Origin of the sequence: Blastococcus sp. KM273128 (assembly GCF_021698975.1) — a bacterium.
GTDB lineage: Bacteria > Actinomycetota > Actinomycetes > Mycobacteriales > Geodermatophilaceae > Blastococcus.
Map to the genome: position 1 here is coordinate 1 of NZ_SSXA01000041.1, position 53020 is coordinate 53020.

Below are 53020 nucleotides of genomic sequence, written 5' to 3' on the forward strand. Positions count from 1 at the left end.
GCCCACTGGCCGTCGGTCAGCGAGCTGTCATACCGGGAAGAAGCCGCAGACCGCGGCTGGCATGTACAGACACACATCCACCCGGACCATCACCGACGCGCCATCGGCCACCAGCCGCCACGCCGCTGGCCCGAGCGCCAGCCGTCACGCCGTCACCCTCCGCTCAACGCCGGTTACCCAACACCCTCTCAGGGCTGCACGGACGGGGAGCCGTCGGCCCGGGCGCGCGGCCCCGGCCCGTCCCCGGCAGGCTGGCGGTGGTGGCCGGCCGGCGGCCACCACCGCGCCGAGGAGGTACCGCGTGTCCCGCCCCCCGTTCCCGCCGTTCACCCTGGAGACCGCCCGGCAGAAGGTCCGCGCCGCGGAGGACGCCTGGAACTCCCGCGATCCCGTGCGGGTGGCCGAGGCCTACACCGAGGACACGGTCTGGCGGAACCGCGCGGAGTTCCTGCGGGGCCGGGACGAGGTGGTGGGGTTCCTGACCCGCAAGTGGCGGCGGGAGCAGGACTACGCGCTGCGCAAGGAGCTGTGGGCCTTCACCGACGACCGCATCGCCGTCCGGTTCCAGTACGAGTGGCACGACGACGAGGGCGGCACCTGGCGCTCCTACGGCAACGAGAACTGGGAGTTCGCCGAGAACGGCCTCATGCGCCGCCGGGAGGCCAGCATCAACGACGTGCCGATCGCCGCGGAGGAGCGGTGGATCCTCGGCCCGCGGGAGGACGGCGACACCACCCCGCTGCCGTTGCGCTGAGCCGGCGTCGGGGCTCGGTCGTCATCTCGTAGCGCCCGCGCCGCGGGCATCCGACCAGGGCCGACCCTGAGCGCCGAACCAGGGGCGGTTCCGGGTGTCACCGGATGTCCGTGGCGCGGTGCGGGCGGCACGCTCGTGGCATGACGAACTCGGTTCCTCTCCCGCCTCCCGCTGACGCCCCCGGCGAGACCCGGCAGCCGCCGCCCGCCGGGCGGCCGGAGCTCCGTCGCAGCACCACCGACCGGATGGCCGGTGGCGTCTGCGGCGGCCTCGCCGACTACAGCGGCATCGACACCGTGCTGTGGCGCGTCGGCTTCGTCGGCCTGACCGTCGCCGGTGGTGCCGGCGTCCTGGTGTACCTGCTGCTCTGGGTGCTGATGCCCGCCGGGCCGGCCCGCGCCGACGAGACCCCGAGCCCGCTGGAGCGGCTGGTCCAGCGCCTGCACGAGGCCCTCACCGGGCGCCGGGCAGCACCGCCGCGGTGAGCCCGGCGGCGACCCCGGCGGTGGTCTCCACGCCGGCGGCCCTCGCGGCGGACGACACGGGGACCGGCGCCGGCCCCGGACCGGCGCCGGTCCGCGAGGATGGGCTGCCCACGGCACCGACGAGCGATGGAGCACCGACGTGACCTCTTCCCCCGCACCCCAGCCGGCCCCGGTCGTCGTCCCGCAGTTCTTCGTGCGGCAGCGGGTCACGATGATGGTCAACCGCTACGAGGTGCTGGCTGCCAACCCCGACGGCAGCGCGGGCCGGCTGCTCGCCCTCGCCGAGCAGAAGCGGATGAAGCTGCGCGAGGAGGTCGTCTTCTTCGCCGACGCGGGGAAGAGCCGGCGGGCGTTCTCGTTCAAGGCCCGGCAGCGCCTCGACGTCGGCGCCGAGCACGACGTCCTCGACGAGCACGGCCAGCCGATCGGCTACTTCCGCAAGGCCTTCGGTGCCAGCCTGCTGCGCTCCACCTGGCACCTCTCCGCGCCGGGGGTGGAGGCGGTCGGTCGGGAGCGCAACCCGTTCATCGCGGTGCTGCGCCGGGTGTGGAACTTCATCCCGTTCCTGGACGCCGTCCCGGTGCCCTTCCTCTTCCACTTCGACTTCACCGACAGCCGGTCCGGTGCCCCCGTGATGAGCAGCCAGAAGCGGATCGGGCTGCGCGACCACTACACGGTGACCGTCCCCGACCCGAACCTGGACTTCCGGGTGGCGGCGGCGATGGCGGTGGCCCTGGACGCGCTGCAGAGCCGCTGAGCCGTCGCGGGGCCCGTCCGGGGTCTTCTGCGCGCTCTCGCGGTCCTGCAGGGCTCCCGGAGCGCGAGGAACACCTGCGAAGGCGCACGCCAGGGGCGCCCGGGAAGGAGGTGCCGCCCGCCGGTGTTGCGACAGGCAACCGACGCGAAAGGCCGTACCCCGCATGAGCACCACCCTGTCCGTCCTCGACCTGGCACCCATCCCCCGCGGGGAGACCGCGAGCAGCGCCATCGCCGCCAGCGTCGCCCTCGCCCAGCGCGCGGAGGAGCACGGCTACGCGCGGGTCTGGTACGCCGAGCACCACAACATGCCCACGATCGCGTCGTCGGCCACCAGCGTCCTCATCGCGCACGTCGGCGCGCAGACCCGCAGCATCCGGCTGGGCGCCGGCGGCATCATGCTGCCCAACCACTCGCCGCTGACGATCGCCGAGCAGTTCGGCACGCTCGACGCGATGTACCCGGGCCGCATCGACCTGGGCCTGGGCCGCGCGCCCGGGAGCGACCAGAACACCATGTACGCGCTGCGCCGCGACCCGCGCTCGGCCGACACCTTCCCGCAGGACGTCCTCGAGCTCCAGGCCTACCTCGCCGGTGAGACGCGGGTGCCCGGCGTCGACGCGATCCCCGGCAAGGGCTCGCGCGTGCCGCTGTACGTCCTGGGCTCCTCGATGTTCGGTGCCACGCTCGCCGCCGCCCTCGGCCTGCCCTACGCGTTCGCCTCGCACTTCGCGCCGGCCATGCTGGAGCCCGCCGTCGCCGCCTACCGGCGGGAGTTCAAGCCCTCCGAGCAGCTCGCCGAGCCCTACGTCATCGCCGGCGTCAACGTGGTCGCCGCCGACAGCACGGCCGCCGCGCAGGAGCAGCTGCAGGCGGTGCGCCGGAACCTGGCCGTCGGCCTGTTCGGCCGCGGCCGGGCGCTCACCGACGAGCAGGCCGACCAGCTGCTCGCCCAGGGCGCCGGTCAGCACGTCGGCACGATGCTCACCCACACCGCCGTCGGCACCCCGGACGAGGTGCGCGAGCACCTCGAGGGGTTCACGAAGCTCGCCGACGCCGACGAGCTGATCGTCGCCCACCAGTCGGGGTCCCTCGAGGGGCGGCTGCGGTCGGTGGAGCTGGTGGCCGGGGCGATGCGCCCGCGCGCGCTGTGACGCGACCGTGTTTCGGCCCCCGGGGCGGCACGGGTAGGCGACGGCGGTGACGTACTCGATCGTGGCCCGCGACCCCGAGACGGGGGAGATGGGCGTCGCCACGCAGTCCCAGGCCTTCGCGGTCGGCAACAGCGTCCCCTTCGCCCTCCCCGGGCACGGCGTCATCGCCACGCAGTCGATGGCCGAGCCGATGTACGGCGCCGTCGGCCTGGACCTGCTCCGCGGCGGGTTCACCGCCCAGGAGGTGCTGACGGCGCTCAGCAGCGTCGACCCGCAGCCCGAGCGGCGGCAGGTCGCCGTGCTGGGGCTGGCCGGCGACTTCGCCGTCTACACGGGCACGAGCTGCGTGGACGCCGCCGGGCACCTCATCGGCGACACCTGCGTCGCGCTGGCCAACATGGCCAGCTCCCCGGCGGTGTGGGAGGCGATGGTGGAGCGGTTCGAGGGCTCCTCCGGCCCGCTCGCCCAGCGGTTGCTCAACTCCCTGGTGGCGGGGGAGGAGGCCGGCGGTGACTTCCGGGGGCGCCGGTCGGCAGCGATCATGGTCGTCCGGGCGACCACCACCGGCCGCCCCTGGCACGACATGGTGGTCGACCTGCGGGTCGACGACTCCCCGGACCCGCTCGGTGTCCTGGCCGACCTCACCGTGACCCGCGCCCGCTACCAGGACGTCGTCCGCGCATTCCAGCAGGCCATCGACGGCGACCCGGTCTCCGCCGACCGCGAGCTGGAGCTGCTCCGGCCGATGGACCCGGTCAGCGAACCGGACCAGCTGATGTGGCGGGCCGTCGTCGCGGCGCTCGCCGGGCGGGAGGACGACGCCCGCGCGATGCTCGTCGACCTGGCGGCCACCGCGCCGCAGTTCATCGAGGCCGCCAGCCGTTTCGGCAAGGCCGGGCTCATGCCGGCCGACGTCGTCGACCGGATCGTCCCGCCGGTGCCGCCCAGCTGACGGCGGCCTCCCCCCGGCGGGGGAGGGCGGACGTGACCTGCGTTTCAGACGGTCCCGTACCGTGCCGATGGTGCGGCCATGGGACAGCGGCGCACCTCGGATGTGCGGCAGCAGGGCGTGCACCCGGCGATGCGCCGGGTGCGGGTGACCGGCGCTGTCGCGACGGCCGCCTGGCCGGCCGGTGTAGCGCTGGCCGGGCTCCCGGGTGTCCCCGGCGTGCTGGGTGGAGTGGTGGAGCTGGTGCCGCTCGCCGCGCTGACGCTCGTCCTCGTGCTGCGCGCCGTCGCCGTCCCAGCCGGACGTCGCGCGTGGTGGTGCCTCGCCGGCGCCGTGGGCGCCTACCTGCTCGGCGCCGTGGGGCTCGACGTGCACCGGCACGTGATGGGCCTGGTGGAACGACCGTGGTGGGCCGACGCCCTTCAGCTGGGCTTCTACCCGCTGGCCTTCCTTGCCCTCGTGTTGATGGTCCGCGGCCGGATGCACCGGCTGACGGTGAGCCTCTGGCTCGACTGCCTGGTCACCGGGCTGACCGCCGGGGCCGTGGTCGCCGCCCTCGTGCTCGGCGACCTTCTGCGGACCGCCGCCGGCGGGGACAGCGCCGCGCTCGTCGGCGCCGCCTACCCGGTGGGCGACCTGCTGCTGCTGGGCCTGCTGGCCGCCGGTCTGGTCGTCGTCGGCCGGCGTGGTGGGGCGGACTGGTGGTGGCTCGTCACCGGCCTGGTGCTGTTCGTCGGCGGGGACACGGTCTACGCGCTCCAGGTGGCCGCCGGCACTTTCGAGTCGGGCGGGGTGCTGGACCTCGTGTGGGGGATGGCCTTCTTCTGTCTCGGCCTCTCCGCGTGCCATGCGCCGGCGAGCGACCTCACCGGCTCGGCCGAGCGTCGTGACCCGCTGCTCGTGCCGGCGGTGTGCACTCTCACGGCGGTCGTGTTGCTCGTGCACGGCTACTTCCGCGGCGGCGACCCCGTCGCAGGAGCGCTGGCCTGCGGTGCGGTCCTCGCGGCCCTGGCCCGCACCGCGCTCACCGTCCGGGCCGTCAGCGCGCTGGCCGACAGCCGCCGGCAGGCGCGCACCGACGAGCTGACCGGGCTGCCCAACCGCCGCTCGGTGTTCGAGGCCCTCGACGGCGCCGACGACCGGCTGCTGGCCGGCGAGGAGGTGGCCGTCCTCGTGCTCGACCTCGACCGGTTCAAGGAGATCAACGACTCGCTGGGCCACGGGACCGGCGACGCGCTGCTGCGCGAGGTCGCCACGCGGCTGCGGTCCCAGGTGCGCGAGGGCGACGTGCTGGCCCGGCTGGGCGGGGACGAGTTCGTCGTCCTGGCCCGGGACCTCGATGCCGACGGCGCCCGCGCCCTGGCCGACCGGCTGCGCACCCACCTGCGGCGCCCGTTCCTCCTGGGCGGGATGGAGCTCGCCGTCGACGCCGCCGTCGGTGCCGCCATCGGTCCCGAGCACTCGGCCAACGCCGTCGAGCTGCTGCAGCTGGCCGACCTGGCGATGTACTCGGCCAAGTCGGCCCGGCTGGGCGCCGCCGTCTACGACGAGGACCGCGACGGCCACGGCCGGCACCGGCTGGAGGAGGTCGCGGCGCTGCGACGGGCCCTCGAGAACGGTGAGCTGGTGCTGCACTACCAGCCGAAGCTGGACCTCCCGACGGGCACCGTGGCCGGCGTCGAGGCGCTCGCGCGCTGGCAGCACCCCGAGCGTGGCCTGCTCTACCCCGACGCCTTCATCGACCTCGCGGAGTCGGCCGGCCTGATGGCGCAGCTGACCACCCGGGTGATCGACGTGGCGCTGGCCCAGTGCCGCCGCTGGGTCGACCAGGGGCGCGCGCTCACCATGGCGGTCAACGTGAGCCCCTCCAACCTGGTGGACCAGGGCTTCCCAGACGACGTCGCCCGCTTGCTGGCCGCGCACGGGCTGCCCGCCTCGAGCCTGGTGCTCGAGGTCACCGAGAGCCTGCTGATGGCCGACCGGGAGCGCGCCGTCGGGGTGCTCACCCGGCTCCGTGATGCCGGCGTCGGCGTGGCGATCGACGACTACGGCACCGGGCACTCCAGCCTGGCCTACCTCGCCGCGCTGCCCGTCACCGAGCTGAAGCTGGACCGCACCTTCACCGCGGCCCTGACCGGCAGCGCCCGGGCGGCGTCGATCGTCACCTCCACCCTCCAGCTGGCCCACGCGCTGGACCTGGTGCTGGTGGCCGAGGGGGCCGAGGACGCGGCGACGGTCGCGGCGCTGGCCGAGCTGGGCTGCGACGTCGTCCAGGGGTACCACCTGAGCCGGCCGCTTCCGCCGGAGCAGCTGGAGGTCTGGCTGCACGAGCGGGCGCAGGCCCCCGTCACCAGCCCGGGGTGAGCCCCTCCTCCAGCCAGCTCTCGTACTCCGCCCCGGTCATCGGCCGGGCCGCCGCCAGCGCCTCCTCCAGCACCGGGACGGCGACGGCGGCGGGGGCCGCGACGCCTACCCGGACGTCCGTCCCGTAGCGCGTGAGTTCCTGCCACCCGTCGGTTTCGCGGAGCCACACGCCGTCGCGGACGGACCGGCAGGCGATCACCGGCTGGTCGCCGTCCGGGGTGCGGAGGGAGGGGACGGCGCAGGGATCGGCGGCAGCCGGGTCCACCGGGTCGTCGCGGAACAGCCACAGCTGCGGGCCGGCGCCGTCGACGGGGGAGAGGCGGGTCCAGACGAGCGCGCTACCGGTGGCCTGCGGCAGTCGAGCCCGGTACCCACCCGGCTCGCTGGTCCACGGGCGCTCGGTCGTGCCCACCTCGGTGCGGATCCGCTCGGCGCGGACGTCCTGCAGGACCGCCCGGCCCCAGCCGAACCCGACGGCGGCGGTGCTCACGACGAGGAGCACCGCGGTGGCGGTGCGGACACGGCCCGGCCACTGCAGCCCGGCCACCGCGGCGAACGGCAGGCCGGCGGCGGCGTACCACAGCAGGACCGGGAGGTCCGGGGCGCGCTCCAGGCGGACCACCACCCCCGCGAGGACGACGACGATCGCCGTGGACACGACTGCCAGCACGGCGCCGCGCAGCGCCGACCCCGGCCGGCCGTAGCCGCCGGGCCCGGCCAGGCGGTCGAGGGCGACGGCGGCTGCGGCCACCAGCGCGACGATGCCGCCGAGGGCGGCGAGGACGGCGGCCGCGCCGCCGAAGAGCGAGGCCGCCAGTACCGGTGCGCCGACGACGGCCGCCAGGACGCCGAGCCCGCCGGCGAGCAGGACGTGCACCAGCTGCTGCACCGCCGACGGCGCCGCCGGGCCGTCCGGCGCGGGGATCTCCGGGGCCGGGCTGGGCAGCACGGACGGCAGTGTGGCACCCCGTGGAGCGGACCGGGATGCACGACGGGCGGGCACCCGGGGTGGGTGCCCGCCCGTCGAGGGGTGTCGTCCGCTAGCTCTTCGGCCGCGCGCCGGCGCGGAGGGCGCCGAGCAGGTCGTGGTTGAGCCGGGAGATCGTCTCCATCGAGATGCCCTTCGGGCAGGAGGCGGAGCACTCGCCGATGTTGGTGCAGCCGCCGAAGCCCTCGCGGTCCTGCTGCGCCACCATGTTGACCACGCGGTCGTTGCGCTCGGGCTGGCCCTGGGGGAGCAGCCCCAGGTGCGTCACCTTAGCGGCGGTGAACAGCATCGAGGAGGCGTTCGGGCAGGCCGCCACGCAGGCGCCGCAGCCGATGCAGGTCGCGGCGTCGAACGCGGCGTCCGAGTCGGCCTTGGGCACCGGCGTCGCGTGCGCCTCCGGCGCGGTCCCGGTCGGCACGCTGATGTAGCCGCCGGCCTGGATGATCCGGTCGAAGGCCCGCCGGTCGACCGCGAGGTCCTTGATGATCGGGAACGCGGTGGCCCGCCACGGCTCGATGTCGATCGTGTCGCCGTCGGCGAAGGACCGCATGTGCAGCTGGCAGGTCGTCGTCTGCTGCGGGCCGTGCGCCTGGCCGTTGATCATGACGCCGCACATGCCGCAGATGCCCTCGCGGCAGTCGTGGTCGAAGGCGACCGGGTCGTCGCCCTGCAGGATCAGCTGCTCGTTGAGCACGTCGAGCATCTCGAGGAACGACATGTCGGGGGAGATGTCGGTGATCTTGTAGGTCACCATCTTGCCCTTGACGGTCGGCCCCTGCTGGCGCCAGATGCGCAGCGTCAGGTTCATCCCGCGCTTCTCGGCCGCGGGGTTGCCGACGCTGGAGCGCATCGCGCCTTCGTGTGTGGCTGTCACTTGTAGCTCCGCTGGGCGAGGTGGACGTACTCGTACTCGAGGGCTTCCCGGTGCAGCACCGGGGGCTGGCCCTCCGGCGTCCACTCCCAGGCCGCCACGTAGGCGAAGTTCTCGTCGTCGCGCAGCGCCTCGCCCTCGGGGGTCTGGCTCTCCGCGCGGAAGTGCCCGCCGCAGCTCTCGCGGCGGTGCAGGGCGTCGATGCACATCAGCTCGGCGAGCTCGATGAAGTCGGCGACCCGGCCGGCGTGCTCCAGCGTCTGGTTGAACGAGTGCCAGTCGCCGGTCACCTTCAGGTTGCTCCAGAACTCCTGGCGGATCTCCTGGATGCGGTCGATGGCCTTGCGCAGGCCCTCGTCCGTGCGCTCCATGCCGCAGAGGTCCCACATCAGCTGGCCGACCTCGCGGTGGAAGGACGCCGGGGTGCGGTTGCCGTTGATGCTGAGCAGCTTCTGCACCTGCTCCTGCACACCGGTGAGCGCCTCGACCGCGGCCGGGTGGCTCTCGTCGACCTTCTCGAACGGGCCGTCGGCCAGGTAGCTGCTGATCGTCGACGGGAGCACGAAGTAGCCGTCGGCCAGGCCCTGCATCAGGGCGCTGGCGCCGAGCCGGTTGGCGCCGTGGTCGGAGAAGTTGGCCTCACCGATCACGAACATGCCCGGGATGGTCGACTGCAGGTCGTAGTCGACCCACAGGCCGCCCATCGTGTAGTGCACCGCGGGGTAGATCCGCATCGGCACCTGGTAGGGGTCCTCGCCCGTGATCTGGGCGTACATGTCGAACAGGTTGCCGTACTTGGCCTCGACGGCCGGGCGGCCCATGCGCTCGATCGCCTCGGCGAAGTCCAGGTACACGCCCAGCCCGCCGGGGCCCACCCCGCGGCCCTCGTCGCACACGTTCTTCGCCTGGCGCGAGGCGATGTCGCGGGGCACCAGGTTGCCGAACGAGGGGTAGATCCGCTCGAGGTAGTAGTCCCGCTCGTCCTCGGGGATTTCCCGCGGGTCGCGGGTGTCGCCGCGCTCCTTGGGCACCCACACGCGGCCGTCGTTGCGCAGCGACTCCGACATCAGGGTCAGCTTCGACTGGTAGTCGCCCTTGACCGGGATGCAGGTGGGGTGGATCTGGGTGTAGCAGGGGTTGGCGAAGTACGCGCCCCGCTTGTGCGCCCGCCAGATCGCCGTGGCGTTGGAGCCCTTGGCGTTCGTGGAGAGGTAGAAGACGTTGCCGTAGCCGCCGGTGGCGATGACGACGGCGTCGGCGAAGTGGGTGCTGATCTCGCCGCTGACCAGGTCGCGGGCGACGATGCCGCGGGCGCGGCCGTCGACGACGATCAGGTCGAGCATCTCGGTGCGGGCGTGCTGCTCGACGCTGCCGGCCGCGATCTGCCGCTCGAGGGCCTGGTAGGCGCCGTAGAGCAGCTGCTGGCCCGTCTGGCCGCGGGCGTAGAAGGTGCGGGAGACCTGCGTGCCACCGAAGGAGCGGTTGTCGAGCAGGCCGCCGTACTCGCGGGCGAAGGGCACGCCCTGCGCGACGCACTGGTCGATGATGTTGACGCTGACCTCGGCGAGGCGGTGCACGTTGTTCTCGCGCGAGCGGAAGTCACCGCCCTTGACCGTGTCGTAGAACAGCCGGTGCACGCTGTCGCCGTCGTTGCGGTAGTTCTTGGCGGCGTTGATGCCGCCCTGCGCGGCGACGCTGTGCGCGCGGCGCGGGCTGTCCTGGTACCAGAACGACTTCACCTTGTAGCCGGCCTCGCCCAGCGTGGCGGCGGCGGAGCCGCCGGCCAGGCCGGTGCCGACGACGATCACCGTCAGCTTGCGGCGGTTGGCCGGGTTGACCAGGCGGCCGCGGAACTTGCGCTCGCTCCAGCGCTCGCCGATCGGGACGTCGGTGGGGGCCGCGGTGTCGGCGATCGGCTCGCCGACGGAGAAAAGCTCGAGAGGCATCGGGGGAGCTCCTTAGTCGATGAGCCCGAAGAGGACGGAGAAGGGCACGAGCAGGAAGCCGATGGTCAGCGCCGTCGCGAACACGACGGCGAAGGCGCTGACGGTCTTCTCGCGACGCCGGTTGCTCTGCCCCAGGGTCTGCGTGGCGCTCCAGATGCCGTGCCGCAGGTGCATGCCCAGGAGGATCACCGAGATGGCGTAGAAGATCGTGACGAAGGGGTTCTGGAAGCTGGCGACCAGCCGCTCGTACGGCGTGCTGTCGAAGCCCTCCGCGTTCACCGTGCCGGTGGTCAGGTCGAGGATGTGGTAGATGATGAAGGCGCCGATGATCACGCCGCCCCAGCGCATGGTGCGCGAGGCGTAGCTCTGCGCGGTGGGCTTCTTGGTGACGTAGCCCTGGGGGCGGGCCCGCTTGGCCTGGCGCCACAGCGAGACGGCGGCCCAGAAGTGCGCCACCACCGCGACGAGCAGCACGATGCGGATGACCCAGAGCGTCGTCTGCCCCGGCAGTGCCGGGTTGCCGACCGTCCGGATCCAGCCCGAGTACGAGTTGAACGACTCGGCGCCCGAGAAGGCCTTCAGGTTCCCGATCACGTGCGCGATCAGGTACAGCACCATGATGATGCCGCTGATGGCCATCACGGCCTTCTTGAAGACCGAGTTGGTCTTCGCAACCTTGGGGGTCCTGCGCTGCGCGTGCTCCACCGTCACCACAAGTCCCCACGCTAGGACTACACGTCGCTCGCCACCAACCAAACACGAGGTGACACACCTCATGTAAGGGGACCCTCACCAGGGCGTCGGCCACCGCGGTCGAGGGACCGCGGGCCGGCCGGTGGTCACGCCGGCCCGCGAAGGGCAGGCTGTGCGCGTGCCCACCCCCACTCGCGGCTTCCTCGGCCGCCGTCGCGAGCGTGACCCGCGGCTGCCCCCCGGCCAGTACGACGTCGGTGCCGACTGGCCCGTGCTGACCGCGGAGCCCACCCCGCGCATCTCCCCGGAGACCTGGAGCATCACCGTCGACGGCCAGGTCGAGCAGCCCACCACCTGGTCGTGGGACGAGGTCCACCGGCTGCCCCCGTCGGAGTACCGCGGTGACATCCACTGCGTCACCACGTGGTCGAAGTTCGACACCCGCTTCTCCGGCGTCTCCGTCGACACGCTGCTGGCGGCCGCCCGGCCGACCGCCGAGGGGCAGTTCGTCATGGCGACGTCGAAGACCGGCTACACCACCAACCTGCCGCTCGCCGACGTGACCGGCGGGAAGGCCTGGCTGGTCTGGGACTTCGACGGCCGCCCGCTCACCCCCGAGCACGGCGGGCCCGTCCGCCTGCTGGTGCCGCACCTGTACTTCTGGAAGAGCGCCAAGTGGATCAGCAAGCTCACCCTGCTCCGGCGCGACCAGCCCGGCTTCTGGGAGCAGAACGGCTACCACGACCGGGGCGACCCGTGGCGCCAGCAGCGCTACCAAGGTGATTGAAAGAGGACCCCGGCGCCCCCCACCGCTCGCGAGCTCGCGGCGGGGCCCTGCGCCGGGGCCGACCGGCATCCCACCACTGGGGGCGGGCGTGCCGGATGCGCCCGCGGGTGGCTGGACGACGGCGACGGTGGCCGGCGTCCGTCGTCCGGTGCCCCGCTCGGTGCAGCTGCGGCTGGACGTCGCCGACCGGGTCGACCACCTGCCCGGCCAGCACTACGTGGTGCGGCTGACCGCCCCGGACGGCTACACCGCCCAGCGGTCGTACTCGGTGGCCTCGGCGCCCGGCGACCCGCTGGTCGAGCTGTTCGTCGAGCGGCTGGACGACGGCGAGGTCTCCACCCACCTCGCCGACGTCGTCGAGCCCGGTGACGTCCTCGAGGTCCGCGGGCCGATCGGCGGCTGGTTCGTGTGGGACACCGAGAGCCCGGCGCTGCTGGTCGCCGGGGGGAGCGGCGTGGTGCCGTTCGTGTCGATGCTGCGCACCGCGCGGGCGCTGGGGCGCGCCGACCTGCTCCGCACCGCGGTGAGCGTGCGGACGGCGGAGCTGCTGCCCTACGCCGACGAGCTGCTCGCCGCCGGCGCCCTGGTCGTGACCACCCGCGAACCCCGCGGCATCCGGCCCGCCGGGCGGCTCACCGCCGTCGACCTGGTGCCGCTGTGGGAGCCCGGCCAGACCGCCTACGTCTGCGGCTCGGCGTCCTTCGCCGGGGCGGCCACCCAGCTGCTGGAGACCCTGGGCACCCCGGCGGCCGACATCCGCGTGGAGCAGTTCGGCCCGAGCGGCTGAGGGCCCCGGGGCCCTCAGCCGCCCGGGGCGTCAGCCCGCCGCGATCGGGTTGCCCGGGGTGAAAAGCCACCGCTGGAAGAGCTCGTCCAGCTGCTGCCCCGACACCTTCTCCGCGAGCGCGATGAACTCCTCGGTGGTGACGGTGCCGCCGGCCTGCGTCGCCACCCACTGCTCGACGATCGCGAAGAAGGTCTCGTCGCCCACCTCGTCCCGCAGCGCCTGGAGGGTCATGGCGCCGCGGTAGTAGACCGCGATGTCGAACAGGTTCTCGGTGGCCGGCCCCGGGTCCCCGATGGTGAGGTCCCAGAACTCCGGCGGCACGGCCGCGGCGATGGCGTCGAACGTCTCCTGCGTCGTGGCGAGCCCCTCGCGCTCGAGCCAGAGCCACTCGGCGTAGGTGGCGAAGCCCTCGTTGAGCCAGATGTGCCGCCACTCGTCGATGCGCAGCAGGTCGCCGATCCACTGGTGCGCCAGCTCGTGCACCACCACGAGGTCCCCGCTCACCGGGTCCGTGAAGAACACCGACGCGTAGATGGACCGGGTCTGGGTCTCCAGCGCGAACTGGAACTCCGGGTGGTCGTCCACGATCCCGCCGCCGGCCCGGAACGGGTAGGGGCGGCCGAAGGTCTCGGCGAGGAAGCCGATGATCTCCGGCTGCCGGGCCAGCGACGCCTCGGCGACCTCTCCGGCGGAGGGCCCCTCGGTCTCCGGGTCGAGGTCCAGGGTGAACAGGTCGGGGTCGAGCGCGTCCCAGAAGCGGATGCCGTCGGCCCGGTACTCCCGCAGGTCGAACTCACCGATCGCGAGCGTCACCAGGTACGTGGCCATGGGCTCCTGCGCACGCCACTCCCAGGTGGTCCAGCCGTGCGCCGTCCGGCTGCCGCGGAGCACGCCGTTGGACACGGCCTCCAGCCCCTCGGGCACCGTCGCCCGCACGTCCACCGAGGCGGCGTCGCGGGGGTGGTCGTTGGCGGGGAACCAGGTGGCCGCGCCGTCGGGCTGGCCGGCGACGATGGCGCCGTCGTCGGTGTGCATGAAACCGGAGGTCCCGAGCGCGTCCTCGATGGTCTGCGGGACGCCGCCGTAGCTGATCGTGGCGGCGAACCGCTGCCCGGCGCGCAGGGCCTTCGGCATCGTGATCACGAGCTCGCCGCCCTCGCGCACCCAGGACGCCTCGGCGGAGCCCACCCGCACCGAGCGGACCTCCATGCCCGTCAGGTCGAGGTTGAAGCCGGAGAGGTCCTGGAGCGCCCGCGCGGTGATCGTCGCGACGCCGTCGAGGACGTCGGTGGCCGGGTCGTAGCGGACGTCGAGGTCGTAGTGCAGGACGTCGTAGCCGCCGTTGCCGTCGAGCGGGAAGTAGGGGTCACCGATGCCCGGTGCACCCGGTGCGGGCCCCTCGTCGGCGACCGCGAGGCCCGGGCTCAGCCCTAGCACCACCACGGTCGTCGCGGTCAGCAGCGAGAGTTTCCGGGACATGGCCGCTCCTCCGAGCCGTCGCGCCGTCAGCCGCGCGGGGGACGGCGAAGGTAATGGCCCGGGACGGTCCGGTCGCTCCCCGGCCCCGCGGCCTCGGAGCCGCGCCGCGTGGGGCCACGCGATGGACACGCGTCGTCGCCGGCTGCGACCGCCGGCGTCAGATCCAGCCCCGCCGGCGGGCCTCGGTGACGGCGGCGTGCCGGTTCGGCGCGCCGAGCTTGGCCGCCGCGGCCGACAGGTGGTTGCGGACGGTTCCGGGGGAGAGGTGGGCCCGCGCGGCGATCTCCTCCACCGGCGCCCCGCCGGCGGCGAGCTCCAGGATGTCGGCCTCCCGCGGCGTCAGCGGGCTGTCCCCGGCGCTGATCGCCTCGGCGGCCAGCTCCGGGTCGACGTAGCGTCCGCCACCGTGCACGGTGCGGACGACGGAGGTGAGCACCGCCGCGTTCACCGTCTTGGGCAGGAACCCGCGGACACCGGCCTCCAGCGCCCGCTTCAGGTGGCCCGGGCGGCCGTGGCCGGTGACGATCACCAGCCCGCAACCGGGGGCGACGCCGGCGAGCTCGGCGGCCAGGGAGATGCCGTCGCGGTCGGGCAGCTGGAGGTCGAGGACGGCGACGTCCGGCGCGTGCGCCCGGGCCATGGCCAGCGCCTCCGCGGCCGAGGCGGCCTCGGCGACCACGGCGAGGTCGTCCTCCAGCGCCAGCAGCGCGGCCAGCGCCGAGCGGATCAGGTTCTCGTCGTCGGCCAGCAGCACCCGGATCACCGCGCGACCTCCGCGACCGCCCGCGGCAGGGTCGCCGCCAGCAGGAACCGGCCGTCCGCCGCCTGCGCGCGCAGCCGGCCGTCGAGCCCGGCCAGCCGCTCGGCCAGCCCGGTGAGGCCGTTGCCCCAGCCGCGGTCGCCGTCGCCGGCGCCGTCGTTGACCACGGACAGCTGCACCTCCTCCGGCGCGACGGACAGGGCGATCGTGCACTCGGTGGCGCGGCTGTGCCGCAGCACGTTGGTCACCGCCTCCCGCACCACCCAGCCGAACGCCGTCTGCACCTGCTCGGGCAGCGCGGCGCCGGCGTCCTCACCGGTGACGGTGCAGGCGACCCCGGCCGCCCGCAGCACCGAGCGGGCGCCGGCCAGCTCGCCGGCGAGGTCGACCGACCGGTAGCCGCGCACCACCTCGCGCACCTCGCGCAGCGACCCCTCGGCGATGCGCGCGATGTCGGCCAGCTCCTCGCCGGCGCCCGGCTGGCCGCGGCGCACCAGCTCGCCGGCGAGCTGGCTCTTCACCGCGATCGTGGACAGGTCGCGGCCCATGACGTCGTGCAGGTCACGGGCGAAGCGGAGCCGCTCCTCGGCGACCGCCAGCTGCAGCTGCACGCCGCGGCTGCGCGCCATCTCCTGCACCACGTCGAGCACCCACACCGAGAAGCGGAAGGCCAGCACCACCGCGAGCACGGCGATCGCGAGGACGACGCCCTGCGTCACGGCCGCGGCGACGGCCGTGCCGTCCAGGCGCGCGGCGAACCCGCTGAGCACGCCGATGGTGAGCGTGTGCGGCAGCAGCTGCCGGGTGGTCCACACCGTCGAGCAGGCGGTCAGCACCACGCCCAGGGGCAGCGCCACCGACCACGGCACCACGGGGGAGGGGTCGCCGGTGCGGAACGCCCAGGCACCGGCGGCCGCCATCACGCCGGCCGCCGCGAACGCGCCGGCCACCGGCCCGGCGGGGAGCGGCTCCCCCCGGCGGTGCGCGGCCAGCCCCCGGCGGGTCACCACCACCCCGCCGACGGCGGTGCCCGCGGCGCCCGCGAGGAACAGGGCGACCGCGGAGCCGGGGACGGGAAAGGTGGCCGCCCCCAGCACGCCGACGGCGAACAGCGGCACCGCCCCGAGGAACGTGTAGAAGGACCACCGGGTGTAGAGCTCGATGCGCTCGGCGTCGGAGCGGCTCCTCCACCAGCGCATCACGGTCGGCACGCCGCCATGCTGCCGCACCGCCCCGGCGCCGCCCCGCTCACCGCTGCGGCACCCAGCGGAACCAGCGCCGGGCGACCGAGGCGCCGATGCCCAGCCACGCGGCGAGCACCGCCAGCGGCACCAGGGCCTCGGTCCACGCGCCGGCCCATCCGACCACCTGGCCGTCCCAGGTGGTGCCGGCCAGCCCCAGCTGGGCGAGCTCGACCACCGGGGTCAGCGGCAGGAACCGCGCGACCGTGGCCAGCGCGTCGGGCAGCACCGAGAGCGGGAAGAACACCCCGCACAGCGAGGACGACACGACCAGGAACGGCAGCGCGGTGATCTGCGCGCTCTCGGAGGTGCGCGTGAAGGCGGTGCTCGCCGCAGCCAGCAGCAGCATGAGCGCCGCGCCGGCGACGAGCGCGACCAGCGGCAGCACGACGTCCACCGGCGCCGACCACTCGCCGAGGACGGCGACGCCGATGCCGACCAGCGCCACCTGCCCCACGGTGACCAGCAGCGTGGGGGCGGCGATCCCGAGCACCACCTCGGAGCCGGTCAGCTCGCCGGTGCGCATCCGCTGCAGCACCAGCTCCTGGCGGCGGGCGACGAACGTGGTGAGCAGGTTGTAGTAGGTCAGGAAGACCAGCATCACGCCGACGGCGCTGACCAGCAGCCGGGGGCCCACCGCGACCTCGCCGCCGCCGACGCCCAACGCCGGCACGGCGGCCACCAGCAGGAGCGGCAGCAGCACCGAGTTCACGACCGCGGTGCGGTTGCGGAGGAACAGCTTGGTCTCCGCGCCGGCGAGCGCGAGCGTGCGGCGCACCCGGCTGGGCCCGGTGGCCGGCGGGGCGGTGGTCGTGGCGGCGGTCATCGGGGGCTCCCGGTCTCGAGGCGGGTCGGGTGGGGCGCGCCCGGAGCGAGGGTGAACCGGACGGTGGCCGGCTGCGTCGCGGTGATCTCCTCCGGCGTGCCCTCGAGCTCGATCCGGCCGGCGCGCAGGATCGCGATCCGGTCGGCGAGCTCCTCGGCCTCCTCGAGGTGGTGGGTGGTCAGCACCACGGCCGTGCCGCCCCGCACCATCTCGCGCACCAGCGACCAGACGGTGCGGCGGCTCTCCGGGTCCAGACCGGTGGTCGGCTCGTCGAGCACCAGCACCCGCGGGCGCCCCAGGAGGGCCAGCGCGAGGTCGAGCCGGCGGCGCTCGCCGCCGGAGAGGCTGCGCACCCGGACGTCGGCGCGGCCGTCCATGGCGACCTGCGCCAGGGCCTCCTCGACCGGGCGCGGGTCGGTGAGCGTCCGCGCCCACGTGGTGACCGTCTCGGCGACGGTGAGGTCCCCCGGCAGCCCGCTCGACTGCAGCAGCACGCCCAGGTGCGGCCGGACGGCGGCGTGCTGGCGGAGCGGGTCGGCGCCCAGGATCCGCACCGTGCCGCCGTCGGGGCGCGCGAGGCCCTCCAGCACCTCCAGCGCGGAGGTCTTGCCGGCGCCGTTCACCCCGAGCAGCGCGAAGACCTCGCCGGGGTGCACCTCGAAGGAGATGCCGCGCACCGCCTCGAAGTCGCCGTAACGGCGCCGCAGGTCGGTGACCTCGACGGCGGGCACGTCCCCGCGGGGGTGCGTCGGCCGCCGGCCGGGTTGCGCGTGGACGTCGGTCACGGGTCCTCCTCGGTGCGCCCGCCGGCCACCGTCGGGCCGGTCCTCCGGGCGCAGTTCCGAGCGTGCCGCCCCGCCGGTGCCCGGTCAGGTGCCGTCGTTCACGACCTGCGGCGCCGTCCGCACGGCCCACCCGTGACGCGTGTCATGGGTGGTGCGGCCGACGCCTCGGGCACCGGGCGGTGTGGCCCGCGGCGGTCCGGGTAGGGCGGGTGCGGACGTGCCGCCCGTTCCCGGTCCCGGTGCCCCGGACGTGGAGGAGGAGCCGTGGAGGACCCGGAGGACCGGAAGCGCGCCGAGCTGGGGCAGACCGACGCCCCGGCCGAGGACGAGATCGCCGAGGCGTTCGAGAAGATCGTCAGCGAGGGCGCGCAGCGGCTGCACCGCCGGTGGCGGGAGGTGGTGGCCACCGGCCTGGCCGGCGGGCTGGAGATCGCCGTCGGGGTGCTGGCCCTGCTTGCCGTGCTCGAGGCGACCGGCGACGATCTGCTCGCCGGGCTGGCGTTCAGCATCGGGTTCATCGCGCTCATGCTGGGGCGCAGCGAGCTGTTCACCGAGGGCTTCCTGGTGCCCGTCACGGCGGTCTTCGCTCGCCGCGCGAGCGGCGCGCAGCTGGCGAAGCTCTGGGTCGGGACGCTGGTCGCCAACCTGGTCGGCGGCTGGCTCGTGATGTGGCTGGTCGTGCGCGGCTTCCCCGACCTGGTGCCGGTGGCGGTCGAGTCCGCGCGGCACTTCGTCGAGGCGCCGCTGGACCTGCAGTCGGTCGCGCTGGCCTTCCTCGGCGGCAGCGTCATCACGCTGATGACCCGCATGCAGCACGGGGCGCACTCGGAGGGCGGGAAGATCGTCGCCTCGGTGATCGGCGGTTTCCTGCTGGCCGGGCTGATGCTCTTCCACTCGATCCTGGACTCGCTGCTCATCTTCGGCGCTCTCCACAGCGGTGCCCCGTTCGGGTACGGCGACTGGCTGGCCTGGTTCTGGTACACCCTGCTGCTCAACATGGCCGGGGGGCTGCTCGTCGTGACGCTGATCCGGCTGGTGCGCAGCAAGGAGCTGATCGAGCGGGAGCGCGCCGCCGTCGCCCGCGGCCGGTAGGGGCGCGCCGCCGCCGGGCGCACGGCGGGCGTCGGTCATCCTGACCCGGTGATCGAGCTCCGCGGCCTGACCAAGCGCTACCGCGCCCGGGTGGCCGTCGACCGGCTCACCGTCACCGTCGAGCCCGGCCGGGTCACCGGCTTCCTGGGGCCCAACGGCTCGGGCAAGACGACGACGATCCGCTGCGTGCTCGGGCTGGCCCGGCCGACCGCGGGGACGGCGACGGTGCGGGGTCGCGCGTACCGCGACCTGGCCCACCCGCTGCGGGAGGTCGGCGCGCTGGTCGACCCGCGCGCCCGCCACCCGGGGCGCACCGCGCACGCCCACCTGCTGGCGCTGGCGCGCAGCAACGCGCTGCCGGCGCACCGGGTGGACGACGTGGTCGAGCTGGTGGGCCTGGCCCCGGTGGCCCACGAGCGGGTGCGCGGCTTCTCCCTCGGCATGGCGCAGCGGCTGGGCATCGCCGCGGCCCTGCTCGGCGACCCCGAGGTGCTGATCCTCGACGAGCCGGTCAACGGGCTGGACCCGGAGGGCATCCGCTGGGTGCGCGAGCTGCTGCGGGACCTGGCCGGCCAGGGGCGCACGGTGCTGGTGTCCACCCACCTGATGAGCGAGATGCAGGACACCGCCGACCACCTCGTCGTCCTCGGCCGGGGCCGGCTGCTCGCCGACGTCCCGATGGCCGACCTCCTCGGCGCGCACACCGCCGTCCGGGTGCGCAGCCCGCAGGCGCCGGTGCTGGCGTCGGCGGTGCAGCGCGCCGGCGGGCACGTCGAGCTGGAGATCGACGGGGCGCTGCGCATCGACGGGCTGGCCGCCGCCGACGTCGGCGACCTCGCGCACGGCATCGGCGTCCGGCTGCACGAGCTCAGCCCGGTCACCGGCTCGCTGGAGGAGGCCTACCTGGCCCTGACCGGCGACGACGTGGAGTACCGGGCGGTCGCCCCGTGAGCGGCGTCCCGTTCCGGGCGGTGCTCGCCGGCGAGTGGGGCAAGCTCCGCTCGACCCGCTCGACGTGGTGGTGCTCGGCCCTGTTCGTGCTGGTGGCGGGCGGCGCCGGCTGGCTCGCAGCGGCGACGACGCAGTCGGCCCCGCGTGCGGACATGGCCGTCAGCTCGGCGCTCACCGGCTTCGGCTTCGGGCCGGTGCCGCTCGTCGTCCTCGCGGTGCTGGTCGTCAGCGGCGAGTTCCGCACCGGCCTGGCCCTGGCCACCTTCACCGCGGTCCCGCGCCGTGCGCGGGTGCTGCTGGCCAAGACGGTCGTCGTCGCCGGCTGGAGCGTGCTGCTCACCGCGCTGGTGGCCGCCGGCTGCCTGCTGGCCGCGAGCCGGCTCACCGCCGTCCCCGGCGGGATCCCGCCCACCGACCCCGACGTGCTGCGCCAGCTGTGGCTGCAGGTGGCCGGAGCGGCGCTGACCGCGGTGCTGGCGGTGGGCGCGGCGGCGCTGCTGCGCTCGACGGCCGGGGCGCTCGGCGCCGTGCTCGCCCTGGTCCTGGTGCTCCCACCGGTGCTGGCGATCGCCGGCACGGAGCTCAGCCTGCGGATCTCCCGCGGGCTGCCGGCGTTCCGGGTGGGGGAGGACGCCTTCCTGACGGTGGCGACCTCCTGGCAGACCGGGCTGCTGGTCGCCGGCGGCTGGGCGCTGGTGGCGTGGTTCCTCGGCGTCCTCGTCCTGGTGCGGCGGGACGTCTAACCCCGGGCGGCCCGGCGGACCGCGGCCACGTAGCCGGCGGTGGCCAGCCGCTGGAGGGCGAGCGAGAGCGGGCCGGCCAGCCGCGCGGCCGGTGAGGCGAGCCGGAAGAACACGCGCAGGGTGAAGACGACGTCGCCCGACGCCGTCAGCCGCACCGCGAAGCGCTCCTCGCCGCTCTCCGGGTGGCCGGGGAGCGTGCCGTAGGCGAAGCCCCGCTCGTCGCCCTCGGTGCTCGCCCACACCACCCGGCAGGGGATGTCGTAGCCGAACCGGGGCAGGCCCGCCGTCAGGACGACGACCGTGCCGGGGGTGCCGGCCGGGCCCGTGGCGCGGACCCGCAGCCCCGCTGCGCGCTGCGCCCGCCAGTCCAGGACGGCGTCCGCGGCGCGCTCGAACGCGGCCCAGCCAGTACCCCTGGGCCGAGTCGCAACCCAGCCGGGCCAGCTCCTCCCAGGTGGCCCGGGTCTCGACGCCCTCGGCGTAGGTCAGCGGCGCCCCGGCGAGCGCGGCCGGGTCGAGCGCGCGCAGCAGTCCCACGCGGCCAGTCTCCCGGCCGCGGGGCGGTCAGACCACGTGGGGAGCGGCCAGCCGGCGGTGCAGCTCGGCCACGGCGTCCGGGACGTCCGCGTCCGGCATCGGGCGGGCCAGCCAGTACCCCTGGGCCGAGTCGCAGCCCAGCCGGGCCAGCTCCTCCCAGGTGGCCCGGGTCTCGACGCCCTCGGCCACCACCTGCAGGCCCAGGCTGTGCGCCAGGTCGACGGTGGAGCGCACGATCGTCCGGTCGGCGGCGTCGAGCTCCATGGTCTGCACGAAGGAGCGGTCGATCTTCAGGGTGCCCACCGGCAGCCGGGTCAGGTAGGCCAGCGAGGCGTGCCCGGTGCCGTAGTCGTCCACGGACAGCTCCACGCCCAGGTCGCGCAGCCTGTGCAGGACCTCCAGCGCCCGGCCGGGGTCCTTCATGGCCGCGCTCTCGGTGATCTCCAGCTCCAGCGCGGTGGCGGGCAGCGCGTGCGCGAGCAGCAGCTCGGCCACCCGGTCGGCCAGGCCGGTGTCCAGCAGGCTGCGCGCGGAGAGGTTCACCCCCACGGTCAGCTCCAGGCCGGCGTCCCGCCAGCGCCGGCCGGCGGTCAGCGCCTGGTCCAGCACCGCGTCGGTGAGCGGCCGGATCAGCCCGGTCTGCTCGGCGAGGGGGATGAACTCCGCCGGTGGCACCAGGCCCCGCTCGGGGTGCTCCCAGCGGACCAGCGCCTCGACGCCGGTCACCCGGCCGTCGGCGACCGACACGCGGGGCTGGTAGTGCACCCGCAGCTCGCCGTCGCGGATGGCGCGGCGCAGCTCGCCGAAGGTGCGCAGCTGGTCGGGGGCGTCGGCGTCGAGCGCGGGGCGGTAGACCGCGACGCCCAGGTGGTCGGCCTTCGCCGCGTACATCGCGACGTCCGCGTGCCGGAGCAGGTCGGCGGCCGTGCCCCCGCCGACGGCGACCCCGCAGCTGCCGTCCACCTCGAGCAGCAGGCCGTCGACGGGGAAGGGGCGGCGCAGGGCACGCACGGCCCGCTGCGCCACCTCCTCGGCCCCCGGGGCGTCGCAGCCGCGCAGCAGGACGACGAACTCGTCGCCCCCGAGGCGGGCCAGCACCGTGCCCTCGCGCAGCTCCCCGGCCAGCCGGTGGGCCACCGCGCGCAGCAGGTCGTCGCCGACGTGGTGGCCCAGCGTGTCGTTGACCTCCTTGAAGCGGTCGAGGTCGAGCAGCAGGACCGCCACCGACGGCCCCCCGGCGCACGCCTCCTCGACGGCCCGCTCGGCCGCCTCGGCGAGCGCCGCGCGGTTCAGCAGGCCGGTGAGGGCGTCGTGCTGGGCGCGGTACCGCAGCTGCTGCTCGGCCTCCCGGCGGTTGACCGCCTCGGCCTTCAGCTCGTCGGAGCGGCGCTTGCCGAACACCATCATCAGCAGGTGGGAGAAGGCGAGGACGAGCACGACGTCGTCGACCGGGCCGCCCAGGTGCGCGGGCAGGTCCCAGTGCACGCTGGCGACGCCGAACGCCGCGGTGAGCAGGACCACGACCGCGGCCTCGCGCAGGACGCGGGCGCGCAGGGCGCGGACGGCGCCCGGCGGTGCGGAGGGCTCCACGCGCACCTCCTCCGGTCGGCGGCCTCGCGCGGTGCATCGACCCCCGCGGCGGCGGGCTTGAGCGGCAGGTCCCCCCGACGGGTGGCGCAGCCATCCCCGCCGCGCGGCCGGGCGTAGGTTGGCCGCACTGTGCTGCCCTCGGTCACCGCCACCCGCTACGTCACCCCGCTGCGCGAGGGTGGGTCGCTGCCCGGGCTCATGGAGGCCGACGACCTCGGCACCTACGTGGTCAAGTGGCGGGCGGCCGGCCAGGGCGTGAAGGTCCTGGTGGCCGAGGTCGTCTGCGCCGAGCTCGCCCGGGCGCTGGGGCTGCCGGTGCCCGCCCTGGTCACCGTCGACGTCGTGCCCGAGCTCGCCGTGGGGGAGCCCGACCACGAGGTGCAGGAGCTGCTGCAGCGCTCGGCCGGGCGCAACCTGGGCCTGGACTACCTGCCGGGCGCGCTGGACTTCGAGGCCGGCGCTGACGGGGTGGACCCGGAGCTCGCCGGCCGGGTCCTCTGGTTCGACGCGCTGATCGGCAACGTGGACCGGTCGTGGCGCAACCCCAACATGCTGTTCTGGCACGGGCGGCTGCAGCTGATCGACCACGGCGCGGCGCTCACCTTCCACCACCACTGGCCGGGGGCCGAGGCCGCCGTCGAGCGGCCCTACGACGCCTCGGCGCACGCCCTGGTCGAGTGCACGCCCGACGTGCCGGCGGCCGACGCGGCGCTGGCGCACCGGGTGACCCGGGAGCTGCTGGACCGGGTGCTCGCCCAGGTGCCCGACGAGTGGCTCGACGACCCCGCGGCGGGTTCCTCGCCCGACGAGGTCCGGGCCCGGTACGCCGGGCAGCTGCTGGCCCGGCTGGCGGCGCGCCCCGCGTGGCTGCCCGGGCTGGTCGCCGCGGCCGCCGCCGGGGGAGCGGGCCGCCGGCGCGCCCCCCGCGGGGAGAACCGGCCCGCGTGGCTCGGCCCGCCGCCGCCCGAGGGGATCAGCCAGCGGTGATGACGACGACATCGAGGGACGTCTTCGAGTACGCGGTGCTGCGGGTGGTGCCGCGCGTCGAGCGCGGCGAGCTCCTCAACGCCGGCGTGATCGTCTACTGCCGTCAGCGTGACTACCTGGGGTCGCGGCTGCACCTGGACGTCGACCGGCTCCGCGCGCTGGACCCGACCGCCGACGCCGCGGCCATCGGCCGGGCGCTGCAGGCGGCCGCGGACGTCTGCTCGGCCGACCCGGTCGCCGGCGCCGCCGGGCGCGAGGCCCTCGGGTCCCGGTTCCGCTGGCTCACCGCGCCGCGGAGCACCGTGGTGCAGCCGGGGCCGGTGCACACCGGGCTGACCGCCGATCCCGATGCCGAGGCCGACCGCCTCTTCCGGCTCCTCGTCCTCCCCGTCCAGGGCGGTTAGTGCACGAACCGCCGTCGGGCGGCCCGCGTTCCGGTCCCTGGTGGGGCGGTTCGTGCACTAACCGCCGGGGAGCAGCGCGTCGATGCGGCGGGCGAGCTCCAGGTCCAGCTCGCTCACCCCGCCCGCGGAGTGGCTGACCAGGGTCAGGTGCAGCGTCCGCCAGCGCAGGTCGATGTCGGGGTGGTGGTCCATCTCCTCGGCGACGTCGGCGATCGCCACGATCGCGGCGACCGCGTCGCGGAAGCTGGGCAGCTCGACGGTGCGGCGCAGGCCGTCGCCGTCCCCGGACCACCGCGGCAGCGCGGGCAGCGCAGCCGCGAGCTCGTCATCGGACAACCGCGGCGGTCGAGGCATGTGGCGATGATGCTGGAACGGCCTCGTTCCAGGGACCCGTGCCGCGCGGAGCGTGTCGCGGGGTGGGACGAGGTCCTCTTAGGTGTGGAGGCCGCACTCCGTCTTGGTGGAGCCGGCCCAGCGGCCGGCGCGCGGGTCCTCGCCCGGGGCGACCGGCCGCGTGCAGGGGGCGCAGCCGATCGAGCCGTAGCCGATCTCGAACAGCGGGTTGACCGGGATCGCGTGCTCGGCGATGTACCGGTCGACGTCGTCCTGGGTCCAGGCGGCGATCGGGTTGACCTTCACCATGCCGCGCTTGGCGTCCCAGTCGACCAACTTGGTGTGCTTTCGCGTGGCGGACTCGTCCCGGCGCACACCGGAGCCCCAGGCGTCGAAGTCGGCGAGCGCCTCGGCCAGCGGCGTGACCTTGCGCAGCGAGCAGCACAGGTCCGGGTCGCGCTCGTGGAGCGCGGGGCCGTGGGTGCGGTCCTGCTCCGGCACGGTCTGCGCGGGGGTGACGTCGAGGAGCGTGATGGGCAGCACCGAGCTGATCCAGTCACGGGTGCCGAGGGTCTCGGCGAAGTGGTAGCCGGTGTTCAGGAAGATCACGTTGACGCCGGGGTGCGCGCGGCTCGCCAGGTGGGCGAGCAGGCCGTCGGCCATCGACGACGTGATGGCGAACCGGTCGCCGAACTGCTCGCCGGCCCACCGCAGCACCGCCAGCGCCTGCTCGACGGGGTCGGTGATGCCCTCGAGGCGGGCGTCCGCCGCGGCCGCGAGCTCCGGCGTCGGCGAGGTGGGCGTCCTCTCCTGCACGGCTGTCATCCCTGCACCCCCGTGGCGATCAGGCGGACCGAGAAGGCCCGCAGGCACGCGCCGCAGCGCCACCCGTCCTCGTGCGGCGTGAGCTCCTCGTCGCCGCAGTACGGGCAGTGGAACACCGGCAGCTGGCGGGTCCTTCCCGACGTCGGCTCCTCGCTCACAGCAGCCACTCCTCCTCGGCGCGGGCGACGTAATGGGCGAAGGACTCACCCGGTGTCCGGCGGTCCAGGAAGCCGCGGAGCACGCGCTCGCAGTAGTCGGCGGTCTCGCCCTTGGTCACCTTGTGGCCGCGGAACTTGCGGCCGAAGGTGCGCTCCACGCCGAGGTGCCCGCCCAGGTGGACCTGGAAGCCCTCGACCATCTCGCCGTCGTCGTCGCGGACCATCGAGCCCTTGAACCCGATGTCGGCGGTCTGGAAGCGGGCGCAGCTGTTCGGGCAGCCGTTGATGTTGATCCCGATCGGGGTGTCGAAGTCGGGCAGCCGGCGCTCGAGCTCGGCGTAGACCTCCTGCGCGAAGTGCTTGGTCTCGACGATCGCCAGCTTGCAGAACTCCAGCCCGGTGCAGGCCATCGTGCCGCGGCGGAAGGCGCTGGGCCGGACCTGCAGGTCGTGCTCGGCCAGCGCCTCGACCAGCGCCTCGACCCGCTCGTCGGGGACATCGAGGATGACCAGCTTCTGCTGCGTCGTCGTCCGGATGCGGCCCTGGCCGTACTCGTCGGCGAGGTCGGCGATCGTGGTGAGCAGCGTGCCGCTGATCCGGCCGGTGCGCAGGGCGAAGCCGACGGCGTTGCGGCCGTCCTTCTGCCTGCTCACGCCGACGTGGTCGCGCTGGTCGTGCTTGGCCGGGGCGGGGGCCGGGCCGTCGGGCAGCTCAGCGTGCAGGTACTCGTCCTGCAGCACCTGGCGGAACTTCTCCGGGCCCCAGTCGGCCATGAGGAACTTGATGCGGGCGCGGTTGCGCTGGCGGCGGTAGCCGTAGTCGCGGAAGACGGCGGTGCAGGCGGCCCAGACGTCGGTCACCTGCTCGGGCCGGACGAAGACGCCGATCCGCTGGGCGAACATCGGGTTGGTGGAGAGACCGCCGCCGACCCACAGGTCGTAGCCGGCCTCGCCCGCCTCGTTCACGACGCCGACGAAGGAGACGTCGTCGATCTCGGGCTCGGTGCAGTGGTCGACGCAACCGGACATCGACGTCTTCCACTTGCGCGGCAGGTTGCTGAACTCCGGGCTGCCCACGTACTTCGCGACGGTGTCGGCGATGACGTCGGTGGCGTCGATCACCTCGTCCTCGAGGATCCCGGCCAGCGGGCAGCCGAGCATCACGCGCGGCACGTCACCGCAGGCCTCCATCGTGGAGAGGCCCACCGACTCCAGCCGGCGCCAGATCTCCGGCACGTCCTCGATGCGGATCCAGTGGTACTGGACGTTTTGCCGGTCGGTGACGTCGGCGACGTCCCGGCCGAACTCGGTGCTGATGCCGCCGAGCACGCGGAGCGCGTCGCTGGTCAGCTGCCCGCCGTCGATGCGGGCCCGCATCATGAAGTAGGAGTCCTCGAGCTCCTCGGGCTCCAGCACGGCGGTCTTGCCGCCGGGGATGCCCTGGGCGCGCTGGGTGTAGAGCCCCATCCAGCGCATCCGGCCGCGGAGGTCACCGGGGTCGATGCCCTCGAAGCCGGTCTTGGAGTAGATGTCGAGGATCCGCTGGCGCACCTCGAGGCCGTCGGAGTCCTTCTTCATCCGCTCGTTGGGGTTGAGCGGCTCGCGGTAGCCCAGCGCCCACTGACCCTGACCCCGCTGGGGTCGGTTGCTGGTGCGGGTGGGGGTGCTCACGTGGCGTACTTCTTCCTGCGCTCGCCGACGGCCCGGCAGCCGGCCGGGGTCTGGGCGCTGCTGGTTCGGGACGCAGCGGGACAGCTGCGCGGGGGACCTGGGTCAGCGCAGGGCGCGACAGGCGGCGCTGGAGACGAGCGCCAGGTCGATGTGCAGGCGCGCGACCAGGAGGCTGCCGCGGTCCGTCATGCCGGCGATCCTCCCACATCCGGCGCGACCGGGCGCGGGGCTCACCCGGCGAGGCCGTCCGCGGCGCCGCTCAACGGGGGGCGGGCTCGCTGAAGGACCGCCACGCGGTGTCGATGGCGACCAGCTCAGCGGCGTGCGGCGGCAGCGTCCCGGCCACGACGTCGGCGACGGTGACGCCCTCCAGGACCCGCCGGTAGGCCTCGCGGGCGGCGACCCAGACCTCGGCCAGCCCGGCGGCGGGGCCGGGGTAGCTGACCTCCTCGGGCCGCTGGCCGTGCACCTCGGCCAGGAAGCCCAGCTCCACCCGCATCACGCGGGCGATGGAGATCTCCGACGCGGGCAGGGCCAGCCGGTACCCGCCGTCGCGGCCGCGCTGGCTGGTGACCAGCCGGGCGTGCTGCAGGTCGGCGAGGATCGCCTGGAGGAACCGGTTGGGGATGCCCTGGGCGGTCGCGATGCGGTCGCAGGTCAGCGCTTCGGGCGCCGCCGCGGCGAGCTCCACGACGGCGCGGACGGCGTAGTCGACCCGGGCGTTGATGCGCACGCTGCCCATACTGCCGCCATCTGGGAGAGTGCCCCGGTGCCCCGGCTGCGTTTCACCACGTTGGTGGAGGCGCCGCTGACCGTGGCGTTCGACGTCGCCCGTGCGCTGGGCCGCCCCTGGCGGTTCCCGCTGCGCGAGGTCGAGTCCGTCCGCCCGGAGCGGGACGTATTCGCCGCACCGCTGGGTCGCCGCGGCCGGGTCGAGCACGAGCGCCGCTTCTCGGCGACCGCCGCCGGCACGCTGGTCGAGGAGCACGTCGAGTGGGGAACCGGGCTGCCCGGTGCGCTGGGCGCGGTCGCGGACCGGGCGCTGCGGCCGCGGGTGGAGCGGGCGATGCGGGCGCACCTGGACGCCTTGGCCGCGGGGGCCGCGCTGCGGGCGCGCGAGGTCGTCCAGGTCGTGGGGGCGGCGCTGGTCGAGGGGGAGCGGGTGCTGGTCGCGCAGCGCTCGGGTGGCCCGTTCGACGGGTGCTGGGAGTTCCCCGGCGGCAAGGTCGACCCGGGGGAGACCGACCTCATCGCGCTGGTGCGGGAGTGCGCCGAGGAACTCGGGGTCACCGTCGTGCCGGCGTCCTTCCTCGGTGAGGTGCCGCTCGACGGCGTCGTCGCCGGAGGGGCGCCCGGCGCCTCCACGATGCGGGTCTGGGAGGCGCGGATCACGCACGGCCGGCCGGTGGCGCGGGAGCACGCCGAGCTGCGGTGGGTGGGCGCGGCCGACCTCGACGCGCTCGACTGGATCCCCGCCGACCGCCCGCTGCTGCCCGCCGTCCGGGCCCTCCTCGCCGGCGCCTGACCCGGGCGTTTTGTGCACATAGCGCCCGAGGGTGTGGACGACGGCAGCGGGGGCCGGGCGCCACCCGCGACGATCCGGCCGTGCTCCTGCGCTCCCAGGGCCTCCACGGCGTGTTCGTCGGCGCCCACGCGGTCTCCGAAGGCGTCCTCAGCCGCCGCCAGCTGAGGAACGGGCCGTACGTGCGGGTGCTCCGCGGCGTCTACGCCGCCCCGTCCCTGCCGCGGGACCACCTCCTGCGCTGCTCCGCGGCCGACCTCCTCATGCCACCGGGGGCGGCGCTCGGAGCCCGCTCGGCCGCGGCGGCCCTCGGTGCGCCGCAACCCGGCTACGCGGACCCGGTCACCGTGCTGGTGCCGGAGCGCCTCCAGTGGCGCGGGCCGGCTGGTGTCCGCGTGCGCCGGGTGGCCCTGCCGCCGGCCGACGTCCTGGTGGCGCGCGACGGCCTCCGGTGCACGACCCCGCTGCGCACCGCCTGGGACGTCGCCGCTCTCGAGACCACCGCGACGGCGGTCGGCGTCCTGGACGCGATGGTGCGCGCCGACCTGCTCACGGCGACGGACCTCGCGGGGCTGCTCCGGACCGGCGTCGGGCGGTGGGGTGCGGTGCGGGTCCGCACGGCCTTCGCCCTGGTCGACGCTCGAGCCGAGTCGCCACCCGAGTCGTGGGTGCGGGTGGCGTGCGCCCTGGCCGTACTGCCGCCGCCGGTGCCGCAGCACGAGGTCGTCGAGGGCGGGACCTGGCTCGGGCAGGTGGACCTGGCGTGGCCGGAGCAGCGGGTCGTCGTCGAGTACGAGGGCGCCTACCACTTCGACGATCTGCAGATCGTGCGCGACGACGAGCGGTACCGCCGCCTCGCCGCCGCGGGGTGGCGGGTCGTCCGGCTCGCCGCCCATGACCTCCGGGACATGGACGCCGTCGTCGCGCGGATCCGGGCCGCGCTGCTCGGCTGACGCGGGGCCGCCACCCCGGGCCTTTTGTGCACAAAGCGCCCGACGGCCGCCACCCGGGCGTTATGTGCACAAAACGCGCGACGGGCGCCGCCCCCGTGGGGGACGGCGCCCGTCGGGCGTCCTGGAACGGCCACGCCTACTTCTTGAAGGCGTCCTTCACCTTCTCGCCGGCCTGCTTGAGGTTGCTCTTGGACTCCTCCTTCTGGCCCTCGGCCTGGAGGTCGCGGTCGTCGGTGGCGTCACCGACCGCCTGCTTGCCCTTCCCGGACATCTCCTCGATCTTGTTCGTCAGCTTGTCCGTGCCGCTCATCGCGTCGTCCCTCCGGTCGTCGTGGCAAACCTGCGCAGACCACTACCCCGCCCGTGACCTGGCGACACGCCTCCGGGAGACAGTGCCATGGGCCGTGCCGTCTGGATCTGGCCGGAACGCGGCGGCCTCGATGAGATCGCAGAGGACTTGGACAGTTCGGCCCCAGGGTCGTTAGGCACCCGCTGCACTCAACGATTTGCAGGCGCCTCAGGGTCGGATCCGAGCCGCTGGAATAGCCAGAACAAGCCCACGGCGCTGAACGCGGACCCACCTAGGAAGCCAGCTAGCCCGCTTCCGTCCACGTATGCCCAGACCAAGCCGAGCAGAGGGGCTGAAAGTGACGGCAGTACGTCGACACGCAGCTGACGAAGCATCCCGTGGGAGCGTGGAACGGTCGTTGGCCAGAGCACCCGTTGCGCGCCCCGAGGCGTGCGACCGCGAACGCGGCCGGATGGCCAGACCTCGGCACCGGCAATCACCGGCAATAGCAAGCGACCGGGCTCTGGTCGCCCATGTACCTCGATCTTCGAGCTCGGAGCCAGGACGGCAAGCTCTGGAGCCCAGAAGACCGGCAACCATCGCACGCCGCTGGCGGTCTCCAACTCGAGACAGCTGCGCACCAGCAGACCGCGCTGAACCACGAGTCGGGTCGCTAGGACGTGGACGACGGGAAGCTGCCGCAGCCTCCGGCGCGTGACCACGACCAGAGCAGTGGAGGCGGCGGCTAGCAGGAGTGCAGCACCGACCACCACCATGCTTGAGATCAGACCCTGGAGCTGGCGTGTGGCCGCGTCTCCGTTGGCGTAGACGACGCTCGAGACGCCATACGACGAGGGGTCGTACCGCACGGGCACAGTCGTACCAGGTCGCACCTCCGTCGGTTCGGCCAGAATCAACTGCGCCGTCCGTCGCTTCCCGTCGGCGTCCTCGAACGTCACCAGCAGACCGCGTCGGTCAGGTGGTCGCTCGGACTCCACGACGCGTGCGACGGTCCCCGCGGTGGCGTCGGACAGGGGGGCACGAGCGTCGGGTAGTTGAGCGGCGAGAATCGCTAGCAGCGCGAATGCAACAACGAGCAGAGGGGCCAGCCCGAGCCAAAGCTGTGTCATCGCGCGCCGGTGCGGCTGGCTCGGCAAGGTCTTGTTCATCGTGGCCATCGTCTCAAGTCCGTCGCCCGGTCATGCGGGACTGCCCCGACTTCGATCGCCTCGGCGGGCGGGGTGGTCAGTCCGCGGTAGCGGCGAAGTCGAGTGTCTCGTACTCGACCGGTGCGTGAAGTGAAGGACCGGATGAGCAGGGGGCCTACTCGGAGGTAACGAAAGAGTGACGGTGGTGGACGCTCTGGCCTAGGCCTACCTAGGGTCCTCGGCACACACCTCGACGGCGCGCCTCGCAGTCTCAAGGTGAGGGTGCGCCAAATCCTTGACCGCGGATGGGGCACGAGTCCGTCGGGACACAGACGCTTTTGCCCCCGCTGACAGCGGGGGCTGGAGGAGGCATAGCAAGTGAACCTCAGTAGGCGCGGCGCCGCGCTGTTCGCCTCCGGCTTGGCCGGTGCGTTACTGCTCACCGCTTGTACCGGCGGTGGCGACGGCGACGAAGGAGGCAACGACGGGCAGGCGGCCGAGCGGTCCGGCCAGGTCGTCTTCGGGGAGTCCACCGACTTTCCGGAGAACCTCTTCCCCAACATCGCCGCGGGTAACGCGACGTCCACCGCCAACATCCTGAACGGCATCCTGCCGGGCGCCTTCACCGTGCAGCCCGACTTCAGCATCGTCTGGAACGACGACCTGCTCGCCGAGGAGCCGACCCTCGAGGTCGACGGCGAGACGCAGACCAACACCTACGTCATCAGCGACGAGGCGGTCTGGAGCGACGGCACCCCGATTACCGCCGACGACTTCGAGTTCACCTGGCGGTCCAGCCGCAGCACCGACCCGGCCGACGGCGGCTGCCCCGCCCTGCTGTCGACGACGGGCTACGAGCAGATCGAGTCGGTCGAGGGCAGCGGCGAGAACAACAAGACCGTCACCGTCACCTACACGACCCCCTTCTCCGACTGGCAGTCGCTGTTCAGCGGCGATTTCGGCGGCGGCATTCTGCCGGCTCACATCATGGACGACGAGGACCCGGCCGTCGTCTGCGAGACGATCACCGAGGGCTGGCCGATCGGCGAGGGCCTGCCTTCCGACATCTCCGGTGGCCCCTGGCAGCTGCTCGCTGAGAGCGTCGATGTCGGCACGCAGACCGTCGTCCTCACCCCCAACCCCGAGTGGTATGGCGAGGGGCCGTTCATCGAGCGGTTGATCATCCAGAACATCGGCAACGACCCGACGACCGCCGTCCAGGGTCTGCAGAACGGTGAGCTGGGGATTATCTACCCGCAGCCGCAGTTGGACCTGGTCAACCAAGTCGAGGAGCTCGCGCCCGATGTCGAGAGCGACGTCACCTTCGGGCTCTCCTTTGAGCACCTGGACTTCAACGCCCAGGACCCACACCTGGCCAGCCTGCCCGTGCGCCAGGCGATCGCCATGTCGCTGGACCGTGAGGAGATCGTCGACCAGACCGTCGGCCAGTTCTCCTCCGACGCCGAAGTGCTGCAGAACCGTATCTACTTCAACAACCAGCCGGAGTACGAGGACACCGCTCCGGAGGTATACAAGGAGCAGAACACCGAGCAGGCCCGGGAGCTGCTTGAGGGTGACGGCTACACGCTGGGGCCGGACGGGATCTACACGCACCCTGAGCGGGGCCGCCTGGAGATCCAGATCGACACCACGGCGAACAACCCGCTGCGGCAGACGACCATCGAGGTCATGATCCCGCAGCTGGAGGAGTCGGGCATCGCCGCCAGCTTCAACGCGAACCCGGACATCTTCGCCGGTGCCGAGCAGCCGACCTCGCTCGAGGCCGGCGGCTTCCAGGCCGCGGTGTTCGCCTGGGTCGGCTCGCCGTTCCGGTCGGCCACTCAGTCCATCTACTGGTCGCCGGACAACGGCCTCGGCCAGAACTACTCCCGGCAGGGCACGGCCGAGATCGACGAGCTGTACGCCGAATTCGTTCAGGAGCCCGACGACGCCGCGCGGGCCGAGATCGGCAACCAGATCGACGCCCTGCTCTGGGAGCAGGTGGCCACCGTGCCGCTGTACCAGAAGCCGACGTTCATCGCGTGGCAGAGCAATATCCAGGGCGTGGAGGACAACTCCACGCAGGCCGGTCCGCTCTGGAACTCGGAGACCTGGACCGTCGAGTGATCGGTGGTCAGGTGCTCCCCAGGTCCTTCGGGAGCACCTGACCACCCGGCAGGCTGATCCGGCCTTCCTGGCCGCGGCCCTCGGTGCACTGCTCCGGGGGCCGCGGTCTTGCCCGGCCACAATGCACTACTCCTGACCATCCGTCCCGGTCCGCCGGCCGGGCCGGGTCGACCGCCGTCCTGCGGGCCCCGTCCCACCCTGGGCGGGGGAGCGGCCCTCATTGTCGTCGTAAGGTCTCGCCCATGCTGTTCTTCGCGATCAGGCGGCTCGTCGGAGCCGTCTTCGTGTTGCTCGGGAGCTCGTTCCTGGTGTTCGCGCTCTGCGCGGCCAGCTTCGACCCGCTGTCGCGTTACTACACCCTCCAACCGCGTCCGCCCGAGGCGTTCTTCGACAACCTCCGCGCGGAACTGGGGCTCAACGACCACTTCTTGATCCGGTACTGGAACTGGCTCACCGGGGTCCTCACCGGCGACTTCGGCGAGACGGTGAACGGCACGCCGGTGGCCGATCAGTTGTTCCAGCGGCTCGGCGTCACTGCCCGCCTGATCACCGCCGCGGTCATCATCGCCGTCATCCTCGCGGTTGTCGTCGGCGTCATCGGTGCGGTTCGGCAGTACAAGCCCTCCGACTACGCCTTCACCTTCCTGGCGTACCTGCTGATCGCCCTGCCGACCTTCTGGTTCGCCGCGCTGCTGAAGGAGTTCGTCGCGGTCGGCGTCAACGACGCCTTCGACCGCCAAGTGCTGTACACCCTCGGCGAGGAGACAGCGGCGTTGGGCTTGTACGCGGACGGCTGGGAACTCTGGTCCGACCGGCTGGCTCACCTGATCCTGCCGACGATCAGCCTGGCTTTGCTCTCCTTCGCCGCCTGGAGCCGGTTCCAGCGCGCCGCCATGCTCGACGTCCTCGGGTCGGACTACATGCGCCTGGCCCGCGCCAAGGGCCTAACCTACCGGCGCACGGTCATCAAGCACGGCCTGCGCAACGCGCTCATCCCGCTCACCACAGTGGTCGCCCTGGGCATCGGCACCCTGTTCGGCGGCGCGATCATCACCGAGCAGGTGTTCGTTTGGAACGGCATGGGGCGCTACCTGCTCGAGAGCGGGATCGGCAACAACGACATCAACGTGGTGCTCGGCTGGCTGCTGGTCAGCGCCGTGTTCGTCGTCGTCTTCAACTTGGTCGCCGACGTCCTGTACGCGGTCCTCGACCCGCGGATCAGGCTGTCGTGACGGCGCTCGGTCGATAGGGAAACAACATGGCATCCACCAAGCCGCAGGACACGACAGGCTCCGCGGTCCCAGCCGAGCCGGGCGCACCCGCTGGCGGCGGCGTCGACCGCGAATTCGGCATCCGGGCCCGGAGCCAGCGGCAGCAGATCGTCCGCCGCTTCCTGCACAACAAGGTCGGCATGACCGGCCTAGTGCTGCTGGCCGCCATGCTGCTGTTCGGCTTTGTAGGCCCGCTGCTCTACAGCACCGAGTACGCCTCCCAGAACCGGAACGCGCAGTCAGTCTCGCCCGGGACCGCTGGCTACCCGCTGGGCAGTGACGCCATCGGGCGCGACCTGCTGGCCGGTCTCATGCAGGGCGTGCAGCGGACCCTGCTCATCGTGGCCGTCTTCATGGTGATCGCCTTGCCGCTCGGTCTGCTGGTCGGGGCGGTCGCCGGGTATTTCGGCCGGTGGGTCGACAGCTCGCTTATGCGGCTGGTCGACCTGATCCTGACGGTGCCGCTGCTGGTCGTGCTCATCGTGGTGGCGAGCAACTTCCCCGAATTGCGCACGCCGCAGGGAGTGGGGCTCATCCTGGGGCTGTTTGGGTGGCTGGATCTCGCGCGCATCGTCCGCGGCCAGTTCCTCACCCTCCGCGAGAAGGAGTATGTTGAGGCGGCGCACGCCCTGGGTGCCTCGGACAAGCGGATCATCTTCAAGCACCTGATTCCCAACGCGCTGGGATCCATCATCGTCTGGGTGACGCTGGCGGCGGCGACCGCGATCATCCTCGAGGCGTCACTGACCTACCTCGGCTTCGGGGTAAACCAGGCCAACGCGACCTCCCTGGGCCGGCTGGTGTCCGACGGCGTGCAGGCCGCGAGCACCCGGCCCTGGTTGTTCTACTTCCCCGGCATCGCGTTGCTCTTGATCGTCTTGGCCATCAACCTGATTGGTGACGGCATCCGCGACGCCTTCGACCCCAGCAACCGCCGCGTGCGGGCCTGAGAGGGAGAGGCATGACCAGCATCGAGCCTGGCGGCCGCGGCACGTCCACGGCCGGAGCGACCTCCTACGACGTTCTCTCCTCCGGTCGGGGGGCTGCCGCCGATCCCGCCGCACGATCGTCGTCCGACCTACTGCTCGAGGTTCGCGACCTGAACGTCCGGTTCCCAACCGAGGACGGTCTGGTGCACGCCGTCCGCGGCGTGGACTACACGCTCCGTCCCGGCGAGGTGCTCGGCATCGTGGGAGAATCTGGCTCGGGCAAGTCGGTCACCTCGCTGGCCGTCATGGGCCTCCTGCCGGCATCCGCGCGGGTCACCGGCTCGGTGCGCTACAGGGGCGAGGAATTGCTCGGCCTGCGAGACAAGGACATGTCGCTCCTGCGCGGCTCGGGCATCTCCATGATCTTCCAGGACCCGATGACGTCCCTGGACCCGGTCTACAAGGTGGGCGACCAGATCGAGGAGACGCTCCGGATCCACGACCGCAACCTCTCCCGCAAGGCGGCCACCGCCCGGGCCGTGGAGCTCCTGGAGCTGGTCGGCATCCCGCAGGCCGAGGAGCGGGTGCGGGCGTATCCCCACTCGTTCTCTGGCGGCATGCGCCAGCGCGTCGTCATCGCGATCGCCATGGCGAACCAGCCGGACGTGATCATCGCCGACGAGCCCACCACCGCGCTGGACGTCACGGTGCAGGCGCAGATTCTCGAGGTGCTGGGAACGGCGCTGGAGGAGACCGGGGCCGCGATGGTGCTGATCACCCACGACCTGGGCGTGGTCGCCGGCATCGCCGACCGCGTTCTCGTCATGTACGCCGGGCGGCCGATCGAGGTCGGCGGCGTCGAGGACATTTACTACGAGCCGCGGATGCCGTACACGCTCGGGCTGCTCGGCTCCCTGCCGCGCCTGGACAGCACCACCCGCGAGCGGCTGACGCCGATCGTCGGCGCTCCGCCGTCGTTGCTGAACATGCCTCCCGGCTGCCCCTTCGCGCCGCGGTGCCCGCTTCACGTCCCCGCCTGCGACCTGGAGGAGCCTCCTCTGTTCGAGGTCGGGCCCAGCCACACCGCCGCCTGCATCCGCACGGACCTGGTCGCCGAGGCTCACGGCCATGCTGCCGAGGTCTTCGAGGCGGGTGTCACCGACACGCTGCTGGGCGACCAGGCCGCGGCTACCCCGGCCGCTGCGCACGGGGGCGACGAGCCGGCCGGCCCGCCGCCGCCCTCGCAGACCGAGCCGACGGCAGGGCGCGGCGGCGAGACCGGAACCGTCACCACCCCCCGAGGAGACCGCCCGTGACCGCCCCCACGGCCGACCGCCCCCGCGCAGCCGGGCAGCAGGGGGAACCCATCCTGTCCGTGCGCGGCCTGGTCAAGCACTTCCCGATCACCGGAGGCATGCTCCGGCGCAACGTCGGCGCCGTGCGCGCCGTCGATGGAATCGACCTCGACCTCTACTCCGGCGAGGTCCTCGGACTCGTCGGAGAGTCCGGATGCGGCAAGTCCACCACCGGGCGCGCCATCCTCAACCTCCAGCCGGCCACGAGCGGCTCGGTGGTCTTCCAGGGCAAGGAGATCGTCGGGCTTGGCCGCAAGAAGATGCGCCCGCTGCGCCGGGACATCCAGATCGTGTTCCAGGACCCGTACGCTTCGCTCAGCCCCCGCCTGCCGGTGTTCGACATCATCGCCGAGCCGCTGCTCATCCATGGCGTGGTCACGGGCGAGGCCGCCGTCCGGGAGCGGGTCGAGGAACTGGTGCGGCTCGTCGGGCTGAATCCCGAGCACACCAACCGGTACCCGGCCGATTTCTCCGGCGGCCAGCGCCAGCGCATCGGCATCGCGCGCGCCCTGGCCCTCGAACCTAAGGTGCTGGTGCTCGACGAACCGGTGAGCGCTCTGGACGTCTCGATTCAGGCCGGCGTCATCAACCTGCTCGAGGACCTGAAGGACCGGCTGCAGCTGTCCTATCTCTTCATCGCCCACGACCTGTCGGTCGTCCGGCACATCTCCGACCGGGTCGCGGTCATGTATCTGGGCCGGATCGTCGAGATCGCCGAGCGTGACGAGCTCTTCGAGCGGCCTGTCCACCCGTACACGCAGGCGCTGCTTTCAGCGATCCCGCTCCCCGACCCCCGCCGGGAGCGGGCGCGACAGCGCATCATCATCTCCGGCGACGTCCCCAGTCCGGCCAACCCCCCGTCGGGATGCCACTTCCGGACGCGGTGCCAGAAGTTCGCCAGCGAACTCTCCGACACCCAGCGCCAGACGTGCATCGACGTGGACCCGGCCTTGGCGGACCGGGGCGCCGGACACCTGAACGCCTGCCACTACGCCGAGGCCCGCCGGGTTCTGTGACTTCGCGGTCGTCCGGGCGGCAGTGCGACCGGCGTGGTCCCGGCGCGCCCGCCCCACCGTGCGCGGCGGGCCCCGGCCCCGCTCGCGCCGCGCGCCGCCTCAGGGAGAATGGGCGACCGTGACCGCCGATCGACGCCTGCTCCTCGTCCACGCGCACCCCGACGACGAGACGATCGGCAACGGGGCCACGATGGCGCGCTACGTCGCCGAGGGCGTCGGCGTCACCCTGCTCACCTGCACGCTGGGCGAGGAGGGCGAGATCCTGGTCCCCGAGCTCGCCCAGCTCGCCGCCGACCAGGCCGACCAGCTCGGCGGCTACCGCGTCTGGGAGCTGCGCGGGGCGATGGCGGCCCTCGGCGTCGAGGACTTCCGCTTCCTCGGCGGGGCCGGGCGCTACCGCGACTCCGGGATGATGGGCACCCCGGCGAACGAGCACCCGCGCGCCTTCTGGAACGCCGACCTCGACGAGGCGGTGGCGCACGCCGTCGCCGTCGTCCGGGAGGTCCGCCCGCAGGTCGTCGTCACCTACGACGAGTTCGGCGGCTACGGCCACCCCGACCACATCCAGGCGCACCGGGTGGCGATGCGGGCGGTGGAGGCCGCGGCGGACCCGGGCTACCGCCCCGACCTCGGCGCCGCCTGGCAGGTGGCGAAGGTCTACTGGAACGCGATGCCCCGATCGGTGGTGCGCGAGGGCATCGAGGCCATGGCGGCCCTCGGCGAGGCATCCCCGTTCGAGGGGCTGGGCGAGGTCGACGACATCCCCTTCGTGGTGCCCGACGAGGTGGTTTCCTGCGCGGTGGACGCCCGGGCCTACGCCGGGCGCAAGGACGCCGCCATGCGCGCCCACCCCACCCAGATCACCGTCGACGGCCCGTTCTTCGCGCTGTCGAACAACCTCGGCCAGGAGGTGCTCGGCGTCGAGTACTACCGCCTGGTCGCGGGCGAGCGCGGCCCGGCCGCCGGGCCCGACGGCCGGGAGGACGACCTCTTCGCCGGTCTCGAGGGGTGAGGCGCCGCGGGCCGGTCACGGTGGGCCTGGGCGTCGCCGCCGTCCTCGTCGCCGGGTGGCTGGCCGTCGTCGAGGTGCTCTGGCTGCCGCTGCGGGTCGGGGGCGTGCTGGTGCCGGTCTCGGTGGTGGCCGCGGTGGCCGGCAACCTGCTGCTGGTGTCGGCCGCGCTCCGGCTCAGCGGCTCCAAGGTGGTCGCCGCCCTCCCGGCGGTCACCTGGCTGGCCGTCGCGGTCGCGGCCATGGTGCAGCGCCCCGAGGGTGACCTGCTGCTGGTCTCCGGGGGTCCGCTCGGCCTGGTGAGCACCGCGTTCCTGCTGCTGGGGGTGCTGGCCGCGGCGCTGGCCCTGGGGCTGGCGTTGGGCACCCCCACCCGCCGGGTCAGCCCCGCGGGGCCCACCGGTAGTGGTAGCGGTGGTGCTCGGTGAACCCCATCCGGGCGTAGAGGGTCAGCGCCGGGGCGTTGGACGCGGTCACCTGCAGCAGGCAGGACGTCGCCCCGCGGGCGCGGCCCTCGGTGGCCAGCGCCGCCATCACCGCCGTCGCCAGGCCGCGCCGCCGGTAGCGCTCGTCGACGGTCACCGCGCTGACCACGAGCCAGCCGTCGTCGACGACGCCGCGCGCCACCGCGGCCGGCCGGTCGGCCGCGGGGTCGGGCCGGACGGAGGCGAACAGCGGTCGCTCGGCGTTGCGGAGGACCGCTGCCGCGGTGGCGGGCAGCGGCGCGCCGCGGTGCCGGTAGCCGGCCAGCCACACCTCGTCGGGGGCGTCGTCGAGCAGCACCGGGACGCCGGCGCCGGGCCAGGGACCGGCCGGCCCGACGAGCACCAGGACGTCCTCGTCGCGGGTCCACCCCGCGGCGGCGAACGCGGCGTCGACCTCCTCGCCCCCGGGGACCGGGACGGCGGCGCACGCGCGCAGCCCCCGGTCGGCGTACCAGCCGGTCACGCCGACGACCGCCGAGCGCAGGTCCTCCGGCGGGTCTCCGGTGACCAGCACCGAGTTCGCCCGGCCGGTGAAGCCGCCGCCGGCGCGCAGCAGCCAGTCGCCGTAGGGCTCCTCCTCCAGCCCCCGCCAGGTGCGGGCGGCGAGGCGCTCCAGCTCGGCGACCCGGGTCGGGGCTGCGGTGGTCACGGCGACGATCATGGCGGGCCGCGCCGCCGGGAGCGGAGGCGCCCCTGCTCAGCCCCGCCGCGGGGCGGCCGCGGGCAGCGGGCGGGCGTTCAGCCAGCCCAGCACCCGTTCGGCGGGCATGGGCCGGGAGATGTGGTAGCCCTGCGCGACGTCGCAGCCCCACTCGCGCAGCGCGACGAGGGCGTCGGCGTCCTCGACGCCCTCGACCACCATGCCCATCCCGAGGTCGCGGCTCAGCTGCAGGGTGCTGCGCACGATCGCCGCCGCCCGCGGGTCGGAGGTCAGGTGGGTGACGAAGCTGCGGTCGAGCTTCAGCTCGTCCACCGGCAGCGCGCGCAGGTACGACAGCGACGAGTACCCGGTGCCGTAGTCGTCCACCGACAGCCGCACACCCAGCCGCCGCAGCCCGGCCATCACCTGCTGGCTGCGGGCGGCGTCGGCCATCAGGACGTCCTCGGTGATCTCGAGGACCAGCGCGCCGGCCGGCACCGAGCAGGCCTCCAGCAGCATCTGCACCTGCTCGGGCAGCGCGACGTCCTGCAGGTTGGACACCGACAGGTTCACCGCGACCGACAGGTCGTGCCCCTGGGTGCGCCAGGTGCGCAGGTCCCGCAGGGCGTGCTCGAGCACCCGAAGCGCCAGCCGGCGCATGAGCCCGGCCTGCTCGGCCAGCGGCAGGAAGACGTCGGGGTAGAGCAGGCCCCGGTCGGGGTGGTCCCAGCGGACCAGCGCCTCGAGGCCGGCGACGGTCCCGGTGCGCAGGTCCAGCTGCGGCTGGTAGTGGTTGACGAGCTCGTCGCCGTCGAGGGCCGAGCGGAGCTGCTCCAGCGTCTGCAGCCGGTCGCGGGTGGCCGGGGTGCCGTCGGGCGCCCACACGTCGTAGCCCAGGCGCCCGCGCTTCGCCGCGTACATCGCCGAGTCCGCGCGGGCCAGCAGCAGCGAGCGGTCGCGGCCGTGCTCGGGGCAGAGGGCGATGCCGATGCTGGCGTCCACGTGCAGCGACATGCCGGCCAGGACGAACGCTTCGCGCAGCGCGGTGCCCAGCCCGTCGGCGACCTCGCGCGCCCGGTCGGCGTCGGCGTCGGGCAGCAGGACGGCGAACTCGTCCCCGCCCATGCGGGCCAGCAGGTCGCCGGGCCGCAGCGCGCGCTGCAGGCGGGGGCCGACCAGGCAGAGCAGGTCGTCGCCGACGCTGTGCCCGAAGCTGTCGTTGATCTCCTTGAACCGGTCGAGGTCGACCATCAGCAGCGCGAACCGCCGGTCGCGGTCGCCGCGGGCGGTCTGCTCCACCGTCTCGATGAACTTCCGGCGGTTGGGCAGGCCGGTCAGCGGGTCGTGGTGCGCCTCCGCCGCCAGCTGGGCCAGGCGCTCCTGCTCCGCTGCGCGCAGCTCGGCGTTCTCCACGACCAGGGCGCCCTCCAGGGTGACCTGCCGGACGGCGTCGCGCTCCGAGGGGCTCCAGCTGCGGGCGGTGCCGACCGATCCTGTGACCACCAGCCCCAGCAGCCGGTCGCGGGACATGAGCGGCACGCTGATGTAGGAGCTCAGACCCAGGGCCCGCACCAGCTCGGGGTCGAGCAGGTCGGTGGCGGTGGCGTCCTCGACGAAGACGGGGGTCCGCTCCGCCGTCGCCAGCCGCCACAGGGGGACGGCGGACGCCGGCTGGCCGACCAGCCGGGCCTGCACGACCTGCTTGTGCTCGTCCGGCCAGCCGACGTGCCGCACCTCGGAGATGCGGTCGTCGGCGTCGACCAGGTAGGCGGCGCTGCGCTCGGTGCCGGCCAGCCGCTGGACGGCCAGGGCCAGCACCTCCGCGGCGGCCGCGGCGCCGGTGACCGCCGAGCCGTCGACGAGCAGCTGCCGGACGACGCGGGCGGTGGTGAGCGAGGCCGCCCGCGCCTGGCTGGTGCGCGCCTGCTCGATGACGCCCCCGAGGTGCGCGCCGGCGGCGGCGGCCAGCCGGCGGACGTCCTCGGAGAACGGCCGCACCTGCGTGCTGTCCAGGGTGAGGACGCCGGCCAGCTCGGGGGTGCGACCCAGCGGGACGGCGAGCGCGGAGGCGATCTGGAAGGAGTCGACCCACCAGCCCGACACGAGATCGGAGTCGCGATCGGCGGTGAGCGGGGCCCCGGTGCGCAGCACCGTCTCGGCGAGCTGCAGGGGCACCGGCGCGGAGCGGAACTGCCGCCAGGTGGCGAGGTCGCGCCGGCCGTCGGCGTAAGCGGCCATGCGGGGGACCAGGCGGCCGTCCTCGAGCAGGAAGACGCAGGCGCGCTCCACCTCCCCCAGCTCGGCCAGCTGGCGGCAGGCCGCGCCGAGCAGGTGGTCCATCGACTGGGCCTGCGCGGCGGACTCGATCAGCGTGAGCAGGACGCCGGCCTGCTCCAGGCGGCGCTGCTCGGCGCGCCGTGCCCACGCCCCGGCCAGCGCGACGGCGATGCGGGGGGCTGCCTGGCGCAGCAGGTGGGGGGCCGCGGCGGCGGCGGGCTCGACGGTCAGGACGCCCACGACCTGCCCGTCGAGCAGCAGCGGCTCGCCGTGGCCCGAGCGGAGGCCGACCTCGGCGAGCTGGCGGTCCTCGGCGCGGCGTCCGTCGGCGTGGGCGACGACGGCCCGGCGGCCGGTGACGACGGCGGAGAGGAAGGGGGAGTCGCGCAGGAGGGCAGGGGTCCGCAGGGCCGGGTGCAGGGGCAGCGGGTCCCGGGTGGCGGCGGTGGACTGCCGGAACGGGACGACGAGCTCGGTGGTCGCCTCGTGCACCCACACCGACACGCGGGTGGCCCCGGAGGACGCGCGCAGCCGCCCCAGCAGGTGGACAAGGGCGGCGTGGGCGTCGTAGGGCGACGCCGGCGGCTCGAACCGCGGCGCTGCCTCGTCCTGCGTCGTCCCGGGCACGAGGTCGAGATCGGCGGCCCCGCCCGGTGCTTGAGCCCTGGTGGGCGCTCACCCCCCGATGGGGGGCCTCCGCCGGCGGCTGCCCCGGGCGGGGGAGCCCCTCGGGTGGCCCGTGGCACGGTGACCGGCGCCGGAGGTGATACTAGGGAGGCATCTGGCGCGACCGGCCCCGGCCGGCGCGCCGCCCGAGCGTCCCCGGGAGGGAAACCCCGTGACCTACGTCATCACCCAGGCCTGCGTCGACGTGCTCGACAAGGCGTGCATCGACGAGTGTCCGGTGGACTGCATCTACGAGGGCGACCGGATGCTCTACATCCACCCCGACGAGTGCGTCGACTGCGGCGCCTGCGAGCCGGTGTGCCCGGTGGAGGCCATCTACTACGAGGACGACGTCCCGGACAAGTGGAAGGACTTCTACAACGCCAACGTGGAGTTCTTCTCCGACCTGGGCAGCCCGGGCGGTGCTGCCAAGACCGGGAAGATCGGCAAGGACCACCCGCTGGTGGCCGCGCTCCCGCCCCAGGGCGAAGGTCACTGACCGCTCCGGTCCCCGGCGCGCCGCGGGCGCTGCCGGACTTCCCCTGGGACTCCCTGGCCGGTGCCCGGGCGCGCGCCGCCCAGCACCCCGGCGGCGTCGTCGACCTGTCGATCGGCACGCCGGTCGACAGCACGCCCGCGGTCCTGCGCGAGGCGCTCGCCGGGGCGGCCGACGCCCCGGGCTACCCGACCGCGCTGGGCACCGCGCAGCTGCGCACGGCCGCCGCGGGCTGGCTGGCGCGGCGGCTGGGCGTGCACGTCGCCGACCCGCTGGGCGCGCAGCCCTCGCTGATCCCCACGGTCGGCTCCAAGGAGCTCGTCGCCCTGCTCCCCACGCTGCTGGGGCTGCAGGGGGGTGCGAGCACCGTGGTGGTGCCCGAGGTCGCCTACCCGACCTACGAGGTCGGCGCGGTGCTGGCCGGCCTCGCGGTGCGCCGGAGCGACACGCCGCCGGCCGACGCGGCCGGGATCTCCCTGGTCTGGCTGAACTCCCCGGGCAACCCCCACGGCCGGGTGCTCACCGTCGAGCAGCTGCGGGCGTGGGTCGCCTGGGGCCGCGCGCACGGCGTGCCGGTCGTGGCCGACGAGTGCTACATCACCCTGGGCTGGGACGTGGAGCCCCGCTCGATCCTGCACCCGGACGTCGCCGGCGCCGACCACGCCGGGCTGCTGGCGGTGCACTCGCTGTCCAAGCAGTCGACGGCGGCCGGCTACCGGGGCGGCCTGCTCTCCGGTGACCCGGAGCTGGTGCGCCGGGTCTGGGAGGTGCGCCGCCACCTCGGGCTGCTGGTGCCCGGGCCGGTCCAGGCCGCGATGGCGGCCGCGCTGGCCGACGACGCGCACGTCGACGAGCAGCGCGAGCGGTACCGCCGTCGGCGGGAGCGGCTGGCAAGCGCGGTGCGCGCGGCCGGGATGCGGATCGACCACTCCGAGGCGGGCCTCTACCTCTGGATCACCCGTGACGAGGACTGCTGGGCCACGATCGACCGGCTGGCGGGCCTGGGGATCGTCGCCGCCCCCGGCAGCTTCTACGGCCCTGCCGGGGCGCAGCACGTGCGGATGGCGCTGACGGCGGCGGACGAGCGGATCGACGCGGCGGTCGAGCGCCTGACCGCCTGAGCCGACCGCCTGGGCCGACCGTTGCACGGCTGAGGCGCAGAACCAGCCCGTTCCCGGGCCTGCTGCGGTCAACGGTGCGGGTGCCCTGTGGCTCAGGCGCAGTCGGGCGCACCGACGATCAGCACGGCGGTCAGCTCCTGGGCCATCGCCTCGTGCTTCTGGTAGTGCTCGGGAAATCCGGAGCGCTGCACGGCCTGCGCGACCTCGGTGAGCCGGCCGGTCTCCCAGCCGGGGACCTCGACGAGGTGGTCGTAGAACCGGCCGGCCGCGTAGACCGGGTCCTGCACCTGCTCCGGCGTGCCCCAGCCCTGCGAGGGGCGCTGCTGGAACAGCCCGAGCGAGTCCCGGTCGCCGTGGTCGAGGTTGCGCATGGTCGACTCCTGCATCGCCGTCGCGAGCGCGATGACGACCGCCCGCTCCGGCAGCCCGCGGTCGTAGCCCACCTGCGCGATGGTCGCCGCGTTCTGCATCTGGTCGGCGGAGAGGGTCACCGACGAGGCCGGCAGGGTGCAGCCGCCCGAGGTGGGGAGCTGGACGGCGAGGTCGGCCCGCCAGGCCACCGCGGCGAAGATCGCCGCCCCGACCAGCAGCGCCGGCCACCAGCGGAGCACGCCGGGTCCGCGCTTCCCGCGCGGGCGGCGGGCGCTCCCGGGGGCCGGGCGGCGGACCGGGCGCCGGCGCCGGTTCGCCGGGCGGCGGGACGTGCTGCGACCCCGGGCAGCGGCGTGGTGCGTCGCGGTGCGGGTGCTGGTCATGGCTCCCCGACTGTAGGCGGCGGAGCTGGCCGTTCCCTGGACGCGGCACCCTCAGCGATCTGCCCGGGGACGGCGGAACCGCCACCTGCAGGAGCCTCGCGCCGCTAGCGTGTGCCCGCCGTCGAGGAGGAGCCATGGCCGACACCCTGCTGCCCGGGATCACCGCCACGCGGGTGGTCACCCCGCGCCTGACCCAGAACGTGCTGCACCCGTCCACCGTGCCGCCGGACGCCCTCGGCGGCGGCGAGGTCGTGCTCTTCGTGCACGGCAACGTGAGCTCCGCGCTGTTCTGGCAGCAGCCGCTGCTGGCGCTGGCCGAGGAGGCGGGCCTGCGGCCGCTGGCGGTGGACCTGCGCGGGTACGGCGACACGGATCCGCTGCCCGTCGACGCGCGCCGGGGGGGTGCGCGACTGGGCCGACGACGTCGCAGCGCTGGTCGAGGCCCTCGGCATCGGGCGGGTGCACCTGGTCGGCTGGAGCATGGGCGCGGCCGTCGTCCTCCAGCACCTGCTCGACGCCCCCGAGCGGGTCGCCTCGGTGGCGCTGGTGGCCCCGGTCTCGCCCTACGGCTTCGGTGGCACCGCCGGACCGGAGGGGCGCCGCCTCGCCGAGGACGGCGCGGGCTCCGGTGGCGGCGCGGCCAACCCCGAGTTCGTCGCCGCGCTCGCGGCCGGCGACACCGGGGACGGCAGCCCGACCAGCCCGCGGTCGATCCTGCGGTCGTTCTACGTGGCGCCCGGCTCGCTGCCGCTGGACCCGGCGCTGGAGGACCTCTTCGTCGCCTCGATGCTCTCCACCCGCACCGGCCCCGACCACTACCCGGGCGACTCCGCTGCCAGCCCCACCTGGCCGGGCGTGGCCCCGGGGGAGCGCGGCGTGCTGAACACGATGGCGCCGACGGTCCTGGACGTCTCGGGCATCGACGCGCTGGCCGGGAAGCCGCCGGTGCTGTGGGTCCGCGGGGACGCCGACGCGATCGTGTCGGACACGTCGCTGTTCGACCTGGCCCACCTCGGGCAGCTGGGGGCGGTGCCGGGCTGGCCGGGGGCGGAGGTCTGCCCGCCGCAGCCGATGGTCGCCCAGACCCGCGCAGTGCTGGAGCGCTACGCCGCGGCCGGGGGCGGCTACCGCGAGGTCGTGCTGCCCGGGGTCGGGCACTCGCCGCACGTCGAGCGGCCGCAGAAGTTCGTGGTGGCCCTGCTCGAGCACCTCGGCGCCGCGGAGACGTCGACCGGCCCCCGCTGACGGCCTATGCCGGGGTCAGTTCGCGTGCAGCTCGGCGTTGAGGGCGCCCCAGTCGCCGTCGCGGGGCAGGGCCTCCAGCGCACCGCTCACGCTGTTGCGCCGGAAGAGCAGTCCGTCGCGGCCGGAGAGCTCCGCCGCCTTCACCGTCGAGCCGTCGGGGAGGGCCACGCGGGCGCCGGCGGTGACGTAGCACCCGGCCTCGACGACGCAGCCGTCGCCCAGCGAGATCCCGATGCCGGCGTTGGCGCCCAGCAGGCAGCCGCTGCCGATGGAGATGACCTGCTTGCCGCCGCCGGAGAGCGTTCCCATGATCGAGGCGCCGCCGCCGATGTCGCTGTCGGCGCCGACGACCACGCCCGCGCTGATCCGGCCCTCGACCATCGAGGGCCCCAGCGTGCCGGCGTTGTAGTTGACGAAGCCCTCGTGCATGACCGTCGTCCCCTCGGCCAGGTGGGCGCCCAGGCGCACCCGGTCGGCGTCGGCGATGCGCACGCCGGAGGGGATGACGTAGTCGACCATCCGCGGGAACTTGTCGACGCCGAAGACGGTCACGTGACCCACGGCGGCCCGCAGCCGGTGGGCGTTGAAGGTCGCGGCCTCGACCGGCCCGGCGCTGGTCCACGCGACGTTGGTGAGCAGCTTGAACACCCCGGTCATGTCCGCCCCGTGCGGCTGGATCAGCCGGTGCGAGAGCAGGTGCAGCCGCAGCCAGACGTCGTGGGTGTCCACCGGCGGCTGGGCGAGGTCGGCGATGACGGTGCGGACGGCGATGACCTCGACGCCGCGGGGCTCGTCGCGGCGCACCAGGCCGCCGTAGTCGGGGCCGAGCTCGCCGGAGAGCTCCAGCGCGCCGAGCCGGGTGCTGCCCGTGGCCGCGTCGGCGGGCGCGCCCAGCCGGGGCTCGGGGTACCAGGTGTCCAGCACGGTGCCCGAGGGCGTGACGGTCGCCAGACCGGTGGCGACGGCGGAGACGGGGGCGGGCGCGGCGTCAGTCACGCCGGGAACGCTACCGAGGCCGTTCCGCGGCGGGGCGGTCGGAGGGGGCTGGAACGGCCTGGCCGCAGGGCCGGGGCGGCAGGTGGGCCATAAGCTCGGCAGCCGTGAGCACCGCGCCGCAGCTCGACCTGTCCGCCGACGTCCTCGCGCTGACCCGCGCCCTGGTCGACGCGCCCTCGGTGTCGGGGAGCGAGACGGCGCTGGCCGACGCGGTCGAGGCGGCGCTGCGCGCGCTGGGCGGGCTGGAGGTCGAGCGGGTCGGCGACGCCGTGCTCGCCCGCACCAACCTCGGCCGGCCGACGCGGGTCGTCCTCGCCGGGCACCTGGACACCGTGCCCATCGCGGACAACGTGCCCAGCCGGCTCGACGAGGCCGCCGGCCGCCTCTACGGCTGCGGCACCAGCGACATGAAGGCCGGTGACGCGGTGATGCTGCGGCTGGCCGCGGTCTTCGGCGTCCCCGGCGCGGAGCCGGCGCACGACCTCACGTTCGTCTTCTACGACAACGAGGAGGTCGAGGCCGTCAAGAACGGGCTCGGCCGGGTGGCCCGCGAGCGGCGCGGCTGGCTCTACGGCGACCTCGCGATCCTGCTGGAGCCGACCGACGGCGAGATCGAGGCCGGCTGCCAGGGCACGCTGCGCGCGGTGCTGGCGACCCGGGGCCGCCGCGCGCACAGCGCCCGCAGCTGGCTGGGCGAGAACGCCGTCCACGGGCTCGCCGGGGCGCTGTCCGCGCTCGCCGCCTACCGGCCGCGCGAGGTCGAGATCGACGGCTGCACCTACCGCGAGGGGCTCAACGCCGTCGGCATCTCCGGCGGGGTCGCGGGGAACGTGATCCCCGACGAGGCCGCGCTGACGGTCAACTTCCGCTACGCGCCCGACCGCGACGAGGACGCCGCGGAGGCGCACGTCCGCGAGGTGTTCGCCGACGCGGTCGCGGCCGGCGCGACGCTGACCGTCGTCGACAACGCCGGGGGCGCGCTGCCCGGGCTCGCCGAGCCGGCCGCCGCCGCCTTCGTCGCCGCCGTGGGCCGCCCGGCCCGGGCCAAGCTGGGCTGGACCGACGTCGCCCGGTTCGCCGCCTTCGGCATCCCGGCGGTCAACTACGGCCCGGGGGACCCGCAGCTGGCGCACACCCGGGAGGAGCACGTCCGGGTCGACCGGCTCCAGCCCGCCGTCGACGCCCTCACCGCCTACCTGTCCGGGAGGACCGCATGACCGCCACGCCACCGCCGGAGGGCCGGCGCCCGCGCCCGACCCGCCACCGCGGGCCGATCGTGCTGCGCGGCGGCGAGCCCGACCCGCAGGCCCAGGGCAGCACCACCGACCAGCGGCTGCTGGACCGGCGGGGTCCCACGGACTGGGTGCACACCGACCCGTGGCGCGTGCTGAGGATCCAGAGCGAGTTCGTCGAGGGCTTCGGCCTGCTCGCCGAGCTGCCCCGCGCGGTCAGCGTGTTCGGCAGCGCCCGCACCCCGCGGGACCACCCGCACTACGCCGCGGGCGTGGAGATCGGCGCCGCCCTCTCCCGCGCCGGGTACGCTGTCATCACCGGTGGTGGGCCGGGGGCGATGGAGGCGGCCAACCGCGGCGCCTCGGAGGCCGGCGGCCTCTCGGTCGGGCTGGGCATCGAGCTGCCGTTCGAGCAGGAGCTCAACGAGTGGGTCGACGTCGGCATCTCGTTCCGCTACTTCTTCGTGCGCAAGACGATGTTCGTGAAGTACGCGCAGGCGTTCGTGATCCTCCCGGGCGGTTTCGGCACGCTCGACGAGCTGTTCGAGGCGCTCACCCTCGTCCAGACCCGCAAGGTGACCCGCTTCCCGGTGATCCTCTACGGCACGGAGTACTGGGGCGGCCTGATCGACTGGGTGCGCACCACGATGGCCGGGCACGGCGCCATCAGCCCCGGTGATGTGGACCTGCTGCACTGCACCGACGACATCGCCGAGATCGTGGCGATCGTCGAGGAGGCGGAGAAGGCGCGGGCGGCCGGCGACAACGGCGGGGGGATGCGCGCCGCAGCGACCGGCCCGTCGGACGCCTGAGGTGCTCTCCTTCGTCCTGTTCGTGGTGGCCGCGCTGCTCGTCGGCGGGGCGCTGTTCCTCGTCGCCTCGCTGGTCCTCGGCCGCGGGGAGACCCAGCCGCCGGCCGATCCCGACCGGTCGCCGGTCGAGCTCCCCGAGGACCGGCCGGTGGTGGCCGACGACCTCCGCGGGGTGCGGATCGCGGTGACCGCCCGCGGCTACCGGATGGTCGAGGTGGACTGGCTGCTCGACCAGCTGGCGCAGACGCTGGACGAACGGGACGCCGAGATCGCGGCGCTGCGCGCCGAGCTGGCCGCACGCGACCGGCAGGGAGTGCCGGCCGAGCCCGGCGCCGCGCCGGCCGAACGGGAGGGGATGCAGGGTGCCTGAGCTGGTGGAGCGGGTGGAGGTGGCGGCGCCGCCCGAGCGGGTGTGGGCGGCGCTCACCGACTGGACGAGCCAGGGCGAGTGGATGCTCGCGACCGACGTCGAGACCGTCGGCGGGCCGGCGCAGGGCGTCGGTGGCCGGCTGGCCGCCCGCACCGGGCTGCCCGTGCCGGGCCGGCCCCGGCTCGGGTTCCTCGACACGATGGTCATCACCGCGTGGGACCCCCCGCGCCGGGTCGAGGTGCTGCACACCGGCCGGCTGGTGCGCGGGCCGGGCATCTTCGAGATCGAGCCGCGGGGTCAGCAGAGCACCTTCGTCTGGACCGAGCGGCTCGACCTGCCCTTCGGGGTGGTCGGTCGCGTCGGGTGGGTCGTCGCCAGGCCGTTCGCGCTGCTGGGCATCCGCTGGTCGCTGCGGCGCTTCGCCGCGTTCGCCCGCGCCCGCTGACCTGCCGCCGCGCGGCGCCGGCCGTCGGTGAGGATGTGCCCGTGCGCGAGGGGACGGCGGAGGCGTGAGCCGGCGGGGGTGGCTGCTGTTCCTGGCCATGTCGGTCATCTGGGGCGTGCCCTACCTGCTCATCAAGGTGGCCGTCGGGGAGGTGCCGCCGGTCGCGGTGGTGTTCGCCCGCTGCGTCGTCGGCGCGGCGCTGCTGGTGCCCTGGACGCTGGCGCGCGGGCAGCTGCGACCGGCGCTGCGGCACTGGAAGGCGCTGCTGCTGTTCACCGCGCTCGAGATGACCGGACCCTGGCTGCTGCTCTCCTACGCCGAGCAGACGCTGTCGAGCTCGCTCACCGGGCTGCTGGTGGCCGCGGTGCCGTTCGTGGCCGCGCTGGCCGCCCGGCTCGCGGGCGAGGAGGAGCGGCTCACCCCGGTGCGGCTGGCCGGCATGGGCCTCGGCGTCGTCGGCATCGCCGCCCTGCTCGGCCTGGACCTGGACGGCGCCGGGCTGCTCCCGCTCGCCGCTGTCGGGCTGGTGGTCCTGGGGTACGCGACGGCGCCGCTGGTGGTCAGCCGCGCGCTGCCCGAGGTGCCCGGGGTGGCGGCGAGCTCGATCGCGCTGCTCGTCACCGCGGTGGTCTACGCGCCGTTCGCCGTCCCGCGGCTGGGTGAGGTGACGTCGGCGTCGCCCCAGGCGCGGGTGTCGCTGCTGACACTCGGCGTGCTGTGCACCGCGGTGGCGCTGGCGCTCTTCTTCGCCCTGATCCGCGAGGTCGGGCCGCAGCGGGCGCTGGTCATCACCTTCGTCAACCCGGTCGTCGCGGTGCTGCTCGGCGTGCTGCTGCTCGGTGAGCCGTTCACCCTCGGCATCGCCGTCGGCCTGCCGCTGGTGCTGGTCGGGTGCGTGCTGGCCACGCGGCGCAGCGACCCGCGCCCGGAGCCGAGCGTGGCGGCGGTGGACTCGTCCGTCCGGTAGTCAGCCCAGCCGGCGCAGCCGCGGCCAGATCTGCGCCCAGGGCAGCCGCCGGTCGCTCGCCAGCCAGATCGTGCGGCCCTGCTCGTCGTTGTCCAGCCCCACCCCGTTGTCGACGCGGCCGGCCGGCCGGACCTCGCCGAACCAGCGCGTCAGCTCCTCCGGCGGCAGCCCGACCACCACCGCGGCGTCGGCGGCCTCCGGTGGCGGGCCCCACGTCCAGTACGAGTTGTGCCCGCTGTAGGCGGGCCCCAGGCCGGGGGCGAACCGGTCGACGGCGCCGGCCTCGCCGTAGTTGCCGGTGAGGACGACGACCTCCGCCCCGGCGGGCAGCCCGGCCCGCGCCCGCTGCACGGCGGCGGCGAACCGCGGCCAGCCGACGGTCTCCCCGGCGTCGTAGTTCACCGCCGGCACGGGTGTGGCCGGCAGCCAGCGGACCGGGAGCACGGGCAGCATGAGCACCGCGGAGGCGGCCAGGCTCAGCGCCAGCGCGGGGACGAGGACGCGCCGGGCCCGGGCCCCGCCGCGGCGGGCCCAGGCCAGCGCCGGGTCCGCGCCGGCCGCCAGCAGCAGCGGGTAGAGGCCCGCCAGGTAGTACGGCTTGCCGCCGGTGACGAGGAACAGCACGGCGAGGACGGCGTAGGCGACGGCGAAGCACCGCCACCGCGCCAGCGCGGGGTCGCGCAGCAGCCGCCACCACCCCGCCATCCAGACCGGGAAGAGCACCGGGCTGACCAGCACGAGCTGGAAGGGCAGGAAGAGGTACCAGGGCTCGCTGGTGCCCGAGCCGCCCGCGGCGATGGCCTCCGCCAGCGCCAGCTGCGGCCAGCCGTGCACCGCCTGCCAGACCAGGTTGGGCGCCCAGACCGCCAGCGCGAGCGCCCCGCCGGCCCACGGCCAGGGGGAGCGGAACACCGATCGCGGGCCGACGAGCAGCAGCCCGAGGACCACGGCCGCCAGCAGGAACGCCGGCTGCACCTTGTTCTGCAGCGCCAGGCCGGCGACCGCCCCGGCGACCAGCCAGACCACGCCGCCGTCGCGCAGCGCCCGCACGAGCAGCCACGACAGCAGGGCCCAGAACAGCAGGTCGAACGTCGTCGTCGACAGCAGGTGGCCGACGGCCAGCAGGATCGAGGAGACCGCCACGCAGGCGGCCGCGAACAGCTGGGCACCCCGGCCGCCGCCGAACTCGCGGGCGAGCAGGCCGGTGAGCACGACGACGGCGCCGGCCGCCAGCGCCGACGGGAACCGCAGCACGGTCAGCGAGCCGGGGGCGAGGGTGTCCACCGCGGCGGCGAGGAGCGGGGTGAGCGGTGGCTGGTCGACGTAGCCGAGGGCTGCCTCCCGCCCGGCGCGGAGGAAGTACAGCTCGTCGCGGTGGTAGCCGTAGCGCCCGGCCAGCGCCAGCAGCAGCGCGGCCACACCGGCGGCGAGGGCGAGCAGCGGGCCCCGGTGCAGCGCGGGCCGCACCGGGGTGGGCGTGGGCTCAGCGGTCCGGACGGCCACCGGCGGACGGTAGCGCCCGGAGGTCAGCCGCGGCGGGTCCGCCGCGTCCGCACGACCGCCCAGACGGCGGCGACCGCCAGCACCCCGGCGACGACGAGCAGCAGGTTCAGCCCGTAGGCGTCCTGCGGCAGGAAGCCCGGCTCCTGTACGTCGCCCGGGTCCACGGCGAACACCAGGCCCACCGCGACGAGCGACCCGGCAACCACGAGCCCGACGGCCACCGGTGCCCGCGCGGGCCGCGGGAGGAACCGGTTGACCAGGAACCCTGCCAGGACGACCAGCGGCGCGATGACGAGGTCGTGCAGCAGCGCGCTGCCGAGGAACCACAGCGCCCAGGACCCGAGCGGGACCCGATCGCCGGCCCCGAGCAGCCCGATGACGCCCCAGCCGACGGCGGCGAACCCCGGCACCAGGAAGAGCCACCGCCACCAGGGGCCGGCGATCGGGTCCCGCTCGGGTCCTGGGCGCTGTGGTTC

At 74.3% G+C, this 53020-nt stretch carries 53 protein-coding genes and 1 pseudogene; 30 read left to right on the forward strand and 24 right to left on the reverse strand.

Annotated elements, in window-relative coordinates:
* The first annotated feature begins 301 nt into the window (after window positions 1–301).
* From E9529_RS12840 to E9529_RS12865, 6 genes are all read left to right on the forward strand, one after another.
* Entirely contained in the window at window positions 302–754 is a 453-nt protein-coding gene (locus E9529_RS12840; protein WP_236831550.1) for a nuclear transport factor 2 family protein, read from the forward strand.
* A gap of 140 nt (window positions 755–894) precedes the next feature.
* On the forward strand, window positions 895–1239 hold the full coding sequence (locus tag E9529_RS12845) for a PspC domain-containing protein (protein WP_236831551.1): 345 nt from the start codon (window positions 895–897) through the stop codon (window positions 1237–1239).
* Window positions 1240–1378: 139 nt separating this feature from the next.
* Complete coding sequence (locus tag E9529_RS12850) at window positions 1379–1996, forward strand: hypothetical protein (protein ID WP_236831552.1); 618 nt, start codon at window positions 1379–1381, stop codon at window positions 1994–1996.
* Between the two features lie 163 nt (window positions 1997–2159).
* A complete protein-coding gene (locus E9529_RS12855) occupies window positions 2160–3149 on the forward strand; it encodes an LLM class flavin-dependent oxidoreductase (protein WP_236831553.1) in 990 nt (329 codons plus the stop codon).
* 46 nt (window positions 3150–3195) lie between these two features.
* Window positions 3196–4101 carry a DUF1028 domain-containing protein gene (locus tag E9529_RS12860; protein ID WP_236831554.1) on the forward strand — a complete coding sequence of 302 codons (906 nt, stop codon included), beginning with the start codon at window positions 3196–3198 and terminating at the stop codon, window positions 4099–4101.
* A gap of 78 nt (window positions 4102–4179) precedes the next feature.
* On the forward strand, window positions 4180–6462 hold the full coding sequence (locus tag E9529_RS12865) for a bifunctional diguanylate cyclase/phosphodiesterase (RefSeq protein ID WP_236831555.1): 2283 nt from the start codon (window positions 4180–4182) through the stop codon (window positions 6460–6462).
* Here the strand turns inward: E9529_RS12865 and E9529_RS12870 are convergent.
* From E9529_RS12870 to E9529_RS12885, 4 genes are all read right to left on the reverse strand, one after another.
* A complete protein-coding gene (locus tag E9529_RS12870; protein ID WP_236831556.1) occupies window positions 6446–7411 on the reverse strand; it encodes a hypothetical protein in 966 nt (321 codons plus the stop codon). The two genes, E9529_RS12865 and E9529_RS12870, sit on opposite strands and share 17 nt — an antisense overlap.
* Window positions 7412–7502: 91 nt before the next feature.
* Window positions 7503–8258 carry a succinate dehydrogenase/fumarate reductase iron-sulfur subunit gene (locus E9529_RS12875; RefSeq protein WP_308195283.1) on the reverse strand — a complete coding sequence of 252 codons (756 nt, stop codon included), beginning with the start codon at window positions 8256–8258 and terminating at the stop codon, window positions 7503–7505.
* A gap of 62 nt (window positions 8259–8320) precedes the next feature.
* On the reverse strand, window positions 8321–10267 hold the full coding sequence (locus tag E9529_RS12880) for a fumarate reductase/succinate dehydrogenase flavoprotein subunit (protein WP_236831558.1): 1947 nt from the start codon (window positions 10265–10267) through the stop codon (window positions 8321–8323).
* Between the two features lie 12 nt (window positions 10268–10279).
* Complete coding sequence (locus tag E9529_RS12885; RefSeq protein ID WP_236831559.1) at window positions 10280–10978, reverse strand: succinate dehydrogenase cytochrome b subunit; 699 nt, start codon at window positions 10976–10978, stop codon at window positions 10280–10282.
* Between the two features lie 160 nt (window positions 10979–11138).
* On the opposite strand from E9529_RS12885, the gene E9529_RS12890 reads away from it, so the two are divergent.
* Window positions 11139–11747, forward strand: coding sequence for a sulfite oxidase-like oxidoreductase (locus E9529_RS12890; RefSeq protein ID WP_236831560.1), 609 nt, complete (start codon window positions 11139–11141; stop codon window positions 11745–11747).
* 88 nt (window positions 11748–11835) lie between these two features.
* Complete coding sequence (locus E9529_RS12895; RefSeq protein WP_236831561.1) at window positions 11836–12534, forward strand: FAD-binding oxidoreductase; 699 nt, start codon at window positions 11836–11838, stop codon at window positions 12532–12534.
* Between the two features lie 30 nt (window positions 12535–12564).
* On the opposite strand, the gene E9529_RS12900 is transcribed toward E9529_RS12895, so the two are convergent.
* The 5 genes from E9529_RS12900 to E9529_RS12920 form a co-directional block, all read right to left on the reverse strand.
* Entirely contained in the window at window positions 12565–14013 is a 1449-nt protein-coding gene (locus tag E9529_RS12900; RefSeq protein WP_236831562.1) for a M1 family metallopeptidase, read from the reverse strand.
* 157 nt (window positions 14014–14170) lie between these two features.
* Entirely contained in the window at window positions 14171–14776 is a 606-nt protein-coding gene (locus E9529_RS12905; RefSeq protein WP_236831563.1) for a response regulator transcription factor, read from the reverse strand.
* Window positions 14773–15984, reverse strand: a complete 1212-nt coding sequence (locus E9529_RS22760; RefSeq protein WP_236831564.1) for a sensor histidine kinase — start codon at window positions 15982–15984, stop codon at window positions 14773–14775. The genes E9529_RS12905 and E9529_RS22760 overlap by 4 nt, the downstream gene beginning before the upstream one ends.
* Before the next feature lie 37 nt (window positions 15985–16021).
* On the reverse strand, window positions 16022–16840 hold the full coding sequence (locus E9529_RS12915; RefSeq protein ID WP_236831565.1) for an ABC transporter permease: 819 nt from the start codon (window positions 16838–16840) through the stop codon (window positions 16022–16024).
* Window positions 16837–17625 carry an ABC transporter ATP-binding protein gene (locus E9529_RS12920; protein WP_236831566.1) on the reverse strand — a complete coding sequence of 263 codons (789 nt, stop codon included), beginning with the start codon at window positions 17623–17625 and terminating at the stop codon, window positions 16837–16839. The genes E9529_RS12915 and E9529_RS12920 overlap by 4 nt, the downstream gene beginning before the upstream one ends.
* 264 nt (window positions 17626–17889) lie before the next feature.
* Here E9529_RS12920 and E9529_RS12925 point away from each other — a divergent pair, with 264 nt between their 5' ends.
* Genes E9529_RS12925 through E9529_RS12935 form a run of 3 tightly spaced genes read left to right on the forward strand, consistent with a single transcriptional unit; the run spans window position 17890 to window position 20411 of the window.
* Window positions 17890–18717, forward strand: a complete 828-nt coding sequence (locus E9529_RS12925; RefSeq protein ID WP_236831567.1) for a formate/nitrite transporter family protein — start codon at window positions 17890–17892, stop codon at window positions 18715–18717.
* Window positions 18718–18765: 48 nt separating this feature from the next.
* Window positions 18766–19668: an ABC transporter ATP-binding protein gene (locus tag E9529_RS12930; protein ID WP_236831568.1), complete on the forward strand. Its 903-nt coding sequence runs from the start codon at window positions 18766–18768 to the stop codon at window positions 19666–19668.
* Window positions 19665–20411 carry an ABC transporter permease gene (locus tag E9529_RS12935; RefSeq protein WP_236831569.1) on the forward strand — a complete coding sequence of 249 codons (747 nt, stop codon included), beginning with the start codon at window positions 19665–19667 and terminating at the stop codon, window positions 20409–20411. Before E9529_RS12930 ends, E9529_RS12935 begins: the two co-directional genes overlap by 4 nt.
* Here E9529_RS12935 and E9529_RS12940 read toward each other — a convergent pair.
* Together E9529_RS12940 and E9529_RS12945 are read right to left on the reverse strand one after the other, a co-directional pair.
* A complete protein-coding gene (locus tag E9529_RS12940; protein ID WP_236831598.1) occupies window positions 20408–20782 on the reverse strand; it encodes a DUF1990 family protein in 375 nt (124 codons plus the stop codon). The two genes, E9529_RS12935 and E9529_RS12940, sit on opposite strands and share 4 nt — an antisense overlap.
* 193 nt (window positions 20783–20975) lie before the next feature.
* Window positions 20976–22538, reverse strand: a complete 1563-nt coding sequence (locus E9529_RS12945) for a bifunctional diguanylate cyclase/phosphodiesterase (RefSeq protein ID WP_236831570.1) — start codon at window positions 22536–22538, stop codon at window positions 20976–20978.
* A gap of 129 nt (window positions 22539–22667) precedes the next feature.
* Here E9529_RS12945 and E9529_RS12950 point away from each other — a divergent pair, with 129 nt between their 5' ends.
* Both E9529_RS12950 and E9529_RS12955 read left to right on the forward strand, forming a co-directional pair.
* The gene (locus E9529_RS12950) at window positions 22668–23525 is read left to right on the forward strand and encodes a HipA family kinase (protein WP_236831571.1); all 858 of its coding nucleotides are present in this window, start codon (window positions 22668–22670) and stop codon (window positions 23523–23525) included.
* Window positions 23525–23929: a DUF3037 domain-containing protein gene (locus E9529_RS12955; protein WP_236831572.1), complete on the forward strand. Its 405-nt coding sequence runs from the start codon at window positions 23525–23527 to the stop codon at window positions 23927–23929. Before E9529_RS12950 ends, E9529_RS12955 begins: the two co-directional genes overlap by 1 nt.
* A gap of 57 nt (window positions 23930–23986) precedes the next feature.
* On the opposite strand, the gene E9529_RS12960 is transcribed toward E9529_RS12955, so the two are convergent.
* The 5 genes from E9529_RS12960 to E9529_RS12980 form a co-directional block, all read right to left on the reverse strand.
* Window positions 23987–24283: a 4a-hydroxytetrahydrobiopterin dehydratase gene (locus E9529_RS12960; protein WP_236831573.1), complete on the reverse strand. Its 297-nt coding sequence runs from the start codon at window positions 24281–24283 to the stop codon at window positions 23987–23989.
* Window positions 24284–24361: 78 nt separating this feature from the next.
* Window positions 24362–25087, reverse strand: a complete 726-nt coding sequence (locus tag E9529_RS12965; protein ID WP_236831574.1) for a phosphoadenylyl-sulfate reductase — start codon at window positions 25085–25087, stop codon at window positions 24362–24364.
* The gene (locus E9529_RS12970; protein ID WP_236831575.1) at window positions 25084–25245 is read right to left on the reverse strand and encodes a hypothetical protein; all 162 of its coding nucleotides are present in this window, start codon (window positions 25243–25245) and stop codon (window positions 25084–25086) included. The genes E9529_RS12965 and E9529_RS12970 overlap by 4 nt, the downstream gene beginning before the upstream one ends.
* Complete coding sequence (locus E9529_RS12975; protein WP_236831576.1) at window positions 25242–26915, reverse strand: nitrite/sulfite reductase; 1674 nt, start codon at window positions 26913–26915, stop codon at window positions 25242–25244. The genes E9529_RS12970 and E9529_RS12975 overlap by 4 nt, the downstream gene beginning before the upstream one ends.
* 259 nt (window positions 26916–27174) lie before the next feature.
* A complete protein-coding gene (locus E9529_RS12980) occupies window positions 27175–27657 on the reverse strand; it encodes an Rrf2 family transcriptional regulator (RefSeq protein WP_236831577.1) in 483 nt (160 codons plus the stop codon).
* 27 nt (window positions 27658–27684) lie between these two features.
* On the opposite strand from E9529_RS12980, the gene E9529_RS12985 reads away from it, so the two are divergent.
* Both E9529_RS12985 and E9529_RS12990 read left to right on the forward strand, forming a co-directional pair.
* The gene (locus E9529_RS12985; protein WP_236831578.1) at window positions 27685–28440 is read left to right on the forward strand and encodes a (deoxy)nucleoside triphosphate pyrophosphohydrolase; all 756 of its coding nucleotides are present in this window, start codon (window positions 27685–27687) and stop codon (window positions 28438–28440) included.
* An 80-nt stretch (window positions 28441–28520) separates the two neighbouring features.
* Entirely contained in the window at window positions 28521–29390 is an 870-nt protein-coding gene (locus E9529_RS12990) for an endonuclease domain-containing protein (RefSeq protein ID WP_236831579.1), read from the forward strand.
* A 136-nt stretch (window positions 29391–29526) separates the two neighbouring features.
* Here E9529_RS12990 and E9529_RS12995 read toward each other — a convergent pair whose 3' ends face one another.
* Together E9529_RS12995 and E9529_RS22975 are read right to left on the reverse strand one after the other, a co-directional pair.
* Window positions 29527–29700, reverse strand: a complete 174-nt coding sequence (locus E9529_RS12995; protein WP_236831580.1) for a CsbD family protein — start codon at window positions 29698–29700, stop codon at window positions 29527–29529.
* 188 nt (window positions 29701–29888) lie between these two features.
* Window positions 29889–30857: a DUF3592 domain-containing protein gene (locus E9529_RS22975; RefSeq protein ID WP_374201348.1), complete on the reverse strand. Its 969-nt coding sequence runs from the start codon at window positions 30855–30857 to the stop codon at window positions 29889–29891.
* Window positions 30858–31205: 348 nt separating this feature from the next.
* On the opposite strand from E9529_RS22975, the gene E9529_RS13000 reads away from it, so the two are divergent.
* From E9529_RS13000 to E9529_RS13030, 7 genes are all read left to right on the forward strand, one after another.
* Window positions 31206–32954, forward strand: a complete 1749-nt coding sequence (locus E9529_RS13000) for an ABC transporter family substrate-binding protein (RefSeq protein ID WP_236831581.1) — start codon at window positions 31206–31208, stop codon at window positions 32952–32954.
* 242 nt (window positions 32955–33196) lie between these two features.
* The gene (locus E9529_RS13005; RefSeq protein WP_236831582.1) at window positions 33197–34186 is read left to right on the forward strand and encodes an ABC transporter permease; all 990 of its coding nucleotides are present in this window, start codon (window positions 33197–33199) and stop codon (window positions 34184–34186) included.
* Window positions 34187–34212: 26 nt separating this feature from the next.
* Complete coding sequence (locus E9529_RS13010; RefSeq protein ID WP_236831583.1) at window positions 34213–35175, forward strand: ABC transporter permease; 963 nt, start codon at window positions 34213–34215, stop codon at window positions 35173–35175.
* Between the two features lie 182 nt (window positions 35176–35357).
* Entirely contained in the window at window positions 35358–36470 is a 1113-nt protein-coding gene (locus tag E9529_RS13015) for an ABC transporter ATP-binding protein (protein WP_236831584.1), read from the forward strand.
* Complete coding sequence (locus E9529_RS13020; protein WP_236831585.1) at window positions 36467–37525, forward strand: ABC transporter ATP-binding protein; 1059 nt, start codon at window positions 36467–36469, stop codon at window positions 37523–37525. The genes E9529_RS13015 and E9529_RS13020 overlap by 4 nt, the downstream gene beginning before the upstream one ends.
* Before the next feature lie 118 nt (window positions 37526–37643).
* Window positions 37644–38537, forward strand: a complete 894-nt coding sequence (gene mshB / locus E9529_RS13025) for an N-acetyl-1-D-myo-inositol-2-amino-2-deoxy-alpha-D-glucopyranoside deacetylase (protein ID WP_236831586.1) — start codon at window positions 37644–37646, stop codon at window positions 38535–38537.
* The gene (locus E9529_RS13030) at window positions 38534–38962 is read left to right on the forward strand and encodes a hypothetical protein (RefSeq protein WP_236831587.1); all 429 of its coding nucleotides are present in this window, start codon (window positions 38534–38536) and stop codon (window positions 38960–38962) included. The genes mshB and E9529_RS13030 overlap by 4 nt, the downstream gene beginning before the upstream one ends.
* Here E9529_RS13030 and E9529_RS13035 read toward each other — a convergent pair.
* Together E9529_RS13035 and E9529_RS13040 are read right to left on the reverse strand one after the other, a co-directional pair.
* Complete coding sequence (locus tag E9529_RS13035; protein WP_236831588.1) at window positions 38916–39668, reverse strand: GNAT family N-acetyltransferase; 753 nt, start codon at window positions 39666–39668, stop codon at window positions 38916–38918. The two genes, E9529_RS13030 and E9529_RS13035, sit on opposite strands and share 47 nt — an antisense overlap.
* Before the next feature lie 48 nt (window positions 39669–39716).
* Complete coding sequence (locus tag E9529_RS13040; protein WP_236831589.1) at window positions 39717–42563, reverse strand: EAL domain-containing protein; 2847 nt, start codon at window positions 42561–42563, stop codon at window positions 39717–39719.
* Window positions 42564–42774: 211 nt separating this feature from the next.
* Between E9529_RS13040 and fdxA the strand changes: the two genes are divergently transcribed.
* Window positions 42775–43101 carry a ferredoxin gene (gene fdxA, locus E9529_RS13045; RefSeq protein WP_012947287.1) on the forward strand — a complete coding sequence of 109 codons (327 nt, stop codon included), beginning with the start codon at window positions 42775–42777 and terminating at the stop codon, window positions 43099–43101.
* 29 nt (window positions 43102–43130) lie between these two features.
* Window positions 43131–44219 (forward strand): succinyldiaminopimelate transaminase, encoded by a 1089-nt coding sequence (dapC, locus tag E9529_RS13050; protein ID WP_304505642.1) that lies wholly within the window; start codon window positions 43131–43133, stop codon window positions 44217–44219.
* 92 nt (window positions 44220–44311) lie between these two features.
* On the opposite strand, the gene E9529_RS22100 is transcribed toward dapC, so the two are convergent.
* Window positions 44312–44974, reverse strand: a complete 663-nt coding sequence (locus tag E9529_RS22100) for a hypothetical protein (RefSeq protein WP_255708992.1) — start codon at window positions 44972–44974, stop codon at window positions 44312–44314.
* 351 nt (window positions 44975–45325) lie between these two features.
* Here E9529_RS22100 and E9529_RS13060 point away from each other — a divergent pair.
* Window positions 45326–46219: pseudogene (locus E9529_RS13060) on the forward strand (alpha/beta fold hydrolase); the annotation flags it as partial.
* Window positions 46220–46234: 15 nt separating this feature from the next.
* Here E9529_RS13060 and dapD read toward each other — a convergent pair.
* Window positions 46235–47215, reverse strand: coding sequence for a 2,3,4,5-tetrahydropyridine-2,6-dicarboxylate N-succinyltransferase (gene dapD / locus E9529_RS13065; protein ID WP_236831590.1), 981 nt, complete (start codon window positions 47213–47215; stop codon window positions 46235–46237).
* A 104-nt stretch (window positions 47216–47319) separates the two neighbouring features.
* Here dapD and dapE point away from each other — a divergent pair, with 104 nt between their 5' ends.
* The 5 genes from dapE (at window position 47320) to E9529_RS13090 (ending at window position 51041) form a co-directional block, all read left to right on the forward strand.
* Window positions 47320–48432, forward strand: a complete 1113-nt coding sequence (gene dapE, locus E9529_RS13070; RefSeq protein ID WP_236831591.1) for a succinyl-diaminopimelate desuccinylase — start codon at window positions 47320–47322, stop codon at window positions 48430–48432.
* A complete protein-coding gene (locus E9529_RS13075; RefSeq protein ID WP_236831592.1) occupies window positions 48429–49259 on the forward strand; it encodes a TIGR00730 family Rossman fold protein in 831 nt (276 codons plus the stop codon). Before dapE ends, E9529_RS13075 begins: the two co-directional genes overlap by 4 nt.
* A 1-nt stretch (window position 49260) precedes the next feature.
* On the forward strand, window positions 49261–49629 hold the full coding sequence (locus E9529_RS13080) for a DivIVA domain-containing protein (protein ID WP_236831593.1): 369 nt from the start codon (window positions 49261–49263) through the stop codon (window positions 49627–49629).
* On the forward strand, window positions 49622–50074 hold the full coding sequence (locus tag E9529_RS13085; RefSeq protein ID WP_236831594.1) for an SRPBCC family protein: 453 nt from the start codon (window positions 49622–49624) through the stop codon (window positions 50072–50074). The genes E9529_RS13080 and E9529_RS13085 overlap by 8 nt, the downstream gene beginning before the upstream one ends.
* A 64-nt stretch (window positions 50075–50138) precedes the next feature.
* Window positions 50139–51041 carry a DMT family transporter gene (locus tag E9529_RS13090; protein ID WP_236831595.1) on the forward strand — a complete coding sequence of 301 codons (903 nt, stop codon included), beginning with the start codon at window positions 50139–50141 and terminating at the stop codon, window positions 51039–51041.
* On the opposite strand, the gene E9529_RS13095 is transcribed toward E9529_RS13090, so the two are convergent.
* Together E9529_RS13095 and E9529_RS13100 are read right to left on the reverse strand one after the other, a co-directional pair.
* Entirely contained in the window at window positions 51042–52544 is a 1503-nt protein-coding gene (locus E9529_RS13095) for a glycosyltransferase family 39 protein (RefSeq protein WP_236831596.1), read from the reverse strand.
* Between the two features lie 23 nt (window positions 52545–52567).
* The coding region (locus E9529_RS13100; protein ID WP_236831597.1) for a hypothetical protein at window positions 52568–53020 on the reverse strand (453 nt) is incomplete at its 5' end.

Excerpts from the sequence above, each read along its gene's own strand:
- E9529_RS12845 (WP_236831551.1), top strand. The coding sequence starts at position 895 with ATGACGAACTCGGTTCCTCTCCCGCCTCCCGCTGACGCCCCCGGCGAG.
- E9529_RS12855 (WP_236831553.1), top strand. The coding sequence starts at position 2,160 with ATGAGCACCACCCTGTCCGTCCTCGACCTGGCACCCATCCCCCGCGGG.
- E9529_RS12865 (WP_236831555.1), top strand. The coding sequence starts at position 4,180 with ATGGGACAGCGGCGCACCTCGGATGTGCGGCAGCAGGGCGTGCACCCG.
- E9529_RS12875 (WP_308195283.1), bottom strand. The coding sequence starts at position 8,258 with ATGAACCTGACGCTGCGCATCTGGCGCCAGCAGGGGCCGACCGTCAAG.
- E9529_RS12880 (WP_236831558.1), bottom strand. The coding sequence starts at position 10,267 with ATGCCTCTCGAGCTTTTCTCCGTCGGCGAGCCGATCGCCGACACCGCG.
- E9529_RS12900 (WP_236831562.1), bottom strand. The coding sequence starts at position 14,013 with ATGTCCCGGAAACTCTCGCTGCTGACCGCGACGACCGTGGTGGTGCTA.
- E9529_RS12915 (WP_236831565.1), bottom strand. The coding sequence starts at position 16,840 with ATGACCGCCGCCACGACCACCGCCCCGCCGGCCACCGGGCCCAGCCGG.
- E9529_RS12955 (WP_236831572.1), top strand. The coding sequence starts at position 23,525 with ATGACGACGACATCGAGGGACGTCTTCGAGTACGCGGTGCTGCGGGTG.
- E9529_RS12960 (WP_236831573.1), bottom strand. The coding sequence starts at position 24,283 with ATGCCTCGACCGCCGCGGTTGTCCGATGACGAGCTCGCGGCTGCGCTG.
- E9529_RS12965 (WP_236831574.1), bottom strand. The coding sequence starts at position 25,087 with ATGACAGCCGTGCAGGAGAGGACGCCCACCTCGCCGACGCCGGAGCTC.
- E9529_RS12980 (WP_236831577.1), bottom strand. The coding sequence starts at position 27,657 with ATGGGCAGCGTGCGCATCAACGCCCGGGTCGACTACGCCGTCCGCGCC.
- E9529_RS12995 (WP_236831580.1), bottom strand. The coding sequence starts at position 29,700 with ATGAGCGGCACGGACAAGCTGACGAACAAGATCGAGGAGATGTCCGGG.
- E9529_RS22975 (WP_374201348.1), bottom strand. The coding sequence starts at position 30,857 with ATGGCCACGATGAACAAGACCTTGCCGAGCCAGCCGCACCGGCGCGCG.
- E9529_RS13005 (WP_236831582.1), top strand. The coding sequence starts at position 33,197 with ATGCTGTTCTTCGCGATCAGGCGGCTCGTCGGAGCCGTCTTCGTGTTG.
- E9529_RS13010 (WP_236831583.1), top strand. The coding sequence starts at position 34,213 with ATGGCATCCACCAAGCCGCAGGACACGACAGGCTCCGCGGTCCCAGCC.
- E9529_RS22100 (WP_255708992.1), bottom strand. The coding sequence starts at position 44,974 with ATGACCAGCACCCGCACCGCGACGCACCACGCCGCTGCCCGGGGTCGC.
- E9529_RS13075 (WP_236831592.1), top strand. The coding sequence starts at position 48,429 with ATGACCGCCACGCCACCGCCGGAGGGCCGGCGCCCGCGCCCGACCCGC.